Origin of the sequence: Actinoplanes sp. M2I2, assembly GCF_023544445.1 — a bacterium.
GTDB lineage: Bacteria > Actinomycetota > Actinomycetes > Mycobacteriales > Micromonosporaceae > Actinoplanes.
The window spans coordinates 172,740-222,655 of sequence record NZ_JALPVJ010000018.1 but is presented as its reverse complement, the minus strand read 5'-3'; the positions used below and the strand labels follow the sequence as shown (position 1 = coordinate 222,655).

At 71.3% G+C, this 49,916-nt stretch carries 47 protein-coding genes and 2 pseudogenes (1 of these 49 only partly in view); 29 read left to right on the top strand and 20 right to left on the bottom strand.

Annotation, left to right across the window (positions count from 1 at the left end; all coding sequences use genetic code 11):
• Positions 1-63: 63 nt before the first annotated feature.
• Positions 64-321: pseudogene (locus tag HJC40_RS33165) on the bottom strand (TIGR02611 family protein); the annotation flags it as partial.
• A gap of 275 nt (positions 322-596) precedes the next feature.
• Between HJC40_RS33165 and HJC40_RS33160 the strand changes: the two are divergent.
• The 4 genes from HJC40_RS33160 (at position 597) to HJC40_RS33145 (ending at position 2,834) form a co-directional block, all read left to right on the top strand.
• Positions 597-1,028: an SsgA family sporulation/cell division regulator gene (locus HJC40_RS33160; protein ID WP_020514863.1), complete on the top strand. Its 432-nt coding sequence runs from the start codon at positions 597-599 to the stop codon at positions 1,026-1,028.
• Positions 1,029-1,215: 187 nt separating this feature from the next.
• The gene (locus HJC40_RS33155) at positions 1,216-2,064 is read left to right on the top strand and encodes a helix-turn-helix transcriptional regulator (RefSeq protein ID WP_250007267.1); all 849 of its coding nucleotides are present in this window, start codon (positions 1,216-1,218) and stop codon (positions 2,062-2,064) included.
• Between the two features lie 66 nt (positions 2,065-2,130).
• Positions 2,131-2,586: an Rrf2 family transcriptional regulator gene (locus tag HJC40_RS33150; RefSeq protein ID WP_184956002.1), complete on the top strand. Its 456-nt coding sequence runs from the start codon at positions 2,131-2,133 to the stop codon at positions 2,584-2,586.
• Positions 2,587-2,654: 68 nt separating this feature from the next.
• On the top strand, positions 2,655-2,834 hold the full coding sequence (locus HJC40_RS33145) for a DUF4236 domain-containing protein (protein ID WP_250007265.1): 180 nt from the start codon (positions 2,655-2,657) through the stop codon (positions 2,832-2,834).
• A 108-nt stretch (positions 2,835-2,942) separates the two neighbouring features.
• Here the strand turns inward: HJC40_RS33145 and HJC40_RS33140 are convergent, their stop codons facing one another.
• Complete coding sequence (locus HJC40_RS33140) at positions 2,943-3,845, bottom strand: hypothetical protein (protein WP_250007263.1); 903 nt, start codon at positions 3,843-3,845, stop codon at positions 2,943-2,945.
• Between the two features lie 67 nt (positions 3,846-3,912).
• Between HJC40_RS33140 and HJC40_RS33135 the strand changes: the two genes are divergently transcribed.
• The gene (locus HJC40_RS33135) at positions 3,913-5,490 is read left to right on the top strand and encodes a fibronectin type III domain-containing protein (protein WP_250007261.1); all 1,578 of its coding nucleotides are present in this window, start codon (positions 3,913-3,915) and stop codon (positions 5,488-5,490) included.
• 9 nt (positions 5,491-5,499) lie between these two features.
• On the opposite strand, the gene HJC40_RS33130 is transcribed toward HJC40_RS33135, so the two are convergent.
• The 3 genes from HJC40_RS33130 to HJC40_RS33120 are packed head-to-tail and all read right to left on the bottom strand — an operon-like array spanning position 5,500 to position 11,101.
• A complete protein-coding gene (locus tag HJC40_RS33130; RefSeq protein ID WP_250007259.1) occupies positions 5,500-6,738 on the bottom strand; it encodes a hypothetical protein in 1,239 nt (412 codons plus the stop codon).
• 8 nt (positions 6,739-6,746) lie between these two features.
• Entirely contained in the window at positions 6,747-9,623 is a 2,877-nt protein-coding gene (locus HJC40_RS33125) for a glycosyltransferase family 39 protein (RefSeq protein WP_250007257.1), read from the bottom strand.
• Complete coding sequence (locus tag HJC40_RS33120) at positions 9,620-11,101, bottom strand: oligosaccharide flippase family protein (protein ID WP_250007255.1); 1,482 nt, start codon at positions 11,099-11,101, stop codon at positions 9,620-9,622. The genes HJC40_RS33125 and HJC40_RS33120 overlap by 4 nt, the downstream gene beginning before the upstream one ends.
• 296 nt (positions 11,102-11,397) lie before the next feature.
• Between HJC40_RS33120 and HJC40_RS33115 the strand changes: the two genes are divergently transcribed.
• From HJC40_RS33115 to HJC40_RS33095, 5 genes are all read left to right on the top strand, one after another.
• A complete protein-coding gene (locus HJC40_RS33115) occupies positions 11,398-12,537 on the top strand; it encodes a glycosyltransferase family 1 protein (RefSeq protein ID WP_250007252.1) in 1,140 nt (379 codons plus the stop codon).
• 503 nt (positions 12,538-13,040) lie between these two features.
• Positions 13,041-14,954 carry a glycosyltransferase gene (locus tag HJC40_RS33110; protein WP_308200970.1) on the top strand — a complete coding sequence of 638 codons (1,914 nt, stop codon included), beginning with the start codon at positions 13,041-13,043 and terminating at the stop codon, positions 14,952-14,954.
• A gap of 8 nt (positions 14,955-14,962) precedes the next feature.
• Positions 14,963-16,078: a GHMP kinase gene (locus HJC40_RS33105; protein WP_250007249.1), complete on the top strand. Its 1,116-nt coding sequence runs from the start codon at positions 14,963-14,965 to the stop codon at positions 16,076-16,078.
• Positions 16,075-16,662 (top strand): SIS domain-containing protein, encoded by a 588-nt coding sequence (locus HJC40_RS33100; RefSeq protein ID WP_250007247.1) that lies wholly within the window; start codon positions 16,075-16,077, stop codon positions 16,660-16,662. The genes HJC40_RS33105 and HJC40_RS33100 overlap by 4 nt, the downstream gene beginning before the upstream one ends.
• A complete protein-coding gene (locus HJC40_RS33095) occupies positions 16,659-17,180 on the top strand; it encodes an HAD-IIIA family hydrolase (RefSeq protein ID WP_250007245.1) in 522 nt (173 codons plus the stop codon). Before HJC40_RS33100 ends, HJC40_RS33095 begins: the two co-directional genes overlap by 4 nt.
• A 14-nt stretch (positions 17,181-17,194) precedes the next feature.
• Here the strand turns inward: HJC40_RS33095 and HJC40_RS33090 are convergent, their stop codons facing one another.
• Complete coding sequence (locus tag HJC40_RS33090) at positions 17,195-18,214, bottom strand: sugar phosphate nucleotidyltransferase (RefSeq protein ID WP_250007243.1); 1,020 nt, start codon at positions 18,212-18,214, stop codon at positions 17,195-17,197.
• Between the two features lie 77 nt (positions 18,215-18,291).
• Here HJC40_RS33090 and HJC40_RS33085 point away from each other — a divergent pair, with 77 nt between their 5' ends.
• Entirely contained in the window at positions 18,292-19,089 is a 798-nt protein-coding gene (locus tag HJC40_RS33085; protein ID WP_250007241.1) for a PIG-L family deacetylase, read from the top strand.
• Here HJC40_RS33085 and HJC40_RS33080 read toward each other — a convergent pair.
• The 4 genes from HJC40_RS33080 to HJC40_RS33065 form a co-directional block, all read right to left on the bottom strand.
• Positions 19,071-20,162 carry a glycosyltransferase family 4 protein gene (locus HJC40_RS33080; protein ID WP_250007239.1) on the bottom strand — a complete coding sequence of 364 codons (1,092 nt, stop codon included), beginning with the start codon at positions 20,160-20,162 and terminating at the stop codon, positions 19,071-19,073. The two genes, HJC40_RS33085 and HJC40_RS33080, sit on opposite strands and share 19 nt — an antisense overlap.
• Before the next feature lie 248 nt (positions 20,163-20,410).
• Complete coding sequence (locus HJC40_RS33075) at positions 20,411-21,082, bottom strand: polysaccharide deacetylase family protein (RefSeq protein ID WP_250007237.1); 672 nt, start codon at positions 21,080-21,082, stop codon at positions 20,411-20,413.
• 75 nt (positions 21,083-21,157) lie between these two features.
• Positions 21,158-21,676: a GNAT family N-acetyltransferase gene (locus HJC40_RS33070; protein ID WP_250007235.1), complete on the bottom strand. Its 519-nt coding sequence runs from the start codon at positions 21,674-21,676 to the stop codon at positions 21,158-21,160.
• A 78-nt stretch (positions 21,677-21,754) separates the two neighbouring features.
• On the bottom strand, positions 21,755-22,006 hold the full coding sequence (locus HJC40_RS33065; protein WP_250007233.1) for a hypothetical protein: 252 nt from the start codon (positions 22,004-22,006) through the stop codon (positions 21,755-21,757).
• Between the two features lie 346 nt (positions 22,007-22,352).
• On the opposite strand from HJC40_RS33065, the gene HJC40_RS33060 reads away from it, so the two are divergent.
• Genes HJC40_RS33060 through HJC40_RS33045 form a run of 4 tightly spaced genes read left to right on the top strand, consistent with a single transcriptional unit; the run spans position 22,353 to position 27,066 of the window.
• Positions 22,353-23,432 carry a helix-turn-helix transcriptional regulator gene (locus tag HJC40_RS33060; RefSeq protein ID WP_250007231.1) on the top strand — a complete coding sequence of 360 codons (1,080 nt, stop codon included), beginning with the start codon at positions 22,353-22,355 and terminating at the stop codon, positions 23,430-23,432.
• Positions 23,401-24,510, top strand: a complete 1,110-nt coding sequence (locus HJC40_RS33055) for a hypothetical protein (RefSeq protein ID WP_250007229.1) — start codon at positions 23,401-23,403, stop codon at positions 24,508-24,510. Before HJC40_RS33060 ends, HJC40_RS33055 begins: the two co-directional genes overlap by 32 nt.
• 39 nt (positions 24,511-24,549) lie before the next feature.
• Positions 24,550-25,662 (top strand): phytanoyl-CoA dioxygenase family protein, encoded by a 1,113-nt coding sequence (locus tag HJC40_RS33050; RefSeq protein ID WP_250007227.1) that lies wholly within the window; start codon positions 24,550-24,552, stop codon positions 25,660-25,662.
• A 9-nt stretch (positions 25,663-25,671) separates the two neighbouring features.
• Complete coding sequence (locus tag HJC40_RS33045) at positions 25,672-27,066, top strand: M20/M25/M40 family metallo-hydrolase (RefSeq protein ID WP_250007225.1); 1,395 nt, start codon at positions 25,672-25,674, stop codon at positions 27,064-27,066.
• Between the two features lie 49 nt (positions 27,067-27,115).
• Here the strand turns inward: HJC40_RS33045 and HJC40_RS33040 are convergent, their stop codons facing one another.
• A complete protein-coding gene (locus HJC40_RS33040; RefSeq protein ID WP_250007221.1) occupies positions 27,116-28,276 on the bottom strand; it encodes a glutamate--cysteine ligase in 1,161 nt (386 codons plus the stop codon).
• Complete coding sequence (locus HJC40_RS33035) at positions 28,273-29,241, bottom strand: class I SAM-dependent methyltransferase (RefSeq protein WP_250007219.1); 969 nt, start codon at positions 29,239-29,241, stop codon at positions 28,273-28,275. Before HJC40_RS33035 ends, HJC40_RS33040 begins: the two co-directional genes overlap by 4 nt.
• Positions 29,242-29,410: 169 nt before the next feature.
• On the opposite strand from HJC40_RS33035, the gene HJC40_RS33030 reads away from it, so the two are divergent.
• From HJC40_RS33030 to HJC40_RS33015, 4 genes are read left to right on the top strand one after another with little or no spacing between them, the layout of a single operon-like run.
• The gene (locus tag HJC40_RS33030) at positions 29,411-30,076 is read left to right on the top strand and encodes a S1C family serine protease (RefSeq protein ID WP_250007217.1); all 666 of its coding nucleotides are present in this window, start codon (positions 29,411-29,413) and stop codon (positions 30,074-30,076) included.
• Positions 30,077-30,095: 19 nt separating this feature from the next.
• Positions 30,096-31,505, top strand: coding sequence for a basic amino acid/polyamine antiporter (locus HJC40_RS33025; protein ID WP_250007216.1), 1,410 nt, complete (start codon positions 30,096-30,098; stop codon positions 31,503-31,505).
• 16 nt (positions 31,506-31,521) lie between these two features.
• Positions 31,522-32,769, top strand: a complete 1,248-nt coding sequence (locus tag HJC40_RS33020; protein WP_250007214.1) for an arginine deiminase — start codon at positions 31,522-31,524, stop codon at positions 32,767-32,769.
• 6 nt (positions 32,770-32,775) lie between these two features.
• On the top strand, positions 32,776-33,405 hold the full coding sequence (locus HJC40_RS33015; protein ID WP_250007212.1) for a MarC family protein: 630 nt from the start codon (positions 32,776-32,778) through the stop codon (positions 33,403-33,405).
• Positions 33,406-33,437: 32 nt separating this feature from the next.
• Here HJC40_RS33015 and HJC40_RS33010 read toward each other — a convergent pair whose 3' ends face one another.
• Together HJC40_RS33010 and HJC40_RS33005 are read right to left on the bottom strand one after the other, a co-directional pair.
• On the bottom strand, positions 33,438-34,952 hold the full coding sequence (locus HJC40_RS33010; protein WP_250007210.1) for a glycosyltransferase: 1,515 nt from the start codon (positions 34,950-34,952) through the stop codon (positions 33,438-33,440).
• Positions 34,949-35,578: a hypothetical protein gene (locus HJC40_RS33005; protein ID WP_250007208.1), complete on the bottom strand. Its 630-nt coding sequence runs from the start codon at positions 35,576-35,578 to the stop codon at positions 34,949-34,951. The genes HJC40_RS33010 and HJC40_RS33005 overlap by 4 nt, the downstream gene beginning before the upstream one ends.
• Before the next feature lie 356 nt (positions 35,579-35,934).
• Between HJC40_RS33005 and HJC40_RS33000 the strand changes: the two genes are divergently transcribed.
• Positions 35,935-36,660: a hypothetical protein gene (locus tag HJC40_RS33000; RefSeq protein WP_250007206.1), complete on the top strand. Its 726-nt coding sequence runs from the start codon at positions 35,935-35,937 to the stop codon at positions 36,658-36,660.
• Here the strand turns inward: HJC40_RS33000 and HJC40_RS32995 are convergent.
• From HJC40_RS32995 to HJC40_RS32985, 3 genes are all read right to left on the bottom strand, one after another.
• Complete coding sequence (locus tag HJC40_RS32995) at positions 36,635-38,554, bottom strand: potassium transporter Kup (protein ID WP_250007204.1); 1,920 nt, start codon at positions 38,552-38,554, stop codon at positions 36,635-36,637. The two genes, HJC40_RS33000 and HJC40_RS32995, sit on opposite strands and share 26 nt — an antisense overlap.
• 106 nt (positions 38,555-38,660) lie before the next feature.
• A complete protein-coding gene (locus HJC40_RS32990; protein ID WP_250007202.1) occupies positions 38,661-39,341 on the bottom strand; it encodes an NADPH-dependent F420 reductase in 681 nt (226 codons plus the stop codon).
• A gap of 3 nt (positions 39,342-39,344) precedes the next feature.
• On the bottom strand, positions 39,345-40,376 hold the full coding sequence (locus HJC40_RS32985) for an LLM class flavin-dependent oxidoreductase (RefSeq protein ID WP_250007200.1): 1,032 nt from the start codon (positions 40,374-40,376) through the stop codon (positions 39,345-39,347).
• A gap of 74 nt (positions 40,377-40,450) precedes the next feature.
• Here HJC40_RS32985 and HJC40_RS32980 point away from each other — a divergent pair, with 74 nt between their 5' ends.
• The 5 genes and pseudogenes from HJC40_RS32980 (at position 40,451) to HJC40_RS32960 (ending at position 43,894) form a co-directional block, all read left to right on the top strand.
• Entirely contained in the window at positions 40,451-40,903 is a 453-nt protein-coding gene (locus HJC40_RS32980) for a MarR family transcriptional regulator (protein WP_250007198.1), read from the top strand.
• A gap of 9 nt (positions 40,904-40,912) precedes the next feature.
• Complete coding sequence (locus HJC40_RS32975; RefSeq protein WP_250007196.1) at positions 40,913-41,755, top strand: NAD(P)-dependent oxidoreductase; 843 nt, start codon at positions 40,913-40,915, stop codon at positions 41,753-41,755.
• 124 nt (positions 41,756-41,879) lie between these two features.
• A pseudogene (locus tag HJC40_RS32970) lies at positions 41,880-41,999 on the top strand (aminotransferase class V-fold PLP-dependent enzyme); the annotation flags it as partial.
• Positions 42,000-42,194: 195 nt separating this feature from the next.
• The gene (locus HJC40_RS32965) at positions 42,195-42,917 is read left to right on the top strand and encodes a poly-gamma-glutamate hydrolase family protein (RefSeq protein WP_250007194.1); all 723 of its coding nucleotides are present in this window, start codon (positions 42,195-42,197) and stop codon (positions 42,915-42,917) included.
• 17 nt (positions 42,918-42,934) lie between these two features.
• Positions 42,935-43,894 (top strand): NAD(P)-dependent oxidoreductase, encoded by a 960-nt coding sequence (locus HJC40_RS32960; RefSeq protein ID WP_250007192.1) that lies wholly within the window; start codon positions 42,935-42,937, stop codon positions 43,892-43,894.
• Here HJC40_RS32960 and HJC40_RS32955 read toward each other — a convergent pair.
• Positions 43,861-44,409, bottom strand: coding sequence for a GNAT family N-acetyltransferase (locus HJC40_RS32955; RefSeq protein ID WP_250007190.1), 549 nt, complete (start codon positions 44,407-44,409; stop codon positions 43,861-43,863). The genes HJC40_RS32960 and HJC40_RS32955 overlap by 34 nt on opposite strands.
• Positions 44,410-44,462: 53 nt before the next feature.
• On the opposite strand from HJC40_RS32955, the gene HJC40_RS32950 reads away from it, so the two are divergent.
• Complete coding sequence (locus tag HJC40_RS32950) at positions 44,463-45,845, top strand: gamma-glutamyltransferase (protein ID WP_250007188.1); 1,383 nt, start codon at positions 44,463-44,465, stop codon at positions 45,843-45,845.
• A 6-nt stretch (positions 45,846-45,851) separates the two neighbouring features.
• Here the strand turns inward: HJC40_RS32950 and HJC40_RS32945 are convergent, their stop codons facing one another.
• Positions 45,852-46,406: a hypothetical protein gene (locus tag HJC40_RS32945; protein WP_250007186.1), complete on the bottom strand. Its 555-nt coding sequence runs from the start codon at positions 46,404-46,406 to the stop codon at positions 45,852-45,854.
• Between the two features lie 79 nt (positions 46,407-46,485).
• Positions 46,486-47,220 (bottom strand): class I SAM-dependent methyltransferase, encoded by a 735-nt coding sequence (locus HJC40_RS32940; protein WP_250007184.1) that lies wholly within the window; start codon positions 47,218-47,220, stop codon positions 46,486-46,488.
• Between the two features lie 205 nt (positions 47,221-47,425).
• On the opposite strand from HJC40_RS32940, the gene HJC40_RS32935 reads away from it, so the two are divergent.
• The 3 genes from HJC40_RS32935 to thrS all read left to right on the top strand — a co-directional run.
• Positions 47,426-47,740 (top strand): hypothetical protein, encoded by a 315-nt coding sequence (locus HJC40_RS32935; protein ID WP_250007182.1) that lies wholly within the window; start codon positions 47,426-47,428, stop codon positions 47,738-47,740.
• 4 nt (positions 47,741-47,744) lie between these two features.
• On the top strand, positions 47,745-48,632 hold the full coding sequence (locus HJC40_RS32930) for a hypothetical protein (protein ID WP_250007180.1): 888 nt from the start codon (positions 47,745-47,747) through the stop codon (positions 48,630-48,632).
• 87 nt (positions 48,633-48,719) lie between these two features.
• Positions 48,720-49,916, top strand: partial view of a threonine--tRNA ligase gene (gene thrS, locus HJC40_RS32925; RefSeq protein WP_250007178.1) — the 5' portion only. The gene runs 819 nt beyond the window's last position; only the first 1,197 of its 2,016 coding nucleotides appear in the window; its start codon is at positions 48,720-48,722; the stop codon falls past the right edge of the window.

Genomic DNA, 49,916 nt, shown 5'->3' with positions numbered 1-49,916 from the left:
CGCTACACCTCACCCATTTCGAATACCGGTACCTCAACGAACCTTGCTGAGATCACGTCAGTGGGTCCAGGACTGGACGTGTCGCTTGGTGAACTCGAGCAGGTGCCGGGCCCAGGCGAACTCGATGGCCCAGATGGCCAGGCCGAGGATGACGATCGCCCAGCCGGGGCCGGGGAACGGGATCAGCACGATGCCGACGGCCACGACGATGGTGCCCAGGACGGCGACCGAGATCTTCAGGGCGAGCCGGCCGGACGGGTTGGCGCGGATCCTGTCCAGCAGACCTGGACGGGCTTGTTCTTGGTCTGGTTTCGCTGTCATTTCATCCCCCAGTGTTCCGGGTCCCCGTCACTACCCGGGAGGAATGGACGTTACCGGAGTAAGTCAACTGCTGAACCACCCGACGCCGGGCGGAACCGAGTACTTGGGCAGAACAGGACAAGATAGCGCTTTATGTCTTGTGCGAAAGGGTTTTCGGAACCGTCTTCCCACTACTGGGTGAGATCAGCGTATGGCGGAGCGTAACGACAGGGATCACCTGAGTATGGGAAACGCGGGGTTCACCAGCCTCGCGCGGTGCCGGGGGGAGTTCGTCCATGAGTACCATTCGTCCAACGACCGTCGAGGTCGAAACCTCGCTGCGGCTCGTAGCGCCTGACGCCACGGCACTGCCCGTGCGGGCCAGCCTGCGTTACGACCCAGCCGACCCGTATGCGGTCCACGTGTTGTTCCACGCAGAATCAGCCGGTGGGGAAGCCGTGAGCTGGTCCTTTGCGCGGGAACTGCTCGTGACCGGGCTCGATGAGCCCGCGGGCATCGGAGACGTCCGGGTGTGGCCGTGGGCCACGCCGCGGGGCGACTTCGTGGCCCTCGCGTTGTCGTCTCCGGACGGCAATGCGCTGTTCGAGGTGCCTCGCAGCGTCCTTGTCCGTTTCCTCCGTCGCACCTATGTGGTGGTGCCGCGGGGCCGGGAATCGGAACATCTGGACGTCGATGCGGCGGTGAATCGGTTGCTGGCGGGCCGATAACGTGTGAAAGGCGACGGGGGGCGACTCGCGCGGACACTGCCGGTCCGCACGGGTCGCTTTTCCGTGTACGGAACTTAAAGCTCATAACCGGACATTAAACCCAAGATTTCCGGGTCCGCGATGCCCATTCGCTCAAGCTGTGTCGGAACGGGTGCATCGCTGGTCAGAGCCAGTTACCGTCGGCGCGATGTCCACTGCAGCTCTGCGGCTCGACACTGCCGCCACGTTCCGCCCGCCCGGCTGGGCGGGCGTCGGCACCTGCGCCCTGGACGCCACGTCGGCCCAGCCGCCGAGTCGCCTTCCCTATCACGTCCTGCTGCTGGCCACGGCCGGTCACGGCACGGTCGAGGTCGACTTCTTCGGGCACTCGTGCCGGCCCGGCACCCTGCTCTGGATCCGTCCGGGCCAGGCGCTGCGCGTCGGCCGGAACGGGCTGATCGCGTCGGTGGTCACCTTCGACCCGCGGCTGGCCGGCGACGAGGAGCACCTCCGCAGCCGCTGGCAGTTGCGGGGCGAGGACGAGGACGCCGTGATCAACGAGTTCGCTCAGCTGGCCGTGGACTGCGAACGGCACGTGCCGGGGCCGATCGCCGCCGAGCTGTTGCGTCACCAGCTGCGCGTCCTGCTGCTGCGGGTCGCGCTGCTGGCCTCGTCCGACCCGTCTGGTCCCGAGAGCCGCACCTACACCCGGTTCCGCGGCCTGCTCGAGGCCGGTCACCCGCACAGCCGCCGGGTCGAGGACTACGCCGACGAGCTGGGCTGCTCGGTCCGTACGCTGACCAGGGCCTGTCTGTCGGTGACCGGGCGCACCGCCAAGCAGGTGGTCGACGACCGGGTCGCGCTGGAGGCACGCCGGCTGCTCGCCTGCACGCCTCTCTCGGTCGCCGAGGTGGGCCGTCATCTGGGTTTTCCGGAGCCCACGAACTTCGGCCGTTTCTTCCACCGCGAAGTCGGGATGAGCCCCGGTCAGTTCCGGGCCGAGGCGTCCGGTGTGCCGCACGCCGCCATCCCGGCCCAGCGACGATCCTCTGACTGAGCGTAATTCCCACAAAACCGTGGGGTATGTGTGCCTACGGTGGCGGGGGAGGGGCATGATGGACAGGTGCAGATCTCCGCGCGCGGCGACTACGCGGTCCGGGCCGCCCTCAGCCTGGCGAGGGCCTACCCGGCATTGATGTCCGCCCAAGCCATCGCTCAAGATCAGGAAATGCCCCGCAAGTTCCTCGAGGCGGTGCTCGCCGATCTGCGTCGCGCGGGTGTCGTCCGGGCCCAGCGTGGCGCCGAGGGTGGCTACACATTGTCACAGTCGCCGCGGGACGTGACGATCGGTCAGATTCTGCGCGCGGTCGACGGGCCCCTGGCCGGCGTGCGGGGACTGCGCCCCGAGGAGACCCGCTACACCGGTGCGGCGGAAAACCTGCCCAATCTGTGGGTCGCCGTGCGCGCCGCCGTACGGGAAGTGGTCGACGAGGTCAATCTGGCCGAGCTCATCAGCGGGCGCATGCCGGCGCACGTCCGCAAGCTGACCACCCGCCCCGACGCGTGGCAGCCACGCTGACGTTTGCCGATTTGTCGAATCGGGAATCGATCTTCCATCCGACGAACCCTTATGGGAGGGACGTACCGATGGGCCTCGTTTTTCGGCAGCGTAAGAAGTTCGGCCCGTTGATCCTGAACTTCACCGAGAAGGGCTACTCCTCGTGGAGCCTCAAGATCGGCCGCTGGTCGTGGAACTCGCGCAGCCGCTCGCACCGCGTCGACCTGCCCGGCCCGTTCTCCTGGAAGCAGGACAAGAACCGCTCCTGAGCTCCGTGAAGCAGAGCACCCGCTCCTGAGCTCCTGGGAGCGGGGCACCATCCGCTCCCGAGCGAAGATGACGACTAAGCGGGGACGACGGCTAAGCGGGGACGACGGCTAAGCGGAGATGACGACGTCCCCGCCGAGCCGGCCGTGTGACGGCCGGCGGGTGACCGTTCCCGCATCGACCAGCGTGTGCAGCACCCGGGTGGCATCCGCCGCCCGATAGACCGTCTCGGTCAGCGCGAACGTGCGCAACTCGGTCACCGTGGCCTCGCCGACCCGTTCCAGATGGGCCAGCAGCTCGCGCCGCAGCGGTCCGGGGTGCGGAGTCAGCGAGATGTCGATGAGGTGCCGGTCCGGGTCGCCGGGGTCGCGGTAGCGCACCCCCGCGAACTCGTCGACCGACCACAGGGCCTCCTTGAAGCCCTCGATGCTCTTGCCGGCCGTCGCGCCGAAGACCAGCAGCTCGCCCGGCTCCTCCGAGTCGGCCAGCTCGACCTGCGTGAACAGCGGCCAGCCGGCCCGGTAGGGCTCGACCGGTACGCCCGGCGGCAGCACCAGGATCACCTCGGCCGGCTTGCCCGCGGTCAGGGCGGCCACTGTGGCCGTAGCCGGCGGTTCGGCCTCGCCGGTGGCGTCCAGAAACCCGAGCAGCGGTACGCGCTGAGCGCCGACCGCTTTGAGGCCGACCGGCAGCAGCCCGTCCGTCCCGCCGGAGATCGTGTGCACGGCCAGTCCGGTGCCCGCGCCCGACCCGGCCTGGATCGCCTTGAGCCGCGCGTCGAGTGTGCTCAGATCGCGCCCGGCCGCCACCATGGCGAGCTCGCGACCCCGTACGAGATCGGCCTGCTCGGCCAGCACCCGCATGGCCGCCTCGGCCGCCGCCCCGTCCACCCGGTCGGCGTAGCCGTGCGCATAGATCACCCGCCGGGCGCGATGCAGCGCCGCGGGCGCCCAGGCCTCGAGGTAGCGGACCAGGAGCTCACGCTTGACGGTGGTGATGGCCGAAGGGGACATGTACGGGCTCTCCAGTGTCCGGTTAGCGAGGTCTTCGCAACATTGCACTTGTACCTACAGTGGTCACATGAGCACTATGGGACACGTGGCCCCTCCCCAGCTCGCCGAACTCACCGCGCGCGCCCAGACTCTCACGTCTGCCGGCGATCTCGCTGGTGCGCGCCGCGTGCTGGCCGGCGTGCTCGATCAGGCCGACGCGGCCGACCCCCGCCGGGCCACCCCCGACCTGGCCCTGGCCGCCGCGCTGCACGCCCGCATCCTGATCGCGCTGGGCGACGCGCGGGGCGCCCGCTTCTGGGCCGAGTACGCCCACGCCGCCGAGGACCGCCTGCACGGGCCGCACCACGACCGTACGGTCGGCGCGGCCGCCACCCACGCGGCGGTGCTGCAGCGGGTCGGCCACTACGGGCAGGCGGCCGAGGTCTACGGCCGGCTGGTCGGCCACCTCACCGAGATCGACGGCCCCGACTCGCCGCGCGTGCTCGCCGCCGAGGCCGACCTGGCCACCGCCGAGCACGCGGCCGGGCACTGCACCGCGGCCCGCTCCCGGCTCGCGGACGCGTGGCGGCGGCACACCCGGCGTCACGGCGAGGCCTCCGCCGCCGGCATCAAGATGCTGGCCCGGCTGGGCGCGATGGAACGCGAGTGCGGCCGCGACGCCGAGTCCCGCGAGCACCTGGCCAAGGCCCAGGAGCTGTGCGCCCGCTACCTGCCGGCCGATCACCCGCTCGTACGCCAGGTCACCGCGCTGGTCACCGCCGAGGCCTCGGGCAAGCACGTCTGCAGCCGGGTCGAGCAGTCCGACGGTCCCGGCGTGACCACGGTGGGCGCTCCCGGGGTCCGCACGGTGCCGTTCCCGCGCCGCCCCACGGTGCCCGACCCCGACCCGTCGGACGACCCGTCCCGGCCGCCGCCCGACAACCGCCCGACCGACCCCAACGGCACGGTCTATCAGCAGCCCCTCTACCTGGCCGACGTGCACCAGTCGGCCGGCGACCTGACCGGCCGGCACGCCCGCGCCGACACCCCGCCACCGCTGCCGGGCCGGCGCGCCCCCGACTACGGCCCGGACGGCCGCCCCCAGCCGGTCGGTTCCGCGCCCGCGAGCACCTACACGCTGCCGCCCAACACCGAGCGGCGCCTCCCCGTGCTCACCGAGCCCGCCCCGGTCGTCACCGGGCGCCGCCGCCAGCCCTTCCTGCTGGCCGCCGTCCTGGTGGCCGGGGTGGCCGCCGCCGTGGCCGTGGTCGCCCTGACCCTGCCCGACGCCAGCGGCGACGAGAACCCGGCCGCCGCCCCCGCGCCCGTCGCCTCGGCCCCCGCGGCCTCGTCGCCGGCCGCCCCGGTCACCCCGACGACGCGCCCGCCGACGGCCGACCCGGGCGCTCCCACCGCCGTGAAGCTGCGCGACAACCGCGACAGCGTCACCCTGCAGTGGACCTACCCCAGGGACTCCGAGGGGCCCGTCCTGGTCTCGGGCAGCCGGGCCGGTCAGGCGCAGAAGCCGTTCCAGCAACTGCCGGCCGGCAGCGCCGACTATGTCGTCTACGGCCTCAACGAGCAGCTGAACTACTGCTTCACGATCTCGGTGGCCTACGCGACCAACAACATCGCCCGCTCGGTGCCGGTCTGCACCCGGCGCTGACCGAAACCCTCAGGAGCGACCGCCGGTGGCGGCCCGGACCAGATCGGCGTACGCGGACAGGCTCAGCGGCCCCTGCCAGAGCTGTTCGTCGTGGGCGAAGTTGAACACATCGAACTCGCAGCGGACGGCCTGGCGCAGGGCGGTCGCCAGCATGCCCCGGTCGGACGTGTCGGCGTAGTAGGTGCCCTTTGCGGCGCCGTCGCCGTATCCGGGATTCTCGCCGCCCTTGCGGAAGCCGTACTCGTCGGCCAGGCGGCTCTGCCAGCGTGTGGCCGACCACCCGGCGGCCCGGGTGTCGGTAACCGCGATCCCGCGGTCCGCGGCCTGGCACACGTCGTCGCGGCCGGAGCGGTCGGCGACCGACGAGACGTAGACCATGAGGCGCGGCGTGCCGGCCAGCGCGGCGTAGTAGCGGTGCCAGGCGCCGCCGATGCCGAGCAGGCCGTCCGGCAGGAACGACCGTACAGCCTGGTCGTAGGCCTCCGGGCGGACCCCCGATCCGGGAGTGACGGCCTGATAGACACCGGTGAAGCCCATCGCCTCGAACCGGGCGATCTGCCACCGCGTGACGTCGACGAGCGCGCCGATGTACCAGTCGGCCCAGGCTCCTACCTGTGCCGGGGGTACGCCCGGCCGGCCCGGCCGCCAGCCCGGCAGGGGATTGCGCTTCATGCCGGTCGCCATCCCGGGGCCGTTCTGGGCGGCCGGGCTGAATGCCGCATAGGAGCCCGCGGTGTTGTAGAGCATCTCGGCGTTGCCGCCCGACGTGAGCCGGATGTAGGCGAAGTTGCGGACGCCGAGATCGGCGTCGATCCGGGTGAAGTACTCGGCCACGGCCTCGCGGACCGGCTGACTGAAGACCATGTCGATGCCGGCCAGCCGGGCGCCGTGCTGATCCGTCGCGACGGCGTCGGGCAGCCCGCGGACCCAGTCGGGGCTGTAGTGCACCCCGAGCGCGAGGGTGAGCTGCTGCCCGGCCGCCCGGAACGCGCGCATCCGTTCCTTGATCGTCGTGACGTACGACGCCGAGAAGACGCCGCGGGCCGGTTCGTACGCGCTCCAATCGAGTTCGAGGGTGGCGCCGCGGATACCCGCCGCGTTCTCGGCCGCGGCGGCCGGCGCGTGCGAACCAAGGGTGCCGAAGATCAGGCCGCCCGGGGGCGGTCCGGTCTGCTTCGGACGTGTCCCGCAGGCGGCCGTGGCCATCAGCAGCAAAGTGAGCACGACGGCCGTACGAGCACTGATCATGGATGACGTCACCGATCCGCAACGCGCAACGCCGCGTACGGGTTGTTCGCGCCCCCGTTTCCCTTGACGGCCGCCGCGAGATCGGCCAGCGACCTTCGCTCGGCCGCGGTCAGCTCCGGCGTCGAGGCGAGCACCTCGCCGGCGTCCTCCCGGCCGAGGATCCGCACCGCGGCGCCCAGCAGCACCACCGGGCCGTCCCCGGTGCGGTCGTGCAGCAGCACCAGGTTGGGCGACGGTGGGCCGGTCGACCGGGTCCGGTGCAGCAGTGAGGCGACCGCCGACACCTGCCCGGCGGACAGGGCGGCGCCCTCGGGTGACGTGAGGGAGAGGAACTGGATGCCCACGCTTTCGGCCGCCGCCTCCTCCTCGTCGTCCGAGAGCGTCGAATCGTCCCGGCCGTCGATGGCGATGATGCCCCGGACGCCGTAGTCGTCGTGCAGCCGTACCAGGTCGGCCTCGGCGGGCTGACCGGTGCGCACGACTCCCGGGGCGATCGCGGCCGCCTGCGGGAGCGCCGGCACCGTGGACGGTTCCTCGTGCAGGAAACCGCCGGCCCGCACGACCAGCGCGGCCGCGAGGAGCGCGGTGAGCGCGCCGGCCCGGACGAGGGTGGCCCGCCGGGACACCGGAACCAGCTCGCCGAGCGCGGGCGAGCGGGTCGTCCCCGGCGTCGGCGACGGGGCCGGCGGCAACGGCTCTGACCGCCGCCGGCGTACCAGGAGCACCGCGACAAGGAGATAGCCGGCGAGCACGCCGAGGAGGGTCCAGAAGAATGGCTGGACGGTCGTCGGCTGGGCCGGTTCGGTCTCGGTGGGCAGGGGCGGAGGCCGGTCCGGCTGCCGGGCGTCCGCGGGCGGGGTGACCAGGCCGGCATCGAGCAGCGCACCGCCGATCGGCGCCAGCCGCACTCGGCTGGAGCCGCTCCCGTGTTCCAGGACACCGCCGGCGAACGCCTGCCGGACCTGACCGTCGGGCATCACGGTGGCCCGGCCGAGCGGCTCGCCCAGCAAGGCTCCGGCTCCGCCGCGGTACGCCGCCGCGATCGCCCCGGTGATCGGCGCCCGCGGGGCGCCGGCCCGGTCGAGCGGTGGCAGCCCGGATCGCCGGTAGCCGCCCGGATCCACCCGGGCCAGGTCGGCGACCAGAGGCTCGGCGAGCATCCGTGGTGACCCCGCCGCGTCGGTGGCGCCGGCCAGCACGGCGCCGGCGAAGACCTGGTAGCCGTCACCCGCGCTCCAGCTGCCGGTCAACGGCGCTCCGGCGACCGTCTTGCCGCCCAGCGCGCGCCAGCCCGTGGCGAAGGCGCCGTCGGACCCGTCGACCACCGCATGCCCGCCGCATCGGGAGCCCTCGGTGACGACGAAATCGCCACCGGGCAGACGTTCCACCCCGCCGCGGTCGTACGTCCCGAGGCCCACCCGCCACAGTTCCAGGCCCCGATAGGTGGCGCTCGGATACGCCGCGAGCCGCGTCCCGTGCCCGCGGACCCAGCCCGCCAGCTGGGGACTCGAATTGCCGAACCGCATGCCGGCGTCCTTGTCGCTCAGCACGAACAGGGTGACGCCGTGGCTGAGGGCGCCCGGACCGGTGGCGTAGTCGGTGATCGGCCGGTTCGGGAACAGCTGCTCGAACCGCTCGGCGTCACCCGTGGCGTTCAGCGCGGCGCAGGCCGGGAGGTTGGCCCCGACATAGGCGGTCAACCGGGCCAGGCCGTCGTTGCGGGTGGTGTAGAAACGCCCCCAGCTGCTCGTGCCCAGAATCAGCACCGCGCCCAGCAGCACCCAGGCGACGGAAGCCGACCAGCGCCGGGCACCGAGCACCGCGTCGGCCACGAGCACCGTGCCGACGAGCGAGGCGGGCACGACGTAGACGAAGAACTGCTCGTTGAGCGTGCCCAGCAGGACGGTGTACGCGCCGAAGGCGTAGCTGGTGATCAGCCAGGCGAGCAGCCACCGGGCGGAGTCGCCGCCGCGCCGCAGCATGAGCCACACGGCGGCCACCGCCCCGAGCGCCAGGATCAGGTAGGCCGCCGCGTACTGATTCACCTGCTCGGACAGGCCGCTGACGAAGGAGACTCCTGGGCGGTTCCAGCCGGTGATCTGCACGGTGCCGAGCAGCCGTTGCAGGGTGACCGACTTGATCTCGACGAAGCTCGCGAACAGCCCCAGCTGGACCGCCCAGACCACGAAGACGCACCAGAGCGCGAGGGCGGCCGCGAGGGCGGCGAGGCATCGGCCGATGAACCGGCGATCGCGAGCGAGCAGCGCGTGGACCAGGGGAGTGAGAAGCATGAAGATGCCCACCTCGTTGGTGAGCAGAGTCAGTCCGCCGGCCAGCCCGACCACCGCGACGAACCACCGGGAGCGCCGGGCCTGCAAAGCCATCGCCAGATGCAGCGTCACCAGACAGGCGAACAGCGCGAACGGCTCGATCATGGCCATCCGGCCGAACCGGAGCAGTACCGGGTCGAGCGAGGCGAGTGCCGCCGTCACCACGGTCAGCACCAGCCGGGCCCGGGGGCGGGCCCGGTCGGCCAGCCGGTAGGTGAGCATTGCGATCAGCACGACGTTGGCGACGCTGAGGAACGCGGCGAGCAGCCGGGTGTCGGCGATGACGTCGATCAGCGGGTCCCGGTAGGTGCCGAGGATCCGCAGCCAGCCCGCCTGGGCCAGGAAGGAGAGCGGGGTGTGCACGAACAACGGCCGGTTGGTCCAGGTGAGTGACCAGTTCTCGGCCACGGCCTGGTCGGCCCGGCTGTAGACGACCTCGTCGTATTGCGTGTCGGGGCTGCGGTGCAGATTCCACAGGAGGAAGACGGCCGCGATCCCGGCGCACGTCAGCATCAGGGCGAGGAGCCGGCCCGGCACCGGCAGGCGGCGGCTCATGACGGCACCACCCGTCGTCGTGGCTGCCATCGTCGCACCAGCGTCAGCGCCCGTTCGACGTCCTGGTCACGCAGCAGCCGGAGCCGGAGCACGGCCACCGCGTACAGGCCGAGACCGGCCGCGATCGCGAGCACCGCCGGCAGGGTCGGTGCCCGCTCGGCGACGGCCAGCAACGCCACGAGCGGAAGGAGGGCCAGCAGGTAGCGCGCCGCGGTCCGGGCGTCGGCCCATTGTGGATGGAAGCGACGGGCGTACACACCGCCGAGGGCGACGGCGCCGGCCCACGTCGCCACCGAGAAGGCGGCCGCCGCGCCGGTGATCCCCCACCGGGGGATCAGGACGACCAGGGCGACGGTCTCGACGACCAGGGTCGCCGGGACCCACCGGGCCACGGCCGCCACCTCCCGGGCGTTGAGGGTCTTGAGCAGCATGTCCATGGCGATCAAGCCGAGCGTGCCGACGGTCAGGACGCGCAGCACGCCGGCGGCCTGGGCGTAGTGGCCGGGAAACAGCAACCGCAGCACCGGGCCGGGCGCGATGACCAGCACCAGTTGCAGCGGCACCAGCATCAGCGGCACCCACCGGAACGCCGCTCGGAACCACCCGTCGACCTCGCCGGGGGAGCCGGCCTTGGCGACGAACGGGAAGATGGCGTTGCTCAAGGCGTCACCGACGAAGTACGGCGCCCGGGCCAGCACCATGGCCGCCTGGTAGAGGGCGACATCAGCCGCGGTGACCCCGTGGCCCTGACCGACCACGCTGAGCGCGATGACGTCGACGGCCAGCATGACGCCGAAGGCCGAACTCGCCGCCCCCATCGAGACCGCACGACCGCTGGTGGCCCGCCAGGCCACCGGGCCGCGGCCGGGAAGGCGGTCGCGCAGCGCTCGCCAGCCGATCGCGGCCGACAGGATCGCGCCGATCAGAAAGCTCGTCGCCACGCCGCCGACGCCCTGGTGCAGCAGCCCCACGAACGCCACCGCGACGACCACCTTGATGGCGATCTCGGAGATCTGCATGACGCCGTACCCGTCGAAGCGCCGCTCACCCTGCAGGCCGCCGCCGAAGGCAGTGGTCATCGACAACGTCACGATCATGACGGTGACGCACGCGACGGTCACCGCCGACGCTCCCGGGATCACCGTCCGGGTGGCCTGGGCGGTGACGAAGGCGGCGGCCAGGACGAGACCGACGGCCAGGTTGCCGAGGAACGCCGCGCGGTACGTCGCGGCCACCACGCCCGGTCCGGGGTCCCGGGCGATCGTCGCGGCCAGCGCCCACGGGAAGCCGGCGGCCAGGATCATGGCGCACAGGAACTGCACGTTCTGCAGCACGCTGACCGCGCCGAACTCGGCCGGGGTGAGCAGCCAGGCCAGGGCCACGCCGAAGCCGTAGTTGAGAACCGCGCCGAGCCCGAATCGGACGATCAGGACGACGCCGCCCCCGGCGGCGCTGCGCCGGCCGGTGAGATTCATCATGTCGCGGCGTCCGCATGCCGCGGATGCCGGGAGTCGGTGGTCATGGGTCCGCAACCTCCGTGGTCCGGTGACGCCGGGCCGAGGGGTCGGGTACGGAAACCGGGGCGCGAACGCCTAGCTCCGGCCCTGACCCGCATCGGGGCACCAGGCGAGAAAACACTGGGTAAAACGCTGGTTTCACCGGAGACAGTCGCGTGTGCGACCGGGAATCCCCGCCGGGACACTCTGGTAGGAAGGCGGGACGATCCATTCCGCAGTCGCGGGATCCAGGTTACCGCTCGAGGAGCTGACCGGACATGACCCCATCCCCTTCATCGCCCCCGCAGCGTCGACGGGAACACCTGGCCGTGGACGGGCGCGTCCTTTCCGACGAGTATCACGGCATCGGGCGCCTGGCCGAGATGGTGCTCCGCCGGCTCGCCGGCACCACCGAGTTCGACGTCACCGTTTTCGTCCGGCCGGGGCAGACCTCACAGCGTTTCGACATCGACGGCCTCATCGAAGGGCTGGGGTACCGACGGGCCCTGTTCGACCTGCCACTGACCTCGTCAATGCAGTGGGCGCGCTGGCCGGGGGTCCTGCGGCGGGCGGGCGCGACGGTGACGCTGTCGCTCTACAGCCTGGGCGGCCCGGTGATCGGCGGCGGCCGGCGGTGCACGTTCGTGCACGACTGCATCATGGAGACCGACGCGCGATTCGCCCCCGACCGGCGTACTCGGTTGCTGTACATGCTGCACACCGCGCTGATGGTGCGGGGCAACCGGGTCTTCACCCGGAGCGCCGCCTCGGCCCGCGACATCGAGCGGTTCTATCGGGTGCCGGTGCCCGACTGGCAGGTCGTCCCCGGCGGGGTGGACGACACTTTCGCCCACGGCGCCGAGCCGGTGGGGCAGATCGGCGGGCAGCGGCTGCCGGCGACCTATCTGCTGCAGGTCGGCGCCCGGCGTCCCCACAAGAACGTGGCCGCTCTGGTACGGGTTCTGCCGCATCTGCCCGAGGACTACCACCTGGTGCTGGTCGGGACGGTCGACGACCGCTTCCCCGACGAGGTGCCGGCGCTGGCCGGGGAACTCGGCGTGGCCGGCCGGATCGTTCATCTGCCGCGGGTCAGCGAGCCGGAGCTGCACAGCCTCTACGCGGGCGCCGCCGCGTTCGTCTACCCGTCGCTCATCGAAGGTCTGGGTCTGCCGCTGCTCGAGGCGATGGCCGCCGGGCTGCCGGTGGTGGCCGGCGACATCCCGGTGTTCCGGGAGATCGCCGAGGATGCCGCCGTCCTGGTTCCCTCGGACGAGCCGCAAGCCTGGGCCGACGCCATTCTGAGCCTGCGTTCTCCCGAGGTGAGGGAGGCACTGGTGGCGGCCGGCCGCCGACAGGTGAAGAAGAACACATGGGACGTCACGGCGTCCCGGATGCTTGAGGCGCTGCGTCGGATGTGAGATCGGCACGTTCCATCCCGATGAAGCGAAATGAAACGGAAACAGTAAGGGACTCGCTTCGTCACAGTCACGTTCACATTCGACAATGAGCGGCCACATCCGGATCGATTTCACCGCCGAAACCCACCGAACGGCCAGGATGTGTTCCTCATTTGCGAAACCGTCGTTTGGTGACGCCGGAGCAGGTGGCAAAGAGGACATCAGCCTTGTATGTCGGACCGGTTTTGCGGATGGTTGCGACATTTCGGAAGGCCTGGGCATCGGCGGCGCCGGACGGAATGGGCTCTTCCCCTGAGCCGGGCAAGTCCCTAACATCAATTTCCGGCGACAGTCGCGCCATCCGCTTCGACGTTGCCGGCGGTCCGATCCACCGCCGGTAATCCTCCGAGTTTCCGATCTTGGTAGGAACGGGACTCCCCTTCTCAAAAGTCCTCAAAAGAGGGCCGTCAAGTCACGTCCGTCAATGCAACCCCATTCGATCGTTGCAGACGTGAGGATTCATCGTGTATCAGAGTGCGCAGCGATCTGTGCCCGCTCCCGGAGCGGGCGACATCGCCCACAACGACCAGACTTCACAAGACCGACCTCCCGATCCACAACGCATCGCGGTCATCGTGCCGACCCGGCATGAGGCCGGCAGCGTGGGACCTCTCTACGACCGGATCCGGGCCGCCCTGAGCGGCCGCGACTGGGAACTCGTCTTCGTCGACGACTCCGACGACGAGACGGTGGAACGGCTGACCACGCTGGCCGGGCACGACCCGCGGGTCACCTGTGTGCATCGGCCTCCGGGCCGGCGCGAGGGCGGCCTGGGCGGGGCCGTGCTCGCCGGTTTCGCCGCGACCACGGCCGCCGTCCTGGTGGTGATGGACGCCGACCTGCAACACCCGCCGGACGTCGTGCCCCGCCTGGTCGACACGCTGCTGTCCGGGCCGGCCGACATCGCTGTCGGCACCCGGTACCGCGGGCAGGGGTCCGCCGCCGGGCTGCACGGCCTGTTCCGTCATCAGGCCTCCCGAGGGTGCCGGCGGCTGGTGCACGCCCTGCTGCCCCGCACCCGGGCGTCGACCGATCCGCTGGGCGGGTTCTTCGCCGTCCGCCGTGAGGTCGTGGACGGCGCGCCGTTGCGGCCGATCGGCTACAAGATTCTTCTCGAGATTCTCGTACGGGGCCGGTGGAACGCCGTCGGCGAAACGGAATACACCTTTCAGGCACGGCACGAAGGTGCCTCGAAGTCGGGGCCGGCCGAGGCCCGCCGGTTCCTGCGCCATGTCCATGCCCTGCGCCGCGCCGGGCCGGTCCCGCCGCCTGCGGCGCCCGACCGTCCACTGCGGATCCTGATCTTCACCTCGGAAGTGGCCCCGGTCGTCAGCGGCATCGCCACCTCCATGGGCAACCTGAGCCGCAGCCTCACCGCGGCCGGGCACCACGTCGACGTGGTCAGCCGGGCCGACTTCCCGCACTTCATCCGCCGCGAGTTCCGCTTCTCCGGCTTCGCTCTCTCCTGGCCCCGGTTCCGCCGCCTCCTGGGCGGTTACGACGTGGTCAACGTCCACGGTCCGGTGCCGACCATGAGCGACGCCTTCCTGCTGCTGGCCGCGACGATGCGGCGGCGACCGGCGGTCGTCTACACCCACCACAGCGATCTGGCCATCCCGGGACTCGGGGTCGCCTGCGCCGCCTACAACCGGATCCACCGGCGGATCGCCCAGCTCGCCGACGCTGTGCTGGTCAGCTCGGTGGAGTACCGCGATCGGATGCGCACCCGTTCGGGGCCGCCGCTCGAGATCATCCCGTGGGGTGTGGACACCAGCCGGGTGCGGCCCCGCCCGGCCCGCCCGGCCGGGGCGCTCCGGGTGCTCTTCGTCGGTCAGCTCCGGCCGTACAAGGGCGCGCACGTGCTCCTCGACGCGGCCGACGACCTCACGGGCGTGTCGGTGACGCTGATCGGTGACGGGCCGCAGCGCCCTGAGCTGGAGGCGCGGGCGGCCGGCATGCCGGGCGTGACCGTACGCGGCCGGGTCAGCGATGAGGACCTGTGGCGCGCCTACCGCGACCACGACGTGATTGTCCTGCCCAGCCTCACCACGGCCGAGGCGTACGGCCTCGTGCTCGGCGAGGGCATGGCGGCCGGCTGCGTGCCGGTGGCCAGCGACCTGCCCGGGGTCCGCGAGGTCGCCGGGGCCAGCGGCCTGCTGGTCGCGCCGGGCGACGTCGAAGCCCTGCGCGACGCCTTGAAGCGGCTGGCCACCGACGACGCCCTGCTCGACCGGCTGGCCGCCCTCAGTCTCCCGCGGGGCCGGGAGATGTCGGTCGAGGCGGCGACCGCGCACCACGACCGGGTCTTTCGCACCGTGCTCGAACGGGCCGGCGCGCGACGCGCCCCGGCGATCGTCCATCGCACCACGCACCTCTAGGGAGTACCGTGCCCAGCCTGCTCATCACCGATCCGGCGGCCGGGGCCACCACCCGGCCCGCCACGGACGGCCCGTCCATCGAAGGCGACACCCGTTCGCTCCGGCTGCGGGCGAAGGCCCCGCTGCGGGTCAGCTTCGCCGGTGGCGGCACCGATGTCGCACCCTTCCCCGAGACCGAGGGCGGCGCGGTGCTCTCCGCGACCATCGCCCGGTACGCCTACGGCAGCCTCACCCCGCGGCCGGACGGCGAGATCACCGTCTCGTCCGAGGACCTCGGGGTGTCCCTGCAGTTCGGCGTCGACGAGCACCTGAAACTCGACGGCGAGCTCGACCTGGCCAAGGCCGCGGCCTGCCACCTCGGCGACCTGGCCGGCGGCGAACGCCACGGCTACGACCTCAAGATTCACAGCTCCGCGCCGCCCGGCTCGGGGCTGGGGTCGTCCTCCGCCGTCATGGTGACCCTGGTCGGCCTGCTCCGTGACCGGTACGGGCTGCAGATGGACGCCTACGAGGTGGCCCGCACCGCGCACCGGCTCGAGCGGTACGACCTCGGCATCCGCGGGGGTCAGCAGGACCACTACGCGGCGGCCTTCGGCGGCTTCAACTACATCGAGTTCCTCGGCGGCGACCACGTGGTCGTCAACCCGCTGCGGATCCGCGACGACACGCTGGCCGAGCTGGAGCACAACCTGCTGCTCTGTTTCACCGGCCGGACCCGGGCCTCCGACCACATCATCGCGGATCAATCGGCTCGGCTGGCCGGCGCCGAGGAGGACACCGTCGGGGGACTGCGGGCCCAGAAGGAGCTCGCCACCGCGATGAAGCACGCCCTGCTGCGCAACCGGCTGCGGGACTTCGGCGGCCTGCTCGACGAGGCCTGGCAGCAGAAGAAGCGGATCAGCCCGCGCATCAGCACGCCCTACATCGATGAGGCGTACGCGGCCGCCCGGGCCGCCGGCGCGCTCGGCGGCAAGATCACCGGAGCCGGTGGTGGTGGTTTCATGCTCATCTACTGCGACTTCGACGCCAAACGGCAGGTGGCCGCCGCACTGACCAACTTGGACATGACGGTCGAGGAGATCACCTTCGCTCCCGCCGGCCTGAGCACCTGGAGCCCCCGATGAGCTATTCCGCTGTCCTGCGCACCAGCATCGGCGAGAGCGCCGAGACGAAGAACCGGGTGACCCGCGACGACGAGCTGATGGAGATGCTCGACGACATCACCGGTGCGGTGGTGGACTGCATGGCGAAGGGCGGGACCGTCTTCTTCTGCGGCAACGGCGGCTCCTCCACCGATGCCGAGCATCTGTCGGCCGAGCTCCTGGGCCGGTTCAAGTACGACCGGCCGTCGATGTCGTCGTACTGCCTGGCCAGCAACACCGCGGCGATGACGGCGATCGGCAACGACTACAGCTACGACCTGACCTTCGCCCGCCAGCTCGCCGGCCTCGGCCGCAAGGGGGACGTCCTGGTCGGCCTGTCCACGAGCGGGAACTCGGGCAATGTCGTCCAGGCGGTGCGTCAGGCCACCGAGATGGAGATCACCACGGTCGCCTTCACCGGCGCGGACGGCGGAAAGCTGGCCGGCCTCGCGGACTTCACGTTCCGGGCGCCGTCCTACGAGACCGCCCGCGTCCAGGAGTGCCACATGGCGGTCGGGCACACCATCTGCGAGATCGTCGAGGCGACCATCCACCCACGGCCATGACGACCTGGTCGGCGGTCCTGCTGGACCGTGACGGCACCGTCAACGTCAAGGCGCCCGAAGGTGCGTACGTGACCCGCCCCGAGCAGCTCATTCTGCTGCCCGGGGCGGGCGCGGCGGTGCGCCGGTTGCGGGACGCGGGCCTGCCGGTCTTCGTGGTGACCAATCAGCGCGCCGTGGCCCGTGGCCTCATGACGGCGCCGGGCCTCGACGAGGTGCACGACCGGTTCCGGGAGCTGCTCGGCGCGGCCGGCGCCGAGGTGGACGGCATCTACGCCTGCGTGCACGAAGCCGGCGAGTGCGGATGCCGCAAGCCTCTGCCGGGGTTGTTGCACCGCGTCGCCCGCGACCACCCGGGGGTGGATCTGGGGCGCAGCGTGATGATCGGCGACGCGGCGTCCGACGTGGCGGCGGGCGCGGCGGCCGGTTGCGCCACGGTGCGGCTGGCCGCCTCGCCCGATCCGGCGGCCACCGTCACAGCCAGGTCGCTCGCCGAGGCAGTGACCTGGCTGCTGCGGTGACCGCTCCGGCCAGCTCAGCCGCGGACGGGAACCGCGCCGATCAGCCGCGCCCCGGGCGGCACCTCGGCCCGGTCGCCCAGCATCACACCGTCGACGACGGCTCCCGCGCCGATGCGGGCGCCGCGGCCGACGACCGCATCGGTCAGCCGGGCGCCGGCGCCGATGGCGGCGTCATCGAAGATCACGCTCCGGCACAGCTGGGCCTGGGCGCCGACGGCCGTACGGTGGCCGACCACCGTTCCGCCGCTGAGCTCGGCGCCGTCGCCGATCTCAGCCCCGGCCAGCACGAGGGTGTCGGCCGGCGTGGCGTCCAAGGCGGCCGAGGGTGCGAGACCGGTGACGAGATCGCAGTTGCCCCGCAGGTAGGTGGCCGGGGTGCCGATGTCCAGCCAGTACGCGTCGTCGTGCAGGCCGAGGACCCGTCGGCCCTCGCCGATCAGGCGCGGGAAGGTTTCGCGCTCCACACTCACCACCCGGCCCGGTGGGATCGCCTGCAGAGCGGCGCGGGAGAACACGTACGTCCCGGCGTTGACCTGGTCGGTCGCCGGCCGGTCGGTCTTCTCGTCGAAGGCCGACACGCGGCCGTCCCGGTCGGTGGTGACCACGCCGTACGCCGTGGGGTCGGGCACCCGCCGCAGGTGCAGGGTGACGTCGGCGGCCCCGTGCCGGTGGTGGTCCACCATCGCGACCAGATCGAGACCGCCCAGCACGTCGCCGTTCAGGATGATCACCGGGCCGTCGCCGCGCAGGTGGCCGGTGGCGTTGCGCAGCGCCCCGCCGGTGCCCAGCGGCTCGTGCTCCACGGCGTAGCTGAGAGCCAGCCCGAGTGTGGCGCCGTCGCCGAAGTGATCGCGGAACATCGCGGCCTTGTACGAGGTGGCCAGAACGACGTGATCGACACCCGCCTGCCGGGCGCGCAGCAGCTGGTGCGTGATGAACGGGATGCCGGCGAGGGGCAACATCGGCTTCGGTGTGGTGAGGGTGAGCGGCCGCAGTCGCGTTCCCTGACCACCCACCAAAAGAATAGCCTCCATGGCTTCAGCCTCCCGTCCGAATGTTTCGGAGAGGGGTACCCGAGATTTATTCTCGCGTGAGTGAAAGGAAATCAACAATGATCGCAGCGGTGCCGGGGAAATTGCGTGACGCATTGTCCTCCGGCGATACCATCATGTTCGTTTCGCCCCATCTGGACGACGCGGTGCTGTCTTGCGGCGCCTTTCTCGAAGCCGTCGCGAGCGCCTGCCCCGTTGTTGTCGTGACGGTGTTCACCGCCGCCGCCGAACCTCCGCACACGTACGCCGCCCGTGGCTTCCTCGAGGGCTGTGGCGCCGGCGACGCCCGGACGCTGTTCGAGACCCGTCGGCAGGAGGACCTCGACGTGCTCGCCCAGCTGCGGGTGCGGGCCGTTCACCTGGACTTTCCTGACGCTCTGTTCCGGAGGCGCCGGCTGCGGGGCGGGCTGCCGGCACGCGCCGGGCGGTTGCTGCCCGAGCTCGCGCACCGCTATCCGACCTACCGCTACGACATCGCCCGCGGGCGGCTGGCGCGCGGCGACCGCCCGATGGTCGCCGAGGTCGGTGCGGCGGTGGCGGCGGTGGCCGGAGCGACCGGCGCACGACTGGTGTTCTGCCCGGTCGGGGTCGGCCGACATGTGGATCATCTCATCGCCCGGCAGGCGGGCGCGCAATTCGGCGAGCGGGCCGTCTACTTCTCCGACTTTCCGTACGATCAATCATCATCGGTCGACCAGAGATTTCTTTCCCGGAACGGGTTGCTGCCCTGGCGATGGGAGGAGGGAATCGGCGCCAAGGCGCGTCTGATCGAGGGCTACGGCAGTCAGGTGGGCGGCCTTTTTCCGGGCGGGATCATTCCGCGGTCGCCCGAGACGTACTACGTCGCGGACCGGTGACGGCGAGGCCGGAGAACGTTCTGGACCACGCTCCGGTACCGATCGCCGAGGACGTCCCAATCGTGGTCGAGACTGCGGGCGTAGCCCCGGCGGCCGAGGGACTCGCGCCGTGCCGCGTCGGTGGCCAGGTCGCGCATCGCCCGGCCCAGCGCGTCGACGTCGAAGGCCGGTACGGGAATCGCGCAGTCGTCGCCGATCCAGCGCAACTGCGGCAGGTCGAAATACACCACCGGCTTGCCGTGGGCCATCGCCTCCAGCGCCGAGAGGCTGAACGTCTCGTACCGGGACGGCACCACCAGGGCCGCGCACGACCGGATCAGCCGCTCCTTGTCCGCCCCGGCGACCCGTCCGGCCAGCACTATGTCGACGCCGGTGGCCTCGGCCAGCCGACGCAGCTTGTTCTCTTCCGCGATCGCGCCCGAACCGGCGACGACCAGGGGCATCCCGGGTGGCAACCGGCGGACCGCCTCCATCAGCAGGTCCAGGCCTTTCTGCTCGACGTCGACGCGGCCGAGGAACAGGAGGTGGTCGCCGCCGCCGAAGTCCTCGCGGGCGAGCTCCGCACGATGGGTGCCGTTGGGAATCACCTCGCAGGTGGCCTTGCGGGCGTACCGCGAGATCACCGCCCGATCCGTCTCGTTGAGCGTGACGAAATGCCGATAGAGCCGCAGAAGCCGGCGTTCCGCGAGGTGGAAGGGCAATTTGTACTTGCGCGCCATGTCGGCGCCGCTGAGCATCTGCACCAGGGCGACGACGGGCCGGCGCGAGAACACCGGAAGCAGGCTCGCCGACACCGGTGGCGTCAGCGTCTCGATCCACGTGGCCTGGCGGCCGAAGACGGCCACGAGCGGCAGCAGGAGCTGGAACAGGAGTTGTCCACCGCGGGGACCGGCCCAACCCACCGGAAGATGGACGTACCGGACGCCGTCCCGGGTGCCCGATCGGCTTCCCCGGTACGACGCGGTGTAGACCACGACGTCGTAGTCGCGGGCCAGCCTGGTGGCGATCTCGTGGACGACGACCGGGCCGCCGCCGCTGTAGTGCGGGTTGCCCAGGCTGTCGAAGATGGACATCGCCACGGACTGCCGTCGTGTCCTCGGGCCGGCGGCCGGCGCTGATTCACTCCCGAGGCCGGTCATGAGTAGCAATCGTTGGCGCACATGGTGAGCTCGACGCTACGGGCCGTCAGCCGGTCGCGAATCACCGATGCGGCGGCGAGTCGCGGACGATCGCCAGGCCGTGCCCCCGGACGTACCGAATCGTCGGAAGTCACGCGACCGGGCCGCGTCCCGGCGGAGAGGACAGAACGGACCGGTCCGGCTCAGGGCCGACGGCCCGACTCGACGAGGCCGGTGACGGTGACGGTGGTCAGGCCGCGGGCGGCGAGGGTGGAGAGCAGTTCGTCGGTCGTGGCGGCCACGCCGCGGCGGTGGGTGGTGCCCTCGTGCAGCACGACGATCGTCCCCGGGCGGATCGAGGCGGCCAGGTCCCCGGCGATCGCGGCGTCGCCGGGCCGGGTGTTGTCCGCGACCAGGGTGCCGAGCACCGCGCGCAGACCGTGATCGGCGGCCGAGCGCAGCATGCGCGGGGTGAAGAAGCCGGAGCCCGGGCGGAACCACCGGACCGGGCCGTACGCCTCCAGCCGGCGGCTCACCTCGGCCAGGTCGCGGCGGAACCGGTCGTCGGGCAGGCGCACCGACCGCTCGTCGCGCATCAGGTGGTTGGCGATCTCGTGCCCGTCGGCGACGATCTGTTCCACGAGATCTCCGTACGCCGTGACCCGCTCACCGATGAGGAAGAACGTCGCCTTGGCCCGGTGGCGGCGCAGCACCTCGAGCAGCTCGGGGGTGGTGCCGGGGTGCGGACCGTCGTCGAAGGTCAGCGCGAACACGGGCGCGGCGGTGTCGACGAACCACAGCACGTCGCCGGGAATCACCCGGGACAGGGCCCGGGCGACGGGTTCCCGCCAGCGCAGAAACCCGTCGGTGGCCATGCTTGAGCGTAAATCAGATCCGCGGCAGCAACGTCTGGGCGACCAGCCGGCAGCCACGGCCAGCAGGGCCCGGAACTAACCGGGCACTGTCCGGTGCAGATCGGCGACCAGGATGTCGTAGGTGTCGCCGACCGAGTGGTCCCGCGCGCCCGGCTCGGGGGTCGCCCGCAGGTCGCGCAGGTCGGGCTCGGCCGGCTGCACGAAGCCGAGCCACAGGTAGAGGTCGCGAGCCACCTTGTTGGACTTGTCCACCCCGAGCAGCACCTGCCGGTGGCCTCGCGCCCGCAGATTCGCCTCGGCCCGCCGCAGCAGGGCCCGGCCGATCCCGCGGTGCCGCCGGGCCGGGGCGACATGCAGATGAAAGATCATCGGTACGCCGGCCAGGTGCCGCCGGACCTCGGGCTCGGTGGCGAGGCCCCAGGAGAGGAACACCCCGCCCACCGGGCGACCGTCCTCGAAGGCCAGCAGAACCTCGCCCAGACCCTTTTCCTGCAGAGGGACCCGGCCGAGAAAGAACTCATGGTGCTCGACGCCGAGGGATCCGAGGAGCAGCTCGATGTCGTCGCGGGCCGCGGCGCGGATCGTCACTGCCACCCGCACAGCTAAGCCCACATCCGGCCCGGCCGCGAACCGGGCACGTGCCCCGGTGAGCGGCCGAGGCACGTGGGTTCGTCAGCGGCCGAAGGCCGAGACAACTAGCGCGCCGATCAGCGCGACGAGAGAGAGGAAGAGCAGGACGACGACACCGAGCGAGTTGAGCAGCATCCGGGTCATCTGCCAGACGGCGACCAGGACGGAGCGGGCCCAGCTGACCGCGAAGCCGAGCAGCATGACCGCGACCACGATCGCGATGGTGCTCATGAGGTCGGTCGGAAGCTCCGGAGTGGAGCCGGCCGCCGCGGCGAAGGGGACGAGGTTGGACATGGGCTGGCCTTCCCTGACAAAGAGGCGAGTTCGCGACGGGGCATCTTCGGGGCGGGCGCGGGAGCGGAGGAGCGGCGCTTCGTCGCGGTGGCTCACGTGGTCGAGGAGAACGTCCGGGCATCGGCATCGTCATCACCCCTGTCGGCGCTTGAGTTCAGCGCCTCTTGTAGGCTCAGCCTAAACTTCAGTACTTCACTGAAGTAGCGTTAGCAGCGGTCAATTTCCTGTCACTCAAACAATTGACGATGCTTCATTCGGCTTCACTCATGCTTTTCCTGATGTGAAGGTCTATTCTTCGGGCTGTGCTTCAGCGGTTTACTGAAGTTAACTGAAGGAGACGGCGCCGATGCCCACGGTGACCACGCTGGCCGATCGCCTGAAGGAGCTGCGCACCTCGGCCCGGCCTGGGCAGCCCCTGACCCAGCGGGCGCTGAGCCGCGTGCTCGGCGTGAGCGTCCCGCTGATCTCCTCCTGGGAGCACGGCATCGTGCCGCCGATCGAGCGCCTGGACGACTACGCGCTCTTCTTCGCTCTCGCCGAGCCGGTGTCCTCGTTGCCCGCGCTCGAACAGCTCAGCGTCGACGAGCAGCAGGTGTATCAGGAACTGCGACGCGACCTGCACGCGCTGCGCGGCCGCGGCGCCGGCCTGCCCGACGCGCTGAGCGAGCCGGAGATCCCGCACCCGCTGCGGTTCCCGCCCGGCCAGGCGATCACCATCGTCCCGTCGGAGCTGCCGGCGCACGTGCGCAACCAGTTCGGCGACGTGTCCCGGCCCCAGGGCCCCGACTACGTCGAGTCGTACAAGTACGCCGATCTCGACGCGCTGATCGAGCTGCTGTCGTTCATCCGGGGCATGAACCCGACCAACCCCACCACCGTGGGCGTGCCGCGGGAGCTGTCGACCGACGACCTGACCGCGCATCTCATCGCGCTCGGCGGCGTCGACTTCAACGAGGTGACCGAGGCCGCCCTGACCGACCTCAGCCACGTGCCGGTGAAGCAGCTGAGGCGCGAGACGTTCCAGGAGACCGGGGCGTTCTCGGTCGGCGACGCGGGCGGCCGGCGTGTCGAGTACTCCCCGAAACTCCGCCGTGACCAGGGCAGCACCACTCTGAAGGAGGACGTTGCCCACTTCCTGCGCGCTCCGAATCCCTATAATCGTGAGCGAACACTGACATTCTTCAACGGCATGTACAGCCGCGGAAGCTACGGAATCGTGCGTGCCCTCACCGACCCGAAGATCCAGGAGCGGAACGCGGCGTACGTCGACCGTAGATTTCACAGCACCGACACCTATAGCATCGTCTGCCGCGTGAAGATCGTCGCCAATGAAGTCGTCGTCCCCGACTGGACTGTGGACGACATTCGTCTACACGAGTGGCCGGAGGCCGAGCGTGACCGCTCCAGCGGTACTGCTGCCCATTGATGCGCAGCCCCGGCAACGGACGACGCACCGCCCGCTCCTGCACCACGTCCCGGTCGTCGAGACCGAGGCCGACGTCGACGCGATCATCGTGCCGGCGGCGCGGTCGGCCACCAGCCTCACCCACGCCACCCGGCTGGCCGCCGAGCTGGGCTGCCCGCTGCTGGTGCTGTGCAGCCTCGGCGCGAACCCGCGGGACGTCCGGGCGCAGACCGCCGGCTCCGGGGTCGAGGTGCTCGCCGTCGAGTCCCCGGCCACGAGCCGGGTGCCCGTCCTCGAGACCCGGCTCCTGCTGGCCGACAGCCCGCTCCGGCGCCGGACCGACACTCCCGGCAAGCGCAACTTCGGTCTGGCGCTGGCCTGGATGGCCGGGTGGGAACGCGTCCTGTTCCTCGACGACGACATCGACATCCAGGACGCGTCCGAGGTACGGCGGGCGGCCGCGTTGCTCGACGATTACGAGGTTGTCGGGCTGGAGAACGTCGGCTTCCCCGACAACTCGGTGGTCTGCCACGCGCACCGCGACACCGGTGGAGAGCAGGGCACGTTCATCGGGTCCGGCGCGATGCTGTTCCGCCGCAGCCGGGCGACATCGTTCTTCACCAGCATCTACAACGAGGACTGGTTCTTCCTGCTGGACCCGCGGGGACTCACCACCTGCGCCGTGCACGGCACGTTCAGCCAGGCGCGCTTCGACCCGTACGCGGTTCGCAACCGGGCGGCGACCGAGGAGTTCGGCGACTGCCTGGCCGAGGGCCTGTTCTCCCTCCTGGACGACGGCCGGACGCTCGAGGAGGCGGCCACCAGCCAGTTCTGGCGCGCCTTCCGGGCCGACCGGGAGCAGTTCATCAGCGGTGTCCTGCGCCGTCTGGACAGCGCTCCCGGCATCTCGGTGTTCCGTCGCATGCAGATGGCCGAGGCCCTGCACGCGGCCCGCACGAGCCTCCAGCAGTTCACGCCGGACGACTGCGTCGGCTACCTCAAGACCTGGCAGGTCGACAAGCAGGCGTGGCGGGCCTGGATCGAGGGGCTCCCGGTCGGCCTGTCCATCGACGAGGCGCTGGCCCACCTCCGTTCCTGAGCACGCCACCGGCCGGTCCCGGGTCCTACCGTGACTGTCATGACAACGTGGCTCACCGCCGCCGACTGCGACCTGGAGGACTTCCGGGCAGTCTGCGAGCAGAAGACGGAACTGACCGGCTATCCGCACGCGGCCGAGGTCGTCGGCAACGTGCTCGTCTATCCGGGCTCCCTGCCCGATACCCGGGAGGTCCAGGGCGAACTCATCCGGGCCCTGCGCGACGGGCCCGGCATCGTCGTGTTCACCGGCGCGTTCGCGCCCGGCGTGGTCGACCGGGCGACCGAGGTGTTCGGGACGATGATCGAGGAGCAGAAGGCGGCCGGGGTGCGGGGCGGCGACCACTTCGCCCAGCCGGGCGCCAACGACCGGGTGTGGCGCGCGCTCGACAAGTTCGCGGTGCGTGACCCGGCGGCGTTCGCGGAGTACTACGACAACGCCGTGCTGGCGCTGGTCGCCCGGGCCTGGCTCGGCCCCGGCTATCAGGTGACCTCACAGGTCAACGTGGTCAACCCGGGAGGCCGGGCTCAGGTCGCGCACCGCGATTACCACCTCGGCTTCATGTCCCAGGACCAGGCGCTGCAGTACCCGGCGCACGTGCACGCGCTGTCGCCGGTGCTGACGCTGCAGGGCGCGGTCGCGCACGTCGACATGCCGGTCGAGACCGGGCCGACCCTCTATCTGCCGCACTCGCAGAAGTACCCGGCCGGCTACGTCGCCTTCCACCAGGAACCGTTCACGGCCTACTTCGACGAGCACCACGTGCAGCTGCCGCTGGCCAAGGGCGACGCGGCGTTCTTCAACCCGGCCCTGTTCCACGCCGCCGGGACCAACCGGTCCACCGATGTCCGGCGGATGGCCAACCTTCTGCAGATCTCCTCGGGTTTCGGCCGGGCGATGGAGACGGTCGACCGGGCCGCGATGGCGCGGGCCCTGTACCCGGTGCTGCGGGACTTCGGCGGGTCGGTCGACAACGTCATCGCGGCGTCGGCCGAGGGCTACGCGTTCCCCACCGATCTCGATCGCGACCAGCCCATCGGCGGCCTGGCCCCGCGCACCCAGGCTGAGCTCGTCCGGCTGGCGCTCACCGAACAGTGGGAGACCGACCGCTTCGAGCAGGAACTGCGCGCGTATGAACGGGCGCATTCCGGGTAGTCGGCGCCCGTGCCGACGAATGTTCCCGACTTCCTGACCGAGCATCGTGACGACCTGGTCAACGAGCTGACCGGCTGGATCAGGCTGGCTTCGGTGGCCGGGCAGCCGGAGACCGGGCCGGACCTGATCCGGTCGGCCAACTGGCTGGCCGGGACCCTGCGGGCGATCGGGTTCCCGACCGTCGACGTGTGGCGGATCGAGGGTGCGCCCGCCGTCTACGCCGAATGGTGCGAGGCGCCCGGCGCCCCGACCGTGCTGATCTACAGCCACCACGACGTCCGGAAGACCGACGACGAGCAGTGGGAGGAGACCGCGCCGTACTCGGCGACCGAGCGGGACGGCTACCTCTATGGCCGGGGCGCCTCGGACGCCAAGGGCCAGGTGCTCAGCCACCTCTGGGGCCTGCGGGCCCACCTGGCCGCCACCGGCCGGGACGCGCCCGCGGTCAACCTCAAGCTGCTGATCGAAGGCGAGGAGGAGAGCGGCTCGGCCCACCTCTCCGACGCCGTGGACGAGCACCAGGAGCTGCTCGACGCCGACCTGATCGTCTTCAGCGACACGCTGACCTGGCGGGCCGACCACCCCGCGATCTGCACCAGCCTGCGCGGCATGATCAGCGCCGAACTGCAGGTGATGGGGCCGCTGCGCGACGTGCACAGCGGGGCGGTGTCCGGGCCGGCGATCAACCCGGCGATCGAGCTGGCCGCGCTGATCGGCTCGCTCCACGACGACCGGGGACGCATCACGTTCCCCGGTTTCTACGACGACGTGGAGGAGATCACCGAGGCGCGGCGGGCCGAACTGGCGGCGCTGCCGTACAGCGACGAGGACTGGCTCGAACGCTCGGAGACCCGCGGCATCGGCGGCGAGCACGGCTACACGGTGCTCGAGCGGCTCTGGGAACGGCCCGCCGTCGAGGTGATCGGGATGCTGGCCGGCGATCCGGTCGGCCTGCCCCGGGCTGCCGTCCCGGCAACGGCGACGGCCCGGCTGAGCATCCGTACGGCGACCGGCCAGCGCGCCGCCACGGTCGAGAAGCAGCTGCGGCAGTGGGTGGCCGCACGCTTGGACGACCGGGTCGAGTACGACCTGACCATCTCGGAGCAGATCTCCCAGGAGCCGTACCGGACCCCGGGCGACCTGCCCGCGCTGGCCACCCTGGCGGCGGCGATGGAGGAGGGCTTCGGCAAGCGGCCCGGCCGGATGGGCAACGCGGGCGGCGGCCCGGCCGAGCTGCTGACCCGCAAGCTCGGCGCCCCGGTGCTGTTCTTCGGCGTCGGCCTGCCCGAGGATCGCTGGCACGACGACGACGAGCGCGTCTCCATCCGCATGCTCCTCGACGGCGCCGCCACCCTGGCCCACTTCTGGCACGGCCTGGCCCTCGACTCGGCCGACGGATCCTAGGTGTCCGCCTTCCCCCAGGCGCGGCCGGTCCGGCCCCGCCTGGGGGAAGTCACCCCCTGACGGTCGCGTGCGCCACCTGTTCGAGGGCGCCGGCCACTCCGGCGCCGGCGACCAGGCGGCGCTGACGATCGGCGCCGGTGCCCTCGCGGTGCACCCGATCGAGCTCGGCCGTCACGACGCCGAGGTCGCCGTGCTCACGCAGGGCCGGCCCGATGAGCTCGACCAGCTCGCCGATCAGGTCCCAGGCCGGCCGGGCCCGGCCCGAGCGCGGGTCGAGCAGGGTGCCTCCGACGCCCTGCCGGGCGGCGTTCCAGTGGGCCGCCTCGAGCACCACGTCGGGCACCACCACCGGGGCGAACGCCGAGGACGCCGCAGTGCTGACCAGCCCTCGCACCAGCCCGGCGATCAGCACGGTGTCGGCCGCCTCGAGGCAGACGTCGGCGACCCGCACCTCCACGGTCGGGAACTGCGCCGACGGGCGGGAGAACCAGAACAGCATGGTCCGGTCCATCATCTCGCCCGAGTCGATCAGCGCCCGGACCGTGTTCTCGTACTCCTCGGCCGACTCCAGATGTGGCCACGGTCCCAGGCTGGGCCACCGGTCGAGCTGGATGGACCGCCAGCTGGCATAGCCGGTGTCCGAGCCCTCGAACAGGGGCGAGTTGGCCGCCAAGGCCTGGATCACCGGCAGCCAGGGCCGCATCCAGGTGCAGACGTCCACGGCGAGCGCCGGGTCGGGCACCCCGACGTGCACGTGGCAACCGCAGACCGCGGGGTCACGGGCGATCGGCCCGTAGTGATCCACGATCCGGCGGAACCGGGTGTCGTCGGTCGGCTCGCGCACGGGCTCGGCGACCGGGGTCGCCCCCACCGCCACGAGGCGCGCGCCCGTGGCCCGGGCCGCCGCCGCCGTCGCCCGCCGGGCCGTCAGCAACTGCTCGCGCAGCTCGTCCAGCCCGGCGCAGACGTCGGTGACCATCTCGACCATGCTCGGCCGGAACTCCCGGCGGACCCGGTGGCGCAGCGCGTCGTCCAGCCCGGCGTAGACCTTCTCGGCCATCGGCGCGTTCTCCGCCGTGTCCAGATCGACCAGCAGGAACTCTTCCTCGACCCCGATGGTGGCCCCGACGGCGGCCCCGCCGGCGGCTCCGACGGCGGCCCCGACAGCGGCGGCGCCGGGCGTGGCGCCGCCGCCGGGCGGGAGCGTCATCGGGGCCGCGTGGCGGTCAGCAGCACCACGGCGATCCGCTCGGCCCGGGCGTACGCCGGACCGTCCAGCTCCTCGTCGTACACGTCCGGGTCCACCTCACGATAGGTCCAGGTCAGGTCGGTGCCGGCCAGCCGCCGCTCGGCCGCCGCCCGCAACACGTCGTGACCGTCGACGATGCCACACCCGCTGAACAGCACGAGCGAACCGCCGGGGGCGAGCCGCTGGGCCGCGAGGTCGATGATCGTGAGCGACAGCTCGTTGCCGTCCCGGCCACCGCCGTCGCGGTACGTCCGGCCGGCCGGGTCGATCATGAACGGCGGGTTGGAGACGATCAGGTCGAAGGAGCCGGTGACACCGTCGAGCAGGTTGCTGTGGCGGGGCAGCACCCGGTCGATGCCGGCCAGGGCGGCGTTGATCCGGGCGTACCGCAGTGCGGTCTCGTTGATGTCCAGCGCGAACACCTCGGCGCCGGGGGCCCGCTTGGCCACGGTGATCGCCCCCGCGCCGGTGCCGCAGCCGATGTCGGCCGCGCGGAAGACCTCGCGGCCGCTCGCGCAGGCCGCGGCGGCGTCAGCCATGCGGTAGGTGTCGGGGCCGAAGAACACCGAGTCGGGCGCGTCGGTGGGGAACGCCGAGTGGACGAACAGCTCGTCGTCGTACGAGGAGAAGCGCACCCGGCTGCGCCACAGCTCCCCGCTGGTGTCCACCGCGCCGGCCGCCCGGAGCAGGTCGACGATCGGCGCGGGCAGCAGGTCGGGGGCGAACGGCCGGCTCCAGCCGAGAACGTCGCGCAGGCTTCGCGCGGTGGCGTTCTCCGGACGCCGGTTGACGCGCTCATGGGTGGCCGGTGTGACGGTGGTGAACCGGTAACCCATGTCTTTGAGCGTCTCACCGAGCCGGAGGAGCGCCGCGTCGGCCTGGGTCAACGCGGAGGTGGCGGCGGGAGCCGTTCTGGTCGTAGTCATGGGCCGCGCTTTCCCGGAGATCGCCGCTTCATTCCAGCGTTCATCCCCGACGGATGATGCCCGGTCCCGCCCCGGTGCGGCACGGTCGGCGGGACAGGAGGTGCCGGATGGAACCCACGATGCGTGAGGGCGCGGGAACGGTGATCGCCGGCGCGGCCGTGCTGTGTGTGTGGCTTCCGGCTTCGTCGGCGGCCTCCTCGGCGCCTGGTGGGCGCCCGGCCGGTCGCCCGTGGCCACGCCGGCCGCCTCGACCGGCTGCGACGTGACCGGCATGGCCGAACGGGTCTTCCCGTCGCTGGTGACGATCCAGGTGCAGGGGGCCGAGGAGTCCGGCCTGGCGTCGGGCTCGGTGCTCGACACGGCCGGCAACATCCTGACCAACGACCACGTCATCGCCTCGGCCGCCACCGGTGGCCGGATCACCGTCGACTTCGCCCGGGGCGCCGTCGACGTCGGTCACGGCGGCCGGCCGAGCGCGCTGGTCAACGCGGTGCAGACCGACGCCGCGATCAACCCCGGCAACAGCGGCGGCCCGCTGGTGGACTGCTCGGGCCGGCAGGTCGGCGTCAACTCGGCCGGCGCCCAGGTGCCCGGCGGCGGGGGCGGCAGCATCGGGCTCAACTTCGCGATCCCGATGGACTTCGCCCGCTCGGTCGCCGACCAGATCATCGACACCGGCCGGGTCACCCACCCCAGCATCGGCGGCAAGCCCGTGGACAGCGTCGATCAGATGCTGGTCGCGGTCCGTGCGCACAGCCCCGGCCAGCCGGTCGGGGTGACGTACGTCCGGGCCGGCAAGCCGTCGACAGCGCCGGTGCCCGTATCCGCGATCTGAGCTCGAAGGAGGGACAGCCATGGGCGCGACCGACACCAGGACGGCGATCAGCACACCGCAGAAGCTGACCCTGATGACCATGACGGCGATGGTCGTCGGGTCGATGGTCGGCGCGGGGGTGTTCTCGCTGCCCCGGCGGTTCGCCCAGGAGACCGCGGTGCTCGGCTCGCTCATCGCCTGGGTGATCGCCGGGTCCGGCATGCTGATGCTCGCGTTCGTGTTCCAGACCCTCGCCGTCCGCAAACCCGAGCTCGATGCGGGCGTCTACGCGTACGCCAAAGCGGGTTTCGGGGAGTATCTCGGCTTCTTCTCCGCGTTCGGCTACTGGGCCAGCTCGTGTGTCGGCAACGTCACCTACTGGGTGCTGATCATGTCGACGATCGGGACCATCGTCCCGGCGCTGGGCGAGGGCGACACGGTGCTGGCGATCGTGTTCTCGACGATCGGGGTCTGGGCCTTCTTCTATCTCGTGCAGCGCGGGGTCAAGGACGCGGCCGTCATCAACCGGGTCGTCACCGTGGCCAAGCTCGTGCCCATCATCGCGTTCGTCCTGCTCGCGCTGTTCGCCCTCGACCCGGGTGTCTTCGCCGACAACCTGCGGGGCGGCAGCGATCTGGGCTCGCTGTTCGAGCAGGTGCGGGGCACGATGCTGGTCACCGTGTTCGTGTTCCTCGGGGTCGAGGGGGCGAGCGTCTACTCCCGGCACGCGGCCCGCCGGTCCGACGTCGGCCGGGCCACCGTCCTGGGCTTTCTCAGCGTCTTCGCCGTCTTCGCCTCGGTCACCGTCGTCTCGTACGGGATCCTGCCCTATCAGGAGATCGCGCAGCTCCGGCAGCCGTCGATGGGCGGTGTGCTCGAGGCCGCGTTCGGTCAGTGGGGCAAGGTGCTGGTCAGCGTCGGGCTGATCGTCTCGGTGCTGGGCGCCTATCTGGCCTGGACGCTGATGGCGGCCGAGGTGCTCTTCGTGGCCGCGCGTGACGACGACATGCCGCGCTTCCTGGGCCGGACCCGGGGCGCCGACGTGCCGTTCAACTCGCTGCTGCTGACCACGATCCTCGTCCAGGTCGTCCTGGTCATCACCTACTTCTCCGAGGACGCCTTCAACTTCGCGCTCGACCTCACCAGCGCGCTCAGCCTGGTCCCGTTCCTGCTGGCCGCCGCGTACGCGGTCAAGCTGGGCCGCGGCCGGGGTCTGACGGTGCCGCTGATCGCCACCGCCTACACCGTGTTCCTGCTGTTCGCGGCCGGCCTCAAGTTCCTGCTCGTCTCGTTCATCCTCTACGCCCCGGCCACGATCCTGTTCGTCATGGCCCGGCGCGAGCAGGGCCGCCGGCTCTTCTCACCGCGCGAGCTCATCATCCTGGCCGTCTCGGTCGCCGGCGCCGTCGTCGGCATCGTGGCGCTGGCCGCCGGCTGGATCTCCATCTGACCCTTAGGAGTCGATCATGACCGGAACCACCCCCTACGGCGTCCACTCCGAGGTCGGCCGGCTACGCAAGGTGCTGGTCTGCTCACCCGGGCTGGCGCACCGCCGGCTCACCCCCAGCAACGCCGACGACCTGCTCTTCGACGACGTCATGTGGGTGGAGAACGCGCAGCGCGACCACGCCGACTTCGTCAACAAGCTGCGGGAGCGCGACGTCGAAGTGGTCGAGCTGCACAACCTGCTGGAGCAGACCATGGCGCTCCCGCAGGCCCGGACCTGGCTGCTCGACCGCAAGATCATCCCCAACGAGGTGGGCATCGGGCTGGTCGACGACACCCGGACGTTCCTCGAGTCGCTCGCCCCGCGCGAGCTGGCCGTCTATCTGATCGGCGGACTGGCCACCTCGGACCTGCCGGACGACTTCCGGTCCGGGTACGTCGCCCTGGCCCGCGAGTCCACCGGCGTCCGCGAATATCTGATGCCGCCGTTGCCCAACACCCTCTACACGCGGGACACGACGTGCTGGCTCTACGGCGGGGTCACCCTCAACCCTCTGTACTGGCCCGCCCGTCACGACGAGACGCTGCTGATGAAGGCGATCTACCAGTTCCACCCGGATTTCGCCGGCTCGACGATCTGGTGGGGCGACCCGGAGCAGGAATGGGGCCTGGCCACGTTCGAGGGCGGCGACGTGATGCCGGTGGGCAACGGGGTCGTGCTGGTCGGCATGAGCGAGCGCACGTCCCGGCAGGCCATCACCCAGGTGGCCAAGGCGCTCTTCGATCAGGGCGCGGCCGAGCGGGTGGTCGTGGCCGGCATGCCCAAGCTGCGCGCCGCCATGCACCTGGACACCGTGTTCACCTTCGCCGACCGCGACATCGCGACGCTCTACCCGGCGATCGTGGACGGCATCCACACGTTCTCGCTGCGGCCCAGCGACAACCGGCACGGGATCGACATCACCGACGAGGGCTCGCGGATGTTCGTCGACGTCGTGGCCGAGTCGCTCGGCCTCAAGGAGCTGCGGGTGATCGAGACCGGCGGCGACGTCTACCAGTCCGAGCGCCAGCAGTGGGACAGCGGCAACAACGCGGTCGCCCTCGAGCCGGGCACGGTCTTCACGTACGACCGGAACACGCTCACCAACACGCTGCTGCGCAAGGCCGGGGTCGAGGTCATCACGATCGTCGGCGCCGAGCTCGGCCGGGGGCGTGGCGGCGGGCACTGCATGACCTGCCCGCTCATCCGTGACGCCGTGGAATTCTGACCGCGGATGGACGAGCACAGCGCGCTGGTGCTGTTCCTGGCGCTGTTCGCGCTCTACAGCCCGGTCGCGGCCCTGGCGTCGTACCTGCCGATCGTCCGCCCGTACGCCCGCAAGGAGCAGGTCCGGCTGGCCGTCGGGCTGACTCTCAACGTCGTCGTGTTCGTCCTGGTCGCCATCTGGGTCGGCGAACCGCTGCTCGTCCTGCTCGGCATCAGCACCGCGGCGCTGACCGCGACCGGCGGGATCGCGCTGTTGCTGGCCGCGGTGCCGTTGATGCGGGGGAGCGTGGTCACCGAGACCGCCGGCGAGGAGGCGGTGGCCGGGGTGCCCTGGCGTTCCGTGCTCTTCACCCCGCTGACCTTCCCGCTGACGGTCGGCGGCACCACCTTCGCGTTCGGGGTGGCCGCCTCGGCCGACGCCGAGAGCAACGGCGAGCGGCTGATGCTTTCGGTCGCCGCGCTCGCCTACGCCGTCGTGACCGGGCTGACGCTGTATCTCTCGGGCCACGTCGACCGGCGCATCTCGCCCCGGATCGGCCTGATCCTGGACCGCGTGGCCGGCATCCTGCTGACCTCCATCGCGGTCATCCTGCTGGCCAACGGCTTCACCGAGCTGGTGCTCGCGGCCGCGGACTGAGGGGGCGCCGGTCGCCCGGCGCCCCCGCCGGATCAGACCGCGAAGCCGCGGTGGCGGCGGACCAGCTTGCGCAGCATGAAGACGGTCTGCGCGATGGTGGCGATGTAGAGCAACGGCCAGCCGAGAGAGAGGATCGCCGACTGCACGCCCACGCTCTGCTGGGTCCAGGCGAAGGTGGCCCCGCCCACGATGGCGATCAGCACGACCAGCGGCATGACGTAGGCCGAGCCCTTGCCCTTCTCCGCGTTGGCCTGGGCGGCCCAGTTGTCCTGATCGGTCTTGGCCAGGAATTGTGCCCAGGCCGAGACGAAGTGCCCCATCCGTACGAACATGTAGAGCTCGGCCGGGATGAAAAGCGCCGCATAGAGGATGTCGGAGGCGCTCTTGTCCTTCATGGACAGCGCGAGACGCAGGTTGAGCAGCATCGCGATGGCCGGCGGGATGAGCCAGATCGGATTGAACACGAAGGCGTCGATCGACAGCGCGGCCACCAGCAGCAGCAGGAAGCCCAGCCGCGAAACGATGTTGAACGCCATCGAGATGTTCTCGAACCACCGCAGCCGCAGGTTGGGGTGCAGCGGCTGGCCCTTGCTGTCACCGCGCTGGCCGGGCCAGAACAGGTCGATGGCGCCGAAGTTCCACTTCACCTGCTGACCGTGCAGCGCGCGGAGGTTGGTCATCGGGCCGACGTACGCCCGGGCGCTGGCGCTGATCTTCGTGCTGAAGCCGGCGTCCTTGATCTGGAGCGACAGCTTGCTGTCCTCGACCTCGCTGTCACGCACCCACGGCGCCTGCTGATAGTGGCGGACCATGACGGTCTCGAGCGCCCGCATGTTGAACAAGCTGCACTGCCCGCCCAGCACGGCCATGTTGCGGCCGCGGAGCAGGTTGTCCATGTTGAACGCGGCGAACTGCGCGCGCTGCCCGGCCACCAGGAACCGCGCCATCAGGCCCTTGCGGTTCTTGTCGATGCTGTAGATCGCGCTGAGCCCGCCGATGCGCGGGTCGTCGGTCATCTCCAGCTCGAGCCGCTCCACGGCGTCGCGGGCCAGGGTGGTGTCGCCGTCGACACCGAGGATGTAGTCGAAGCCGCGCGACAGGAAGTAGCCGTAGTTGAGCGCGCCGACCTTCTTGTCGGGGTTCACCCCCATGTCGTGCACGTGCACCGTGGTGACGAACTCCTCGCCCTTCACCGTACGGGTGTGCCGGCCCTCGAAGCCGCGGGCGATCTCGGGGGTGTCGTCGTCCGTGTTGTTGATGATCACGTGGATGACGTCCGGCAGCCGCGTCTGCGCCAGCAGGCTCCGCAGCACGTCGGCGATCGTGTCCTGCTCGTTGTAGCAGGGGATGATGCAGCTGATCGTGGCGTTGCGCGGGGTCGCGTTGGTGGCCGAGGCGGCGATCTCGCCGGCGATCGTCTCGACCGCCTCCAGCTCGTGCAGCTGCGGGACGGCCGGCGGCAACGCCAGCGGCCCGGCCTTGGAGCTGCGGGGCAGCAGGATCTGGCGGTCGGTGGCCCGGCGCAGGCCGGGGCTGGACTCGGTCATCGGGGGGCACCATTCGTGAGCAGCGGCAGGGTGAGGGTGTCCAGGGCGGTGGAGCGGTAGTAGCTGTCCGACTTCGGAGCGGTCTCCACCAGCAGGTCCAGCCGGATCGACACCGTGAGCTTCGTCGCTCCGGTCGTGGCCGCCGGCAGCGTCACCACGGTGTTGTAGGGGTACGGCGGGGTCACGTCGAACTTGCCGTTGTCGCGGGTCACCGTTGACCGCTTGGTGCCGTCGTCCTGGATCACCTGGAAGGTGCTGATGGTGATGCGGTGGGTGTCGTCGGCATCCTCGACGTGGGCCGCGACGTTGATCGTCTTCAGCGACTCGGCCGTGTAGAGCTTGGCGTTGTCGGACGTCCAGTAGGTCAGCTGGACCGTGAAGGTGCCCTGCTTGAGCCGGTGGGTGACCGTGCCGGTGTCCAACGGCCCACTGGGCCGGACCGGCAGCACGACCGCCCGGGTGCCCGTGCTCGTGCTCGGCCCCGGGGAGGGCGACGCGCTCGGGCTGCTGTCGCCGATCAGCGGCTTGCTGCTGCTCGTGAGCTGCTTGAGGCTGCTGCAGCCGGTCAGGCTGCCGCACAGTACGGCGGCGGCCAGTCCGGCGGCCACGCTTCGGGGGAGGCGCACGTGGGGGAACCCTTCGCTTCGAGACCGGCGCGGCCCGCCCGCGCTCTGCTCGACACCTCATCGGCGGCGCGACGACCGCGCTTGAAGGTTTCGGCCGGGGTTCTTTTCGGTGGTCCACCGCCCGTGACGGGAGCAATCTGCGCAAAACGCTGCGGCGGCCGAGCGAGGTATGATGGCGGCGGCGGTAAACGACGAGGGTTTTCAAGGTTAACGGAAAGTTAACGTGCGATTTTCCGCTGGTATTCATCAATAAGCGTCTACGTGAGGAAGAGGTAGGTTTTGTTTCGCCGATTCGGGCAATGCGGGTCGGCATGTCGGACCACCAGACACGCGGGCGTGTAGTGACTGAAGCAGTGATGACCAGGTGTTTCTGGCAACCTCCGAAGACCAAACAGGCCCCCAAGGTCGAGCTCAAAGTGGCCGTCTCGTCGGGCGATCTTCGCTCGCTGGACGCCAATTTCGACGGCGGCCTGGCCCGGCGGGTCTATTTCCTCGACACGCCCGATCTCGCCCTCCAGCAGCACGGTCTCATCGTGCGGGTCCGCAGCACCGAGGGCCGGGCCGGCGACGCCGTGGTCAAGTTGCGGCCGGTGCTTCCCAAGGCGTTGCCGGCCTGGCTGCGCAACGACAACGGGTTCGCGGTCGAGATCGACGCGCTGCCCGACAACTACGCCTGCTCGGGCGCCCTCAAGCGCTCCCTCGGCCGGCACGAGGTCGAGCGCACGATCGCCGCCGGCAAACCGCTCGCCCGGCTGCTCTCCGGCCGGCAGCGGCGGCTGCTCACCGCGTACGCCAGCGTGCCTCTGAGCGCCCTGCTCACCTTCGGCCCGGTCGAGGTGCGCAAGTGCCGGCTCACGCTGGCCGCGCTCGACCACCCGCTGATGGCCGAGGAGTGGACCTTCCCGGACGGCTCGTCGATCGCCGAGCTCTCCACGCGCTGCCCGTCGGGCAAGGCGGCCGCGGTGGCCGCCGAGACGTCCAGCGCGCTCCGGGCGTACGGGATCGTCCCGGACGACGAGCCGCAGGTGACCAAGACGGAGGCGACGCTCCGGTATTTCAGACCTCTATTCGCGAACCCATGATCACCGTGCGGTCGCGGGGGAGGCTGAAGTACTCCGCCGCGTCCGCCGTGATGTAGGACGTGGCGATGAAGAGGCGTTTGCGCCACGGCGCCATGGTGGGGGACGTGCCCCGGACGAGCTCGATCTTCGACAGGAAGTACGAGGCCTCGTCGACCGAGATCTCGCCCTCGGTCAGCTCGGAGTCGAGCATGGCCAGCAGGGCCGGCACGTCCGGTGTCTCCATGTAGCCGTAACGGGCGGTGACGTGCGTGATGCCGTCCCCGGCGTAGCCCAGGTGGTCGACCTCGATGCGCTGGTCGTCGGCCAGCCGGGGCACGGGCAGGGTGTCGATCGACAGGACGACGACGTGCTCGTGCCGCACGTGGTTGTGCTCGACGTTGGCCCGCAGCGCGAGCGGGGCGGTCTGCTTGCCGCGGTTCAGGAAGATCGCCGTGCCGGGCACCCGGCTCAGCGGCGGCTGCCGAGTCTGGATGTCGTCGACGAACTCGCTCAGCGTGCCCTCGGCCCGGTCACGTTCCGCGGTCACGACCGCGCGCCCCCGCTGCCAGGTCGCCATCACGGTGAACGCGGCCACGCCGATGAGCAGCGGCAACCAGGCGCCGTGGGCCAGCTTGGTGAGGTTGGCCGCCAGGAACAGCAGGTCGAACGCCAGCAGGATGCCACCGCCGGCCAGCACCAGGGGCAGCGGCGCGTTCCACCGGACCCGGGCGAAATAGAAGAACAGCAGCGTGGTGATGGTGATCGTCCCGATGACGGCCATGCCGTACGCGTAGGCCAGCGCGGCCGAGCTGCGGAAGGCGAACACCAGGACCAGCACCGAGATCATCAGCAGCCAGTTGATCCACGGGACGTAGATCTGGCCGATGGTCGACTCGGAGGTGTGCGCGATCCGCAGGCGCGGCAGATAGCCCAGCTGACCCGCCTGGGAGGCCACCGAGTAGGCCCCGGTGATGACGGCCTGGGCGGCGATCACCGTGGCCGCGGTGGCCAGGATCACCAGCGGCAGGCGGCCCCACCCGGGCACCAGCAGGAAGAACGGCCCGGTCACGGCGCTCCGGTCACCCAGCAGCAGGGCGCCCTGACCGAGGTAGCTCAGCGTCAACGCCGGCAGCACGAGCCCCAGCCACCCGCGCACGATCGCCCGGCGGCCGAAGTGGCCCATGTCGGCGTAGAGGGCCTCGGCCCCGGTCACGGCGAGCACGACCGCGGCGAGCGCGAAGAAGGCGATGTGGAAGTGCCCGGCCAGGAAACCGATGGCGTACGTCGGGGACAGCGCCTCGAGGATGCGGGGCTCACGGACGATGCCGTACACGCCGGCCGCGCCGATCACCGTGAACCACAGGATCATCACCGGGCCGAAGAGGCGGCCGACCGCCGCGGTACCCCGTCGCTGCACGGCGAACAGCACGACGATGATCAGAGCGGTGAGCGGCACGACGATGGCCTCGAGCCCCGGCCGCACCACTTCGAGTCCCTCGACCGCGGACAGCACCGAGATGGCCGGGGTGATCATGCTGTCGCCGAAGAACAGCGCGGCGCCGAAGATGCCGAGCAGGGCCAGGAGCACCGCGCTGCGCCGGCCCGTCGAGGTGCCCCAGCGGCGCAGCAGGGTGATCAGGGCCATGATGCCGCCCTCACCGTCGTTGTTCACCCGCATCACGAGCGTGACGTAGGTGAGCGTCACGATGATCATGACCGACCAGAAGATCGTCGACACGACGCCGAAGATGTTGGCGTCGGTGAGCGGCACCGGGTGCGGGTCGTCGGGGTTGAACAGGGTCTGCACCGTGTAGATCGGGCTGGTGCCGATGTCGCCGAACACCACGCCGAGCGCACCCACCACCACGGCAGTACTCAGTTTGGGATGGCCACGGTGGGGCGCCTCTTGGGTCACCCGATCATTCTGCGCGCCGGTACGCCCTCCGGGAGGCGTGTCGCATGGTGTCCCCCGCCACGACCTTGACCGGTTTAGCCGGCCGGCGCCCTTCCCCTCCGCCGGCTTACTCGGCCGGCGCCCGCGCCGCGGTCACCGCGCGGCCCCGCTCCGACTCCCCGAAGCGCTCGAGCATGGCCCGCAGCTCGGTGGCGGCGACGTTCGCGCCGAACGCCTCGGTGCCGGGCTCCAGCCGTACGCCCTCGGACAGTGGCCCGGCAATCACCGGATCGAAGCCGAGGTCGTCGACGAGGGCCGCGACCGCGGCGACGTCGGCCTCGCCGTCACCGGCCAGCCCGATCGCCTTGCGGCCGGGTCTGCCCGCGGGCCGCGCGCCCTCCTCGAGGTCGTGATAGCCCATGTGGTTGAACGCCTTGACCACCCGGGAGCCGGGCAGAAAGGCCTGGACGATCTCGCTCGACGAGGTGCGCGGGTCGGTGAGGTCGTCGCGGATGCCGTCGACCTCCCACCAGTAGTTCATGGCGTCGACGACCAGCTTGCCGCGCAACGCGTCGACCGGGACGGTCGGGTGCTTGCCCAGGGGGAGGGCGAGCACCACGACGTCGGACCGGGCGGCGGCGTCGGCCGCGGTGGTGGGCTCGGCCCCCGGCACCAGCACGCCGACGATCAAGCTGATCTTCGAGACGTCACCGGAACCGGCGATGAGCACCCGGTGGCCGGCCGCCACGGCCAGCCGGGCCAGAACGGTGCCGACCTTGCCGGCGCCGAGGATGCCGATCGTCGTCATCGCTCAGCCCGCCAGCAGGTCGCGGGTCATCGGGAGCACCTTGGCGCCGAACAGCTCGACCGCGCGCAGCCGGGCGCTCGCGGGCGTCGTGCCGGCCACGTAGATCAGGTCGAACCGGCCGACGCCGAGCGACGTGATCGCCTTGGCCATCTTGCGGGCCACGGTCTCGGGCGAGCCGATGTAGAGCGAGCCGTGCTCGACCTCGTGGTCGAACTCCTGCTTGCGCAGCGGGGGCCACCCGCGCAGCGCGCCGATGCGGTCACGCATGACCTTGTAACGCGGGTAGTACAACTCTTTGGCCTCCTCGTCGGTGTCCGCGACGAACCCCGGTGAGTGCATCCCGACCGAGTGCGCCACGGTGCCGAGCTGGTCGGCCGCCCGCCGGTACAGATCGACGTACGGGGCGAAGCGGTCGGGCGCTCCACCGATGATCGCGAGCATCAGGGGCAGACCGTACCGCGCCGTGCGGACCACCGACTGCGGGGAGCCGCCGACCCCGACCCAGGCCGACAGGTGACCCGAGTCGGTCTTGGGGAAGACGTCGGCGTCGACCAGCGGCGCGCGGGTGGTGCCGCTCCAGGTGACCGGCTTCTCCTTGAGCAGCTCGGCGAACAGCTCGATCTTCTCCTCGAACAGCACCTCGTAGTCGGCCATGTCATAGCCGAACAGCGGGAACGACTCGGTGAACGAGCCGCGGCCCAGGATGACCTCGGCCCGCCCGTTCGAGAGGCCGTCGAGCGTGGCGAAGCGCTGGAACACCCGGACGGGGTCGTCCGAGCTCAGCACGGTGACGCCGGACGCCAGCCGGATGTTCTTCGTCCGGCCGGCGATCCCGGCCAGCACGGTCTCGGGGGAGGAGATCGCGTACTCCGGGCGGTGGTGCTCGCCCAGCGCGATGACGTCGACGCCGAGCTCGTCGGCGAGGACGGCCTCGTCGACGACCTGCCGGATGGCCGCGCCGTAGGACAGCAGGTTGCCGTGGTCGTCCTCCGGCACGTCGCCGAACGTGTCGAGGCCGAAGGTGATGTCGGTCATGATGACCCTCCAAGCTGATTGACGTGTCAATTATGCTCGCTACGATTGACACGTCAACTACAGGAGGTGTGGCCGTGGCCACTCAGTTCCCCACCCGAGAAGAGCTCCGCGTCTGGCGTGACTTCGTCGAGACCGGCGAGGCCGTCCGGGCGGCCATGGGCGCGCGCCTGCAGAAGTCCGGGCTCTCCCAGGGCGACTACGCGGTGCTGCTCGCGCTCAGCGAGGCGACCGGGCGGCGGCTGCGGTCCTCCGAGCTCGCCACCGCCGTCGGGTGGGAACGCAGCCGCCTCTCCCACCACCTCGGGCGCATGGAGAAACGCGAGCTGATCCGCCGCGAGGAGTGCGTCACCGACAACCGCGGCGCCGAGGTCGTGCTGACCCCGGCCGGCGCGGAGAGCTTCCAGGCCGCGACCCGTCCCCACCTGCGCGACATCCGCGAGGTCTTCGTCGACGCGCTGACCCCGGCCCAGCTCGCCGCGGCCGGCGAGATCATGGCCGCCCTGCGTGAGCATCTGGCCCGGGGGTAGAAAGGAATCATGGTGCGTATCGCGGTGACCGGAGGCAGCGGCAAACTAGGCCGCGCCGTAGTGCAGGACCTGCTCGACCACGGTCAGCAGGTCGTCAACCTGGACAATGCCCCCACGGCCGACGTCCAGGTCGAGCTCACCGACTACGGCCAGGTGGTCGGGGCGCTGACCGCGGTCGACGACCGCTACGACCGGATCGACGCCGTGGTCCACCTGGCCGCGATCCCCGCCCCCGGCCGTCTCCCCAACGCGGCGATCTTCCACAACAACATCCGGGCCACCTACAACGTCTTCGAGGCGGCGCGGGTCGCGGGCATCAAGACGATCGTCTGGGCGTCCAGCGAGACGCTGCTGGGCCTGCCGTTCGGCGACACCCCGCCGCCCTACCTGCCGGTCGACGAGGAATACCCCGCCCGGCCCAACTCGGCGTACTCCCTCAGCAAGCACCTCGAGGAACAGATGGCCGCCCAGTTCTGCCGGTGGGATCCCGAGCTGACGATGGTCGGCCTGCGCTTCTCCAACGTCATGGAGCCGGCCGACTACGCCGCCTTCCCCTCCTACGACGCCGACCCGCGCCTGCGCAGCTGGAACGCCTGGGGCTACATCGACGCCCGCGACGGCGCCCAGGCCGTCCGCAAGGCCCTGGTCCACCGCGAGCCCGGCGTCGAGGTCTTCATCATCGCCAACGCCGACACGGTGATGAGCCGCCCCAGCGCCGAACTGGCCGCCGAGGTCTTCCCGGACCTGCCCGTCACCAAGGAGCTGGGCGAGCACGAGGCCCTGCTCTCCATCGACAAGGCCCGCCGCCTGCTCGGCTACGAGCCCGAGTTCACCTGGCGCACAGAGGTCTGAAGGCGGCCTCCGCGCCGGCCGTCCGAGCCGCCGACGCCGTACGCGACCTGCTCCCGTACCACGGCAGTGTCCACCGTGGAGCCGGTCTGCGGTCCCAGCGCTCGACCTTCGCGTACGAGCGGGCCTGGGCGCCGACTACCTGGTCTTCTCGGGCCACAAGCTCTACGCCCCGTTCGGCGCGGGCGTGCTGGCCGGCCGGGTCGACTGGCTGGACGCCGCCGAACCGTACCTGCGCGGCCGCGGCGGCGGCGCCGGCGGGTGTGACACCGGCGGCCTGTTGCGGGCCAGCTGGGGCCTGGGCAGCACCGCCGACGACCTCGACCGTCTGGCCACGGCTCTCGACCGTCTGGGCGTACGCCTCTGAGGAGGTCGACAACGTCGTCGATGCTGACAGCATGACCCGTCTCAGTCGTCGCAGTGTCCCGGTCGCCTTCCCCCGATGGTCGTGACCGGCGCCCGGCCCGGATCCGCGGCCGACACCTATCCGTCGAACACCGCCCTCTACGCGGATCTCGCCGAGGGAGTGGACTACGCCCGGCGCTTCCGGCGGCACGCCGCGCTCGACGACAGCAACGGTCCCGGCGACAGCTACCCCGACACGGCCGTCGTGGCGTTGCACGGCGGTGGCATCGAGCCCGGCACGTCCGAGCTGTGCCTGGCCGTCGCCGGCTACCACCCGGCCGGCGGCACCGGCGGCACCGTCTACGACTACTGGATGTTCGAGGGCATCCGGCCGTCGGGCAACGCCGCGCTGCACGTCACGTCGGTGCACTGCGACGACCCGGTGGCGCTGGCGACGGTGGCCGGCAGCCGCCGCGTGCTGTCGCTGCACGGTTGCTCACCGGCCGAGGCCGGGCTGGCCGCCGACGCCGCCGCCGTGCTGGTCGGCAGGCGCGACACCGGCCTCAAGACGGCCCTGCTGCACGCCTACCGGGCGGCCGGCGTCCCGGCGATCGACGCCGCCGGGGTGCCCGCCCTCAACGGCGAAGCCGCCGCCAACATCGTCAACCGCAACCTGTCCGGCGCCGGCGTCCAGCTCGAGCTGACCACCCCGCTGCGCACCGGCATGTTCGGCACCAACACCCGTACGCGCCGCAAGCACACCACCCTCGCCGGCTTCTGGACGTTCGTGAACGCCACCCGCCAGGCCCTCGCGGGTTGATGTCCTAGCCTGGGTGGGTGAGAGTTGTCGTCATCGGTGGTAGTGGGCACATCGGCACGTTTCTCGTTCCCCGGCTGGTGCGCGCCGGGCACGACGTCGTCAACGTGAGCCGGGGGCAGCGGGGCAGCTACGTCGACGACCCCGCGTGGCAGCAGGTGCGTCAGGAGACCGCGGACCGCGACGCCGCCGACTTTCCCGACCACGTGGCCGGGCTGGGGGCCGACGTCGTCGTCGACCTCATCTGCTTCACCCTCGACTCGGCGGTCGCGCTCGTCGAGCGGCTGCGCGGGCAGGCCGGGCACCTGCTGCACTGCGGCTCGATCTGGCGCGCCGGGCCCAGCGTCAAGCTGCCGATCACCGAGGAGAACGGCGCGCCGCCGATCGGGGAGTACGGCATCGCCAAGGCCGCCATCGCCCGGATGCTCAAGGAGGAGACCCGGTCGGGCGGTCTGGTCACCACGTCGCTGCACCCGGGTCACATCGTGGGTCCCGGCTGGGCGCCGATCGGCCCGCTGGGCAACACCGACCCGGCGGTGTGGCGCACGCTCTCGGCCGGGGAGCCGCTCGACGTCCCGGGGATCGGCACGGAGTTCCTGCATCACGTCCACGCCGACGACGTGGCCCTGGCCTTCGAGGCCGCCATCGCCCGTCGCGACGCGGCCGCCGGTGAGGATTTCAGCGTCGTGGCGCCGTCCGCCCTGAACGTGCGCGGCTACGCCCAGATCGCTGCCTCCTGGTTCGGCCGGACGGCGGAGCTGCGCCCGGTGACGTGGGACGAGTTCCGCCGCTCGACCGACGAGGAGGCGGCCCAGGCCAGCTGGGAGCATCTGGTCCGCGACCACTACTTCAGCATCGACAAGGCGCGCCGGCTGCTCGGCTACGCCCCGCGCTACGAGCCGGAGGACGCGGTGCTGGAGTCGGTGCGGTGGCTCGTCGACCACGGTCAGCTCGACGTGGCCGTCCCGCTGACGGTCTGAGGCGTCGCGGCGTGCACGGCCACGGGCTGGTCGTGGCCGGGCACCACGGTCTCGAACTCGTACGCCAGGCCCAGTTTCTCCATCACCCGGGCCGACCGCTGGTTCCGCACGTGCCGGATGCTGATGACGCGGTCCAGGCCGATCTCGTCGAAGCCGTGACGCAGCGCCGCCGCGGCCGCCTCGGTGGCGTACCCGTGCCCCCAGGAGCGCCGGCTCAGCCGCCATCCGATCTCCACGGCCGGCAGCACCTCGGGCAGGAAGGTGGGCACGGCCAGCCCGGCCCAGCCGATCAGCTCACCGGTCGCGCGCACCTCGACGGCGTACAGACCGAAGCCGTTCTCCGCCCAGTCGCGCCGCATCTTCCGCAGCCCCTCGGCGCTCTGCTCCCGATCGCGCACGGAACCGTCGAGGATGTACCGCATGACCTCGGGGTCGGCGTTGATCGCGGCGAGCACGTCGAGGTCGTCGTCCCGCCACCCGCGCAACGTCAGCCGGTCGGTCTCCAGGGTTCGCATCGGGCCATTCTCGCTGAGGCGGGCTCGACCGGAGGAACTGTAAGGTCGCCGCTATGTCTGTCGCCGTGGCCGCTCCCCACCCGGCTGCCGTGCAGGCCGCGCGGACGGTCGTGGCCGCCGGGGGCAACGCCTTCGACGCGGCGCTGGCTGCGGCCGGCGCGCTGGCCGTCGTCTATCCGCACCAGTGCTCGGTGGGCGGGGACCTGGTCGCGATGGTCCGCCCGGCCGGCTCCCCGGTGTGCGCTGTGCTCTCGGTCGGCGCCGCGGGGCTCGGCGCCCGGCTGGGGCCTGTTCCGTTTCGCGGTCCGCACTCGGTGACCGTGCCCGGCGTGGTGGCCGGCTGGGCCGCGGTGCGCTCGCTGGGCGCGCGGCTGTCGCTGGGCGAGTTGCTCGCGCCGGCCGTACGGCTGGCCGCCGAGGGCGTGGACAAGAGCCCGGGCCTGCTTCGGGCGATCGCGAACGGGCTCGACGTGATCCGCGCCGATCCGGGCCTGTCGGCGGTGCTGCTGCCGCCGACCCTGGTGCAGCCGGCGCTGGCCCGGACGTTGTCCGGGATCGCGCACGACTGGCGATCGTTCTACTCGGGTCCGCTCGTCGCCGGTCTCTGGGCTCTCGGCAGCCCGCTGACGGCGGCCGATCTGGCCGCGCACACGGCCGAGGTGGTCGAGCCCCTCCGGCGTACGGTCGGCGGTGTGACGTGGCATGCCGCGCCGCCGCCGGTGCAGGGGGCCACCTTCCTGGCCGTCGTCGGGTCGCCGTCGCTGCCGGCCGACAGCCGCCGCGCCCAGGCCGCCCGGCACGCGTTGCTCGGCGACCCGCGCGGTGGCCCCATCGACCTGGACGGTCTTCTGCTGCGTACGCCGGACGCCTTTCCCCCCGGCTTCGAAGCCACCGTCCCGACCGGGGACACCGTGGCCGTCACCGCCGTCGACGACGACGGCAACGCTGTCACCCTCATCCAGAGCGTCTTCGAAAGCTTCGGCGCGGGCCTGCTCGAGCCCACCACCGGTGTCGTGCTGCACAACCGCGGCTCGTCGTTCAGCCCCGATCCGTCCCACCCGGCCTCCATCGCCCCCGGAATGCGCCCACCGCACACGCTCTGCCCGACGATCGGCCTCACCGATGGCGACGTGGTCGCCCTGGGCTGTCAGGGCGGCCGGGCGCAGCCGTGGATCCTGGCCCAGCTGGCCCCCGACGTGCTGACCGCGGACCCGGCGGAACTGGTCAGCCGTCCACGGTGGATCGTCCGGGGCGCCGAGCTGATCCTCGAGCCCGGGCTGCCCGACCTCGGCGACACGACGGGCCTGACCGTGACCATCACCGTCGGCCCCCATGACGACGCGGGGCACGTGCAGCTCGCCCGTCTCCGGGGCGGCGTTCTCGAGGCCGGCAGCGATCCCCGCGCCGACGGCGTCGCCGCGGTGCTGCCTCAGTAGCCCGGATCAGCTCAGGGTGAACCGCACGTCGTCCACGTCGAAGGCGGTGACGCCGTTGCCGGCGGACTCACTGGCGGCGAAGCTGACCGTCGCGACGCGTTCCGTGGGCGCCGCCGCGGCGGTGCCGGTGTACTGATACCACTGCGGCGAACCGTCGGAGGACAGCGCGAAGTACGTCTTCGGCGGCACGCCGGTGACGGCCAGCCCGACATTGAGATGGTCGCCGCGGCTGGTCTCGGTGGTGGTCGTCCGTACCCAGAAGCGCAGCGTCAAGGTGCAACCGGCCGGCACCGTGACGCTGGTGCGCAACAGGTCGGTGTGGGTGACGTCGAGACCGGCCAGGGCGGCGTACGCGCGGCCGTGATGCGCGGGCCGGGCCTCGTCGCCCACGACGACGATGCGGGGCCCGGCTGTCCAGCCGGTGGCGCCGCGCTCGAAACCGGGGTTGGCGATGAGCTGCCCGGCGCAGGCCGCGTCGGCACGCGGCTCGCGGGCGTAGGAGGCGCTCCCCGTGGTGACGAGCAGCACGGCGGCCGCCGCGGCGGTGACAGGTGCCTTCATGATTCCTCCCCGTGTCGGAATCATTGAATGGTATCGATGCGTGTCGCTCGGCGCAGTCCCTCCGAGGTGCCCCGGCCGCTCAGCCGCGACGGGCGGTGACCAGCCAGGCCCGCGAGCCCAGCCAGACGCCGTCGCCGGTCGCGTGCGCCACCAGCTCCTCGCGCAGCCGCTCGACCCCCACGGCCGTCAGCGACTCCTGGACGGAAGCGAAACCCCGCACCCAGTCGAGCGCGGCCGCCACGTCCGGGCCGTAGCAGACCGGCTCGTCCACGTCGGTCAGGGTCACGTCGGCGAACCCGGCGGCGCCCAGCACCTGCCGCACGGTGGACGGATCAGCCAGCGAGAACGCGTTCGGCGACGGCCCGGTCCGGTCGAGGGCCCGCCGGACGACGAGGTGCCACTCGTTGAGCTCGCCGGCCTGCCACACCAGCATCACCAGCCGCCCGCCCGGCCGCAGCGCCCGCCCGACACCGCCGAACGCGGCCACCGGGTCGTCGAAGAACATCGTCCCGAACCGGCTGATCGCCACGTCGAAGCCCGCCGGTGGGAACGGGTGCGCCTGCACGTCGGCGCGCTCGAAGGCGACGTTGCCGAGCCCCTCGGCCCGGGCCAGCTCCCGGGCGAGCTCGACAGCCGGTCCGGAGATGTCGACCCCGAGCGCGCTGCCGTCCCGCGCCGCCCGCGCCGCGTCCCGCGTGGTCAGCCCGGCCCCGCACCCGACGTCCAGCACGCGATCGTGCGGCCCGATGTCCCAGGCCCGCCGCAACACCTCATGGTGCCGCCGCAACTCGGCGTCGTAACCACTGCTGATCATCGAACCGACCTCGCCCTCCGCCGGCGTCGCCGGCCGCGACGATTGTCGCCCGGGGACGTCGGCCGTGGGGGGCGCGCCCGTCCGGCCGGCCCGGGACCTGACCAACCAGCTCGGAACACACCCGGGGCGGCGAGGCTGAACCGGACGGCGGTCCGGCGCCGTGTAGGGGACAGAGCCGATACCTCAACGGGTGGGTGGTTGATCGATGGACGACATGACGAGCATCGACGCGCCGGAAGTGCGGGCGATGGGTGTGGCGGTCACCGGGATCGGGGAGCGGGTGCAGCGCGTGGCCGCCGAGATCCGCGGCTGGGAGTACGCGGGCCAGGGCGCGGTCGACGGCGCGGTGCTGTGCGAGTCGCAGCTGGCCGGCTCGGCCCGGTTCTGGGAGATCACGATGGACGGGCTGGGGGCGATGGTCCGCGACTACGGCGGCGAGTTGCGCGCGGCCGCGGGAGACTTCGTCGCCACCGACAGCGACGCGGCCGACCGCCTCCGGACAGCCGGAAAGCCCGGGTGACACCGTGACCATCACCCTGCAGGGACTGCTGGCCGCCGACACCGGCCGCCTCGAGGACATCGCCGGGCGCTGGGACAGGCTGGCCCGGACGTTCGACACCGCCGTGGAGGATCTGGGCCGCGACACCCGGGAGCTGCCCAACCACTGGCCGGCCGGCCCCAGCTCGCAGGCCGCCCAGGACAAGGCGGCCGATCTGCGCGTGCAGGTCGGCCGGGGGCAGGTGCACTGCGCCGCCATCGCGTGGACCATCCGCGAGTTCGTCCTGGCCATCGAGCACCACCGGCGGGTGCTGCAGGAGGTCGTCGCCGAGGCCGAGGCGACCGGGCTGCGCGTCGACCTGGCCGCCGGGCTGATCACCGCGCCGATCGGGGTGGCCGCGACCCAGCCGGCCGTCGACGGGTACGCCCGGCAGATCGGCGAGATCGTCGCCGGCATCAACGACGCCGACCGCAAAGCCGCCGGCATCCTGGGCGACAACACGTTCCGCGAGGAGGTCGTCCCCGTCACCGAGGAACCGCGATACGACGACATCAGCATCCTGGCCCTGGCCAACTGGACGACCCCCAGCCAAGGTGACTGGTGGAAGGGACAGCACTCGCTCGTGCAGGATCGGGCCATCGCCGAGCATCCCGAGATCATCGGCGCCGCGCGCGGGCTCCCGCCGGGAGACCGCGACACCGCCAACCGCCTCCTGCTGCGCCGGGCCAAGGACGAGGTGCTGGCCGCCCGGGCCCGTCAGGACGAGGTGCACGACGGCGTCATGAGCCGGGCCCAGCTCGACCTCGACCGCCGGCTGTCCACCATCACCGACCTGGAACGCCGATCCGAGGGCAAGCACCTGCTCTCGTACGAGCCCGGCGCCGAACAGGAAGCGGAGCTCACCAAACGGTGACGCCCGGGCGCGGCGGGCCGGGGGAATTTCCGGGCGGATAGCATCGTCAAGGTTCTGATGGGCTTTTCGCAGCTGAAGGAGATCACCGTGTCCGCATCCCGTACCCCCGCTGTGGCCGACCCTCTCGTCGTCCCGGCCGGGACTACGGCCGCCGATGCGGTGGCCGCAGCCGGCCTGCCCACGACCGGCCCCAAGGCGATCGTGGTCGTCCGCGACGCCGCCGGCCGCCTGCGCGACCTCGACTGGCGTCCCGAGCTCGACACCGACGCCACCCCCGTCTCGATCGACGAGCCCGACGGGCTGAACGTGCTGCGCCACTCGGCCGCGCACGTGCTGGCCCAGGCCGTACAGGACACGTTCCCCGAGGCCAAGCTGGGCATCGGCCCGCCCATCGAGAACGGCTTCTACTACGACTTCGACGTGCCCAAGCCGTTCCAGCCCGAAGACCTGCAGAAGCTCGAGAAGCGCATGCAGGAGATCGTCAAGGCCGGCCAGACGTTCCGCCGCCGCGAGTACAAGTCGCTCGACGAGGCCAAGCTGGAGCTGGCCGGCGAGCCGTACAAGCTGGAGCTGGTCGACCTCAAGGGTGACGTCGACGCCGACGAGGTGATGGAGGTCGGCCACGGCGAGCTGACCCACTACGACAACGTCGACAAGGACGGCAAGCGCGTCTGGGGCGACCTGTGCCGCGGCCCGCACCTGCCCACCACCCGGCTCATCCCCGCCTTCAAGCTGATGCGCTCGGCCGCCGCCTACTGGCGCGGCTCGGAGAAGAACCCGCAGCTCCAGCGCATCTACGGCACCGCCTGGCCGTCCCGCGACGACCTCAAGGCGTACCTGAACCGCCTGGCCGAGGCCGAGCGCCGCGACCACCGCAAGCTGGGCACCGAGCTCGACCTCTTCTCGTTCCCCGACGAGATCGGCTCCGGCCTGGTCGTCTTCCACCCCAAGGGCGGTGTGATCAAGCGCGAGATGGAGGACTACGTCCGCGCCCGTCACATCGAGGAGGGCTTCCAGTACGTCAGCTCGCCGCACATCACCAAGGAGGGCCTGTTCCAGACCTCCGGGCACCTGCCGTACTACAAGGACACGATGTTCCCCCCGATGCAGCTGGAGGGGGCCGACTACTACCTCAAGGCCATGAACTGCCCGATGCACAACTTGATCTTCAAGTCGCGCGGGCGGTCCTACCGTGAGCTGCCGCTGCGGTTCTTCGAGTTCGGCACGGTCTACCGCTACGAGAAGTCGGGCGTGGTGCACGGCCTGACCCGCGTGCGCGGCCTG

Excerpts from the sequence above, each read along its gene's own strand:
- HJC40_RS33160 (WP_020514863.1), top strand. The coding sequence starts at position 597 with ATGAGTACCATTCGTCCAACGACCGTCGAGGTCGAAACCTCGCTGCGG.
- HJC40_RS33155 (WP_250007267.1), top strand. The coding sequence starts at position 1,216 with ATGTCCACTGCAGCTCTGCGGCTCGACACTGCCGCCACGTTCCGCCCG.
- HJC40_RS33145 (WP_250007265.1), top strand. The coding sequence starts at position 2,655 with ATGGGCCTCGTTTTTCGGCAGCGTAAGAAGTTCGGCCCGTTGATCCTG.
- HJC40_RS33140 (WP_250007263.1), bottom strand. The coding sequence starts at position 3,845 with ATGTCCCCTTCGGCCATCACCACCGTCAAGCGTGAGCTCCTGGTCCGC.
- HJC40_RS33135 (WP_250007261.1), top strand. The coding sequence starts at position 3,913 with ATGAGCACTATGGGACACGTGGCCCCTCCCCAGCTCGCCGAACTCACC.
- HJC40_RS33130 (WP_250007259.1), bottom strand. The coding sequence starts at position 6,738 with ATGATCAGTGCTCGTACGGCCGTCGTGCTCACTTTGCTGCTGATGGCC.
- HJC40_RS33125 (WP_250007257.1), bottom strand. The coding sequence starts at position 9,623 with ATGAGCCGCCGCCTGCCGGTGCCGGGCCGGCTCCTCGCCCTGATGCTG.
- HJC40_RS33120 (WP_250007255.1), bottom strand. The coding sequence starts at position 11,101 with ATGATGAATCTCACCGGCCGGCGCAGCGCCGCCGGGGGCGGCGTCGTC.
- HJC40_RS33115 (WP_250007252.1), top strand. The coding sequence starts at position 11,398 with ATGACCCCATCCCCTTCATCGCCCCCGCAGCGTCGACGGGAACACCTG.
- HJC40_RS33100 (WP_250007247.1), top strand. The coding sequence starts at position 16,075 with ATGAGCTATTCCGCTGTCCTGCGCACCAGCATCGGCGAGAGCGCCGAG.
- HJC40_RS33095 (WP_250007245.1), top strand. The coding sequence starts at position 16,659 with ATGACGACCTGGTCGGCGGTCCTGCTGGACCGTGACGGCACCGTCAAC.
- HJC40_RS33090 (WP_250007243.1), bottom strand. The coding sequence starts at position 18,214 with ATGGAGGCTATTCTTTTGGTGGGTGGTCAGGGAACGCGACTGCGGCCG.
- HJC40_RS33085 (WP_250007241.1), top strand. The coding sequence starts at position 18,292 with ATGATCGCAGCGGTGCCGGGGAAATTGCGTGACGCATTGTCCTCCGGC.
- HJC40_RS33080 (WP_250007239.1), bottom strand. The coding sequence starts at position 20,162 with ATGTCCATCTTCGACAGCCTGGGCAACCCGCACTACAGCGGCGGCGGC.
- HJC40_RS33075 (WP_250007237.1), bottom strand. The coding sequence starts at position 21,082 with ATGGCCACCGACGGGTTTCTGCGCTGGCGGGAACCCGTCGCCCGGGCC.
- HJC40_RS33065 (WP_250007233.1), bottom strand. The coding sequence starts at position 22,006 with ATGTCCAACCTCGTCCCCTTCGCCGCGGCGGCCGGCTCCACTCCGGAG.
- HJC40_RS33060 (WP_250007231.1), top strand. The coding sequence starts at position 22,353 with ATGCCCACGGTGACCACGCTGGCCGATCGCCTGAAGGAGCTGCGCACC.
- HJC40_RS33050 (WP_250007227.1), top strand. The coding sequence starts at position 24,550 with ATGACAACGTGGCTCACCGCCGCCGACTGCGACCTGGAGGACTTCCGG.
- HJC40_RS33040 (WP_250007221.1), bottom strand. The coding sequence starts at position 28,276 with ATGACGCTCCCGCCCGGCGGCGGCGCCACGCCCGGCGCCGCCGCTGTC.
- HJC40_RS33035 (WP_250007219.1), bottom strand. The coding sequence starts at position 29,241 with ATGACTACGACCAGAACGGCTCCCGCCGCCACCTCCGCGTTGACCCAG.
- HJC40_RS33025 (WP_250007216.1), top strand. The coding sequence starts at position 30,096 with ATGGGCGCGACCGACACCAGGACGGCGATCAGCACACCGCAGAAGCTG.
- HJC40_RS33020 (WP_250007214.1), top strand. The coding sequence starts at position 31,522 with ATGACCGGAACCACCCCCTACGGCGTCCACTCCGAGGTCGGCCGGCTA.
- HJC40_RS33015 (WP_250007212.1), top strand. The coding sequence starts at position 32,776 with ATGGACGAGCACAGCGCGCTGGTGCTGTTCCTGGCGCTGTTCGCGCTC.
- HJC40_RS33010 (WP_250007210.1), bottom strand. The coding sequence starts at position 34,952 with ATGACCGAGTCCAGCCCCGGCCTGCGCCGGGCCACCGACCGCCAGATC.
- HJC40_RS33000 (WP_250007206.1), top strand. The coding sequence starts at position 35,935 with ATGACCAGGTGTTTCTGGCAACCTCCGAAGACCAAACAGGCCCCCAAG.
- HJC40_RS32990 (WP_250007202.1), bottom strand. The coding sequence starts at position 39,341 with ATGACGACGATCGGCATCCTCGGCGCCGGCAAGGTCGGCACCGTTCTG.
- HJC40_RS32985 (WP_250007200.1), bottom strand. The coding sequence starts at position 40,376 with ATGACCGACATCACCTTCGGCCTCGACACGTTCGGCGACGTGCCGGAG.
- HJC40_RS32975 (WP_250007196.1), top strand. The coding sequence starts at position 40,913 with ATGGTGCGTATCGCGGTGACCGGAGGCAGCGGCAAACTAGGCCGCGCC.
- HJC40_RS32965 (WP_250007194.1), top strand. The coding sequence starts at position 42,195 with ATGGTCGTGACCGGCGCCCGGCCCGGATCCGCGGCCGACACCTATCCG.
- HJC40_RS32955 (WP_250007190.1), bottom strand. The coding sequence starts at position 44,409 with ATGCGAACCCTGGAGACCGACCGGCTGACGTTGCGCGGGTGGCGGGAC.
- HJC40_RS32950 (WP_250007188.1), top strand. The coding sequence starts at position 44,463 with ATGTCTGTCGCCGTGGCCGCTCCCCACCCGGCTGCCGTGCAGGCCGCG.
- HJC40_RS32945 (WP_250007186.1), bottom strand. The coding sequence starts at position 46,406 with ATGAAGGCACCTGTCACCGCCGCGGCGGCCGCCGTGCTGCTCGTCACC.
- HJC40_RS32940 (WP_250007184.1), bottom strand. The coding sequence starts at position 47,220 with ATGATCAGCAGTGGTTACGACGCCGAGTTGCGGCGGCACCATGAGGTG.
- HJC40_RS32935 (WP_250007182.1), top strand. The coding sequence starts at position 47,426 with ATGGACGACATGACGAGCATCGACGCGCCGGAAGTGCGGGCGATGGGT.